The organism is Streptomyces enissocaesilis (assembly GCF_039533765.1).
Lineage (GTDB): Bacteria > Actinomycetota > Actinomycetes > Streptomycetales > Streptomycetaceae > Streptomyces > Streptomyces enissocaesilis.
In genome coordinates this window covers 168757-221633 of record NZ_BAAAUD010000018.1, presented here as the reverse complement: position 1 = coordinate 221633, position 52877 = coordinate 168757, and the positions used below count along the sequence as shown (strand labels likewise).

At 71.0% G+C, this 52877-nt stretch carries 47 protein-coding genes and 1 pseudogene (1 of these 48 running past the window's edge); 15 read left to right on the top strand and 33 right to left on the bottom strand.

Features of this window, described 5'->3' with window-relative positions; translation table 11 throughout:
- Nucleotides 1–643: 643 nt before the first annotated feature.
- Nucleotides 644–1846, top strand: a complete 1203-nt coding sequence (locus ABD374_RS09515; RefSeq protein WP_344493415.1) for an amino acid deaminase/aldolase — start codon at nucleotides 644–646, stop codon at nucleotides 1844–1846.
- 46 nt (nucleotides 1847–1892) lie between these two features.
- On the opposite strand, the gene ABD374_RS09510 is transcribed toward ABD374_RS09515, so the two are convergent.
- Genes ABD374_RS09510 through ABD374_RS09500 form a run of 3 tightly spaced genes read right to left on the bottom strand, consistent with a single transcriptional unit; the run spans nucleotide 1893 to nucleotide 5453 of the window.
- Nucleotides 1893–2699, bottom strand: coding sequence for a 3-oxoacyl-ACP reductase (locus ABD374_RS09510; protein WP_344493413.1), 807 nt, complete (start codon nucleotides 2697–2699; stop codon nucleotides 1893–1895).
- A 4-nt stretch (nucleotides 2700–2703) separates the two neighbouring features.
- Nucleotides 2704–4077 (bottom strand): aldehyde dehydrogenase family protein, encoded by a 1374-nt coding sequence (locus ABD374_RS09505; protein WP_344493411.1) that lies wholly within the window; start codon nucleotides 4075–4077, stop codon nucleotides 2704–2706.
- Nucleotides 4078–4085: 8 nt separating this feature from the next.
- Nucleotides 4086–5453, bottom strand: coding sequence for a glutamine synthetase family protein (locus tag ABD374_RS09500; RefSeq protein WP_344493409.1), 1368 nt, complete (start codon nucleotides 5451–5453; stop codon nucleotides 4086–4088).
- A gap of 76 nt (nucleotides 5454–5529) precedes the next feature.
- Between ABD374_RS09500 and ABD374_RS09495 the strand changes: the two genes are divergently transcribed.
- The 3 genes from ABD374_RS09495 to ABD374_RS09485 all read left to right on the top strand — a co-directional run bounded on the left by ABD374_RS09495 (nucleotide 5530) and on the right by ABD374_RS09485 (nucleotide 8617).
- Entirely contained in the window at nucleotides 5530–6258 is a 729-nt protein-coding gene (locus tag ABD374_RS09495) for a FadR/GntR family transcriptional regulator (protein WP_344493407.1), read from the top strand.
- A gap of 111 nt (nucleotides 6259–6369) precedes the next feature.
- On the top strand, nucleotides 6370–7839 hold the full coding sequence (gene eat / locus ABD374_RS09490; protein WP_344493405.1) for an ethanolamine permease: 1470 nt from the start codon (nucleotides 6370–6372) through the stop codon (nucleotides 7837–7839).
- A 64-nt stretch (nucleotides 7840–7903) separates the two neighbouring features.
- Complete coding sequence (locus tag ABD374_RS09485; protein ID WP_344493403.1) at nucleotides 7904–8617, top strand: gamma-glutamyl-gamma-aminobutyrate hydrolase family protein; 714 nt, start codon at nucleotides 7904–7906, stop codon at nucleotides 8615–8617.
- A 276-nt stretch (nucleotides 8618–8893) separates the two neighbouring features.
- Here ABD374_RS09485 and ABD374_RS09480 read toward each other — a convergent pair whose 3' ends face one another.
- Entirely contained in the window at nucleotides 8894–9331 is a 438-nt protein-coding gene (locus tag ABD374_RS09480) for a hypothetical protein (RefSeq protein WP_344493401.1), read from the bottom strand.
- A 36-nt stretch (nucleotides 9332–9367) separates the two neighbouring features.
- Nucleotides 9368–10315: a LysR family transcriptional regulator gene (locus tag ABD374_RS09475; RefSeq protein WP_344493399.1), complete on the bottom strand. Its 948-nt coding sequence runs from the start codon at nucleotides 10313–10315 to the stop codon at nucleotides 9368–9370.
- Nucleotides 10316–10385: 70 nt separating this feature from the next.
- Here ABD374_RS09475 and ABD374_RS09470 point away from each other — a divergent pair, with 70 nt between their 5' ends.
- A complete protein-coding gene (locus ABD374_RS09470) occupies nucleotides 10386–11525 on the top strand; it encodes a TDT family transporter (RefSeq protein WP_344493397.1) in 1140 nt (379 codons plus the stop codon).
- Here the strand turns inward: ABD374_RS09470 and ABD374_RS09465 are convergent.
- The 4 genes and pseudogenes from ABD374_RS09465 to ABD374_RS09450 all read right to left on the bottom strand — a co-directional run bounded on the left by ABD374_RS09465 (nucleotide 11464) and on the right by ABD374_RS09450 (nucleotide 16802).
- A complete protein-coding gene (locus ABD374_RS09465) occupies nucleotides 11464–12174 on the bottom strand; it encodes a helical backbone metal receptor (RefSeq protein WP_344493395.1) in 711 nt (236 codons plus the stop codon). The genes ABD374_RS09470 and ABD374_RS09465 overlap by 62 nt on opposite strands.
- A gap of 123 nt (nucleotides 12175–12297) precedes the next feature.
- Nucleotides 12298–12816, bottom strand: a pseudogene (locus tag ABD374_RS09460) (helix-turn-helix domain-containing protein); the annotation flags it as partial.
- 169 nt (nucleotides 12817–12985) lie between these two features.
- On the bottom strand, nucleotides 12986–15601 hold the full coding sequence (locus ABD374_RS09455) for an ABC transporter permease/substrate binding protein (protein WP_425577173.1): 2616 nt from the start codon (nucleotides 15599–15601) through the stop codon (nucleotides 12986–12988).
- Between the two features lie 7 nt (nucleotides 15602–15608).
- A complete protein-coding gene (locus ABD374_RS09450; protein ID WP_344493391.1) occupies nucleotides 15609–16802 on the bottom strand; it encodes a quaternary amine ABC transporter ATP-binding protein in 1194 nt (397 codons plus the stop codon).
- 227 nt (nucleotides 16803–17029) lie between these two features.
- Between ABD374_RS09450 and ABD374_RS09445 the strand changes: the two genes are divergently transcribed.
- From ABD374_RS09445 to ABD374_RS09420, 6 genes are all read left to right on the top strand, one after another.
- The gene (locus tag ABD374_RS09445) at nucleotides 17030–17935 is read left to right on the top strand and encodes a 5'-3' exonuclease (protein WP_344493449.1); all 906 of its coding nucleotides are present in this window, start codon (nucleotides 17030–17032) and stop codon (nucleotides 17933–17935) included.
- Between the two features lie 47 nt (nucleotides 17936–17982).
- Nucleotides 17983–18825 carry a siderophore-interacting protein gene (locus ABD374_RS09440; RefSeq protein ID WP_344493389.1) on the top strand — a complete coding sequence of 281 codons (843 nt, stop codon included), beginning with the start codon at nucleotides 17983–17985 and terminating at the stop codon, nucleotides 18823–18825.
- Nucleotides 18826–19092: 267 nt separating this feature from the next.
- Nucleotides 19093–19677: a sigma-70 family RNA polymerase sigma factor gene (locus tag ABD374_RS09435; RefSeq protein WP_344493387.1), complete on the top strand. Its 585-nt coding sequence runs from the start codon at nucleotides 19093–19095 to the stop codon at nucleotides 19675–19677.
- Nucleotides 19674–20438: an anti-sigma factor gene (locus tag ABD374_RS09430; RefSeq protein WP_344493385.1), complete on the top strand. Its 765-nt coding sequence runs from the start codon at nucleotides 19674–19676 to the stop codon at nucleotides 20436–20438. The genes ABD374_RS09435 and ABD374_RS09430 overlap by 4 nt, the downstream gene beginning before the upstream one ends.
- 76 nt (nucleotides 20439–20514) lie before the next feature.
- The gene (locus tag ABD374_RS09425) at nucleotides 20515–21882 is read left to right on the top strand and encodes a cryptochrome/photolyase family protein (RefSeq protein WP_344493383.1); all 1368 of its coding nucleotides are present in this window, start codon (nucleotides 20515–20517) and stop codon (nucleotides 21880–21882) included.
- Between the two features lie 436 nt (nucleotides 21883–22318).
- Nucleotides 22319–22975, top strand: coding sequence for a fasciclin domain-containing protein (locus ABD374_RS09420; RefSeq protein WP_344493381.1), 657 nt, complete (start codon nucleotides 22319–22321; stop codon nucleotides 22973–22975).
- A 99-nt stretch (nucleotides 22976–23074) separates the two neighbouring features.
- On the opposite strand, the gene ABD374_RS09415 is transcribed toward ABD374_RS09420, so the two are convergent.
- The 12 genes from ABD374_RS09415 to ABD374_RS09360 all read right to left on the bottom strand — a co-directional run bounded on the left by ABD374_RS09415 (nucleotide 23075) and on the right by ABD374_RS09360 (nucleotide 34850).
- Nucleotides 23075–23401 carry a cytochrome P450 gene (locus ABD374_RS09415; protein WP_425577171.1) on the bottom strand — a complete coding sequence of 109 codons (327 nt, stop codon included), beginning with the start codon at nucleotides 23399–23401 and terminating at the stop codon, nucleotides 23075–23077.
- 305 nt (nucleotides 23402–23706) lie between these two features.
- Entirely contained in the window at nucleotides 23707–26529 is a 2823-nt protein-coding gene (locus tag ABD374_RS09410; RefSeq protein ID WP_344493379.1) for a DEAD/DEAH box helicase, read from the bottom strand.
- A 112-nt stretch (nucleotides 26530–26641) separates the two neighbouring features.
- A complete protein-coding gene (gene tatC / locus ABD374_RS09405; RefSeq protein WP_486388624.1) occupies nucleotides 26642–27589 on the bottom strand; it encodes a twin-arginine translocase subunit TatC in 948 nt (315 codons plus the stop codon).
- A gap of 65 nt (nucleotides 27590–27654) precedes the next feature.
- Nucleotides 27655–27951 (bottom strand): Sec-independent protein translocase subunit TatA, encoded by a 297-nt coding sequence (gene tatA / locus ABD374_RS09400; protein WP_344493377.1) that lies wholly within the window; start codon nucleotides 27949–27951, stop codon nucleotides 27655–27657.
- A 209-nt stretch (nucleotides 27952–28160) separates the two neighbouring features.
- Nucleotides 28161–28358: a hypothetical protein gene (locus tag ABD374_RS09395; protein ID WP_344493375.1), complete on the bottom strand. Its 198-nt coding sequence runs from the start codon at nucleotides 28356–28358 to the stop codon at nucleotides 28161–28163.
- A 17-nt stretch (nucleotides 28359–28375) separates the two neighbouring features.
- Nucleotides 28376–28645: a hypothetical protein gene (locus ABD374_RS09390; protein WP_344493373.1), complete on the bottom strand. Its 270-nt coding sequence runs from the start codon at nucleotides 28643–28645 to the stop codon at nucleotides 28376–28378.
- Nucleotides 28646–28659: 14 nt separating this feature from the next.
- Nucleotides 28660–29622: a helix-turn-helix transcriptional regulator gene (locus ABD374_RS09385; RefSeq protein WP_344493371.1), complete on the bottom strand. Its 963-nt coding sequence runs from the start codon at nucleotides 29620–29622 to the stop codon at nucleotides 28660–28662.
- A gap of 14 nt (nucleotides 29623–29636) precedes the next feature.
- On the bottom strand, nucleotides 29637–30593 hold the full coding sequence (locus tag ABD374_RS09380) for a helix-turn-helix transcriptional regulator (protein WP_344493369.1): 957 nt from the start codon (nucleotides 30591–30593) through the stop codon (nucleotides 29637–29639).
- A 118-nt stretch (nucleotides 30594–30711) separates the two neighbouring features.
- The gene (locus ABD374_RS09375) at nucleotides 30712–31083 is read right to left on the bottom strand and encodes an FKBP-type peptidyl-prolyl cis-trans isomerase (RefSeq protein ID WP_344493367.1); all 372 of its coding nucleotides are present in this window, start codon (nucleotides 31081–31083) and stop codon (nucleotides 30712–30714) included.
- 44 nt (nucleotides 31084–31127) lie between these two features.
- A complete protein-coding gene (locus tag ABD374_RS09370) occupies nucleotides 31128–32078 on the bottom strand; it encodes an FKBP-type peptidyl-prolyl cis-trans isomerase (RefSeq protein ID WP_344493365.1) in 951 nt (316 codons plus the stop codon).
- A gap of 129 nt (nucleotides 32079–32207) precedes the next feature.
- A complete protein-coding gene (pafA, locus tag ABD374_RS09365) occupies nucleotides 32208–33569 on the bottom strand; it encodes a Pup--protein ligase (RefSeq protein ID WP_069929580.1) in 1362 nt (453 codons plus the stop codon).
- Nucleotides 33570–33578: 9 nt separating this feature from the next.
- Entirely contained in the window at nucleotides 33579–34850 is a 1272-nt protein-coding gene (locus tag ABD374_RS09360) for an MFS transporter (protein ID WP_344493362.1), read from the bottom strand.
- A gap of 121 nt (nucleotides 34851–34971) precedes the next feature.
- Here ABD374_RS09360 and ABD374_RS09355 point away from each other — a divergent pair, with 121 nt between their 5' ends.
- The gene (locus tag ABD374_RS09355; RefSeq protein WP_344493360.1) at nucleotides 34972–36015 is read left to right on the top strand and encodes a LacI family DNA-binding transcriptional regulator; all 1044 of its coding nucleotides are present in this window, start codon (nucleotides 34972–34974) and stop codon (nucleotides 36013–36015) included.
- A gap of 71 nt (nucleotides 36016–36086) precedes the next feature.
- On the opposite strand, the gene prcA is transcribed toward ABD374_RS09355, so the two are convergent.
- The 5 genes from prcA to arc form a co-directional block, all read right to left on the bottom strand.
- The gene (prcA, locus tag ABD374_RS09350) at nucleotides 36087–36851 is read right to left on the bottom strand and encodes a proteasome subunit alpha (RefSeq protein WP_344493358.1); all 765 of its coding nucleotides are present in this window, start codon (nucleotides 36849–36851) and stop codon (nucleotides 36087–36089) included.
- 53 nt (nucleotides 36852–36904) lie between these two features.
- Nucleotides 36905–37750 carry a proteasome subunit beta gene (gene prcB / locus ABD374_RS09345; protein ID WP_425577170.1) on the bottom strand — a complete coding sequence of 282 codons (846 nt, stop codon included), beginning with the start codon at nucleotides 37748–37750 and terminating at the stop codon, nucleotides 36905–36907.
- A gap of 153 nt (nucleotides 37751–37903) precedes the next feature.
- On the bottom strand, nucleotides 37904–38122 hold the full coding sequence (locus ABD374_RS09335; RefSeq protein ID WP_093801645.1) for a ubiquitin-like protein Pup: 219 nt from the start codon (nucleotides 38120–38122) through the stop codon (nucleotides 37904–37906).
- A 125-nt stretch (nucleotides 38123–38247) separates the two neighbouring features.
- A complete protein-coding gene (gene dop / locus ABD374_RS09330; RefSeq protein ID WP_344493355.1) occupies nucleotides 38248–39759 on the bottom strand; it encodes a depupylase/deamidase Dop in 1512 nt (503 codons plus the stop codon).
- A gap of 245 nt (nucleotides 39760–40004) precedes the next feature.
- Nucleotides 40005–41771, bottom strand: coding sequence for a proteasome ATPase (arc, locus tag ABD374_RS09325; RefSeq protein WP_344493353.1), 1767 nt, complete (start codon nucleotides 41769–41771; stop codon nucleotides 40005–40007).
- Nucleotides 41772–42012: 241 nt separating this feature from the next.
- Between arc and ABD374_RS09320 the strand changes: the two genes are divergently transcribed.
- Nucleotides 42013–42333 (top strand): ferredoxin, encoded by a 321-nt coding sequence (locus tag ABD374_RS09320; protein WP_344493351.1) that lies wholly within the window; start codon nucleotides 42013–42015, stop codon nucleotides 42331–42333.
- Nucleotides 42334–42337: 4 nt separating this feature from the next.
- Here ABD374_RS09320 and ABD374_RS09315 read toward each other — a convergent pair whose 3' ends face one another.
- The 3 genes from ABD374_RS09315 to ABD374_RS09305 all read right to left on the bottom strand — a co-directional run bounded on the left by ABD374_RS09315 (nucleotide 42338) and on the right by ABD374_RS09305 (nucleotide 45312).
- The gene (locus ABD374_RS09315; protein WP_344493349.1) at nucleotides 42338–42901 is read right to left on the bottom strand and encodes a hypothetical protein; all 564 of its coding nucleotides are present in this window, start codon (nucleotides 42899–42901) and stop codon (nucleotides 42338–42340) included.
- 210 nt (nucleotides 42902–43111) lie between these two features.
- On the bottom strand, nucleotides 43112–44020 hold the full coding sequence (locus ABD374_RS09310; protein ID WP_344493347.1) for a tRNA (adenine-N1)-methyltransferase: 909 nt from the start codon (nucleotides 44018–44020) through the stop codon (nucleotides 43112–43114).
- 68 nt (nucleotides 44021–44088) lie between these two features.
- A complete protein-coding gene (locus ABD374_RS09305) occupies nucleotides 44089–45312 on the bottom strand; it encodes a site-2 protease family protein (protein ID WP_344493345.1) in 1224 nt (407 codons plus the stop codon).
- Between the two features lie 126 nt (nucleotides 45313–45438).
- Between ABD374_RS09305 and ABD374_RS09300 the strand changes: the two genes are divergently transcribed.
- Complete coding sequence (locus ABD374_RS09300) at nucleotides 45439–46332, top strand: RecB family exonuclease (protein ID WP_344493343.1); 894 nt, start codon at nucleotides 45439–45441, stop codon at nucleotides 46330–46332.
- A gap of 13 nt (nucleotides 46333–46345) precedes the next feature.
- The gene (locus ABD374_RS09295) at nucleotides 46346–47017 is read left to right on the top strand and encodes a response regulator (protein WP_344493341.1); all 672 of its coding nucleotides are present in this window, start codon (nucleotides 46346–46348) and stop codon (nucleotides 47015–47017) included.
- Nucleotides 47018–47071: 54 nt separating this feature from the next.
- Here the strand turns inward: ABD374_RS09295 and ABD374_RS09290 are convergent, their stop codons facing one another.
- The 4 genes from ABD374_RS09290 to metH form a co-directional block, all read right to left on the bottom strand.
- Nucleotides 47072–48661 carry an ABC transporter substrate-binding protein gene (locus tag ABD374_RS09290; RefSeq protein WP_344493339.1) on the bottom strand — a complete coding sequence of 530 codons (1590 nt, stop codon included), beginning with the start codon at nucleotides 48659–48661 and terminating at the stop codon, nucleotides 47072–47074.
- Nucleotides 48662–48732: 71 nt separating this feature from the next.
- Nucleotides 48733–50334, bottom strand: coding sequence for an ABC transporter substrate-binding protein (locus tag ABD374_RS09285; RefSeq protein ID WP_344493337.1), 1602 nt, complete (start codon nucleotides 50332–50334; stop codon nucleotides 48733–48735).
- A 498-nt stretch (nucleotides 50335–50832) separates the two neighbouring features.
- Nucleotides 50833–51534: an HAD family hydrolase gene (locus ABD374_RS09280; RefSeq protein ID WP_344493335.1), complete on the bottom strand. Its 702-nt coding sequence runs from the start codon at nucleotides 51532–51534 to the stop codon at nucleotides 50833–50835.
- 100 nt (nucleotides 51535–51634) lie between these two features.
- Nucleotides 51635–52877, bottom strand: the 3' end of a protein-coding gene (gene metH, locus ABD374_RS09275; protein ID WP_344493333.1) for a methionine synthase. It continues 2273 nt past the right edge of the window; the window shows 1243 of its 3516 coding nt (coding positions 2274–3516); the start codon falls outside the window, past its right edge; it ends in the stop codon at nucleotides 51635–51637.

Here is a 52877-nt window from a genome sequence, read left to right as displayed (position 1 = left end):
CCTGGCCGCCCGCGCGGGGGGCCGGCACCGGGGCGGGGGCGGGGTGACCGCCCGCGCCGGAGGCGTGCGCCGGAGCGGCCTGGCCGGCGGCGCCGGGTGGAGGCGCGGGGGCGGGGTGGCGCGGCGCGGGAGCGGCCTGACCGGTGACATCGGGCGAAGGCACGGGGGTGGTCTGGCCGACGGCGCCGGGGGCAGGCGCCGAAGCGGGGGCCGGGGCGGTCCGGCCGGCGGCGGCGGGCGGAGGCGCCGAAGCGGGGGCCGGAGCAGCGTGGCGCGGCGCGGGAGGAGGGGCCGGGGCGGCGGGTTCCGGCGCGGCCGGGGGCGGCGGGGTGCGCCAGGCGGCGGGGAGCGGGGGCGGCGTGGTGGGGCGGGGGGGAAGGGGGGCACGGTGTGCCTCGGTGCTCATCCGCCCCCCTGTTCGTGCTTCACCCGGCCTGTTGCCCCGCGACGCACGATCGCCTTTCGGGGCAGGTCCGTTCGTGTCCTCACCGCGTGGGCGTCACTCTACGGGCTGGTGCGGGCCGGGTGGGAATCAGTCCCCGGGCCCGCGGGACTCCCCGTGGGGACTCGTAGGGACTCGTGGGGATCTGACCGGATGATGATTCCTCTACCCAGTGGTGATCCGCTCTGGCAAGCTCTGGCCATGACACCGCGCGCTGCCGACCGGGCCAGGTACGACCGGGCCACCGCCCATCTCGACGCCCCCCTCGCCGTCGTCGACCTGGAGGCGTTCGACGCCAACGCCGCCGACCTGGTCCGCCGCGCGGCGGGCAAGCCGATCCGGGTGGCGAGCAAGTCCGTACGCTGCCGGGCGCTGCTGGAACGGGTGCTGGCGCGGGACGGGTTCGCGGGGCTCATGTCGTTCACGCTGGCCGAGTCGCTGTGGCTCGCCCGGTCGGGGTTCGAGGATGTGCTGCTCGCTTATCCGTCGGCGGACCGCGCGGCGTTCGCCGAGCTGGCCGGGGACGCGAAGCTGGCCGCCGCCGTGACCGTGATGGTCGACGATCCGGCGCAGCTGGAGCTGATCGACCGGGCCAGGGAGGGCGGCCGGGAGGAGATCCGGGTCTGTCTGGAGCTGGACACGTCGTTGCGGATGCTCGGGGGCCGCGTCCGGATAGGCGCGCTGCGGTCGCCGCTGCGCGAGCCCGCCCAACTGGCCGAGCTGGCCCGGTCGGTGGTCCGCCGGCCCGGCTTCCGGCTGGTGGGCGTCATGGCGTACGAGGGACATGTGGCCGGGGTCGGGGACGCGGTCGCGGGGCGGCCGGTGCGTTCCCGGGCGATCAGGGTGATGCAGGGGGCGGCGCGCAGGGAACTGGCGGTGCGGCGGGCGGCCGTCGTACGGGCGGTGCGGGCCGTGGCGCCGGACCTGGAGTTCGTCAACGGCGGCGGCACCGGCAGCGTCCAGCACACCGCCGCGGAGCGCGCGGTGACCGAGATCGCGGCGGGTTCCGGGCTGTACGTACCGCGCCTCTTCGACCACTACACCTCGTTCACCGGCCGGCCGGCCGCGCTCTTCGCGCAGCCCGTCGTGCGCAGGCCCGGCGTGGGTGTGGTGACGGTGCTCGGTGGCGGCTACCCCGCTTCGGGGGCCGCGGGCCCCGACCGGGTGCCCGTCCCGTACCTCCCGGAGGGGCTGCGGTACGACCCGCGGGAGGGGGCCGGGGAGGTGCAGACACCGCTGCTCGGCTCGCCCGCCGACGACCTGCTGATCGGCGACAAGGTGTGGTTCCGGCACGCGAAGGCGGGCGAGATGTGCGAGCGGTTCGACGCGCTTCGTCTGATCGAGGGCAACGCGGTGACGGCGACCGTACCGACGTACCGGGGCGAGGGCCGCGCGTTCTTGTAGGGCGGAGGCCGGGACGAGGTCATCGGCCCGGCCTCCGCCCTTCGGTTCAGACAGGGGTCACGTACGCGCCCGCGATGCCTCCGTCGACCAGGAAGTCGGTGGCGTTGACGAACGACGAGTCGTCGCTGGCCAGGAAGGCCACCGCCGCCGCGATCTCGTCCGCCTCCGCGAAGCGTCCGACCGGGATGTGCACGAGCCGGCGCGCCGCCCGCTCCGGGTCCTTGGCGAACAGTTCCTGGAGGAGGGGCGTGTTGACCGGGCCCGGGCAGAGCGCGTTCACACGGATGCCCTCGCGGGCGAACTGCACGCCGAGTTCGCGCGACATGGCGAGGACGCCGCCCTTGGACGCCGTGTACGAGATCTGGGAGGTGGCCGCGCCCATGATCGCGACGAACGACGCGGTGTTGATGATGGAACCGCGGCCCTGGCGCCGCATGTAGGGGATGGCGGCCTTGCAGCAGAGGTAGACGGAGGTGAGGTTGACGTCCTGGACGCGCTTCCACGCCTCCAGGCCCGTGGTCAGGATCGAGTCGTCGTCGGGCGGCGAGATGCCGGCGTTGTTGAAGGCGATGTCGACCGAGCCGTAGGTGTCGTACGCCGTCTTGAACAGCGCCTCGACCTGCTCGGCGTCGGTGACGTCGACCTGTACGAACGTGCCGCCCACCTCCTCGGCCGCGGCCCTGCCCGCGCTCTCGTCGATGTCGCCGCAGACGACCCGCGCGCCCTCGGAGGCCAGGCGGCGCGCGGTCGCGAGACCGATGCCGCTGCCGGCGCCGGTGATGACGGCGGTACGTCCGGCCAGGCGGCGGCAGACGGCGGAGCCGGCCGCGGCGCTGTCAACGGTGTCGGTCATGGTCTCAGGCCTCCGTGCTGATGAAGACGTTCTTGGTTTCGGTGAAAGCGGCGAGGGCGTCGGGGCCCAGCTCGCGGCCGAGCCCCGACTGCTCGTAGCCGCCGAAGGGGGTCGAGTAGCGGACGCTGCTGTGGGAGTTGACGGACAGGTTGCCCGCCCGGACTCCCTGGGAGACGCGCAGGGCGCGGCCCACGTCCCGGGTCCAGATGGAGCCGGACAGGCCGTAGTCGGTGGCGTTGGCGAGGCGGACCGCGTCGGCCTCGTCGTCGAAGGGGAGGACGACGGCGACGGGGCCGAAGACCTCCTCCGTCGCGGCGGGCGCGTCCGGGCCGAGGCCCGTGAGGACGGTCGGCGCGAACCAGAAGCCGGGGCCTTCGGGCGCGTTGCCGCGGATCGCCGCCGCGCCCTCGGGGACGTACGAACGGACCCGCTCCAGCTGGGACCTGGAGATCAGCGGGCCCATCTGGGTCCTGGCGTCCGACGGGTCGCCGACCACCACGCTCTCGACGGCGGGCGCGAGCAGCTCCAGGAAACGGTCGTACACCGTGCGCTGGACGAGGATGCGCGTACGGGCGCAGCAGTCCTGGCCGGAGTTGTCCAGGAAGGACATGGGGGTGGCGGCGACGGCGGCCTCGAGGTCGGCGTCGGCGAAGACGATGTTGGGGCTCTTGCCGCCGAGTTCGAGGGTCACGCGCTTCACCCGGTCGGCGCACTTGGCCATGATCTGCTTGCCGACGCGGGTGGAGCCGGTGAAGACGATCTTCGCCACGCCGGGGTGCTCGACCAGGGCGTCGCCCGCGACGGCGCCCTCTCCCGGCAGGACCTGGAAGAGGCCGTCGGGGAGTCCGGCTTCGAGGGCGAGTGCGGCGAGGCGCAGGGCGGTGAGCGGGGTCGTCTCGGCGGGTTTGAGGACGACGGCGTTGCCGGCGGCGAGCGCGGGGGCCGTGCCCCAGGCGGCGATCGGCATGGGGAAGTTCCAGGGTGCGATGACCCCGATCACGCCTAGCGGTTCGAGGAGGGTGATGTCGAGGCCGCCCGCGACGGGGATCTGGCGGCCGCTGAGGCGTTCCACTCCCCCGGCGGCGAAGTCGAGCAGGTCACGTACGTTGCCCGCCTCCCAGCGGGCGTTGCCGAGGGTGTGGCCGGCCTCACGGACCTCCAGGCGGGCGAGTTCCTCGATGTGTTCGTCGACGGTGGCGGCGAAGCGGCGCAGGAGGCGGGCGCGGTCGGCGGGGGCGGCGGCCGACCAGGTGCGCTGCGCCGCGGCGGCCCGTACGACCGCCGCGTCGACGTCGGCGGCGGTGGAGGCCGCGACGGTGGCGACGACCTCTTCGGTGGCCGGGTTCAGGATCCGGTGTTCGAGGGGGAAGGAGGACAAGGCGGGCCTCACAGGCGTTCGAAGGAGCGGCGGAGCTCCCAGTCGGTCACCGCGGAGTCGAACGCCTCGAGTTCGACCCGCGCCATGTTGCGGTAGTGCGCGACGACCTCGTCGCCGAAGGCGGCCCGGGCGATGGGGCTGTTCTCCCACAGCCCGGCGGCCTCGCGCAGCGACGTGGGCACGTGTTCGTACGCGCCGGTGTACGCGTTGCCCGTGCAGGGGCCGGGGAGTTCGAGCTTGTGCTCGATGCCGTACAGGCCGGCCGCGACCAGGCCGGCGACCGCGAGGTGCGGGTTGACGTCACCGCCGGGGAGCCGGTTCTCGAAGCGCATCGAGCGGCCGTGGCCGACCACGCGCAGCGAGCAGGTGCGGTTGTCGTGGCCCCAGGCGACGGCGGTCGGGGCGAAGGAGCCGGGCTGGAAGCGCTTGTAGGAATTGATGTTGGGGGCGTAGAGGAGCGAGAAGTCGCGGAGGGCGGCCAGCTGGCCGGCGAGGAAGTGGCGCATGACGGAGGACATCCCGTCGGGGGCGTCGTCGTCCGCCATGACGTTGCGGCCGTCCGCGTCCTGCAGGGAGAGGTGGATGTGGCAGGAGTTGCCTTCGCGCTCGTTGTACTTCGCCATGAAGGTGAGCGAGACGCCCTCCTGGGCCGCGATCTCCTTGGCGCCGGTCTTGTAGACGGCGTGCTGGTCGCAGGTGACGAGGGCTTCGTCGTACTTGAAGACGATCTCGTGCTGGCCCGGATTGCACTCGCCCTTGGCGGACTCGACGGTCAGGCCCGCCGCGGTCATCTCGTTGCGGATGCGGCGCAGGAGGGGCTCGATGCGGCCGGTGCCGAGGACCGAGTAGTCGATGTTGTACTGGTTCGCCGGTACGAGGTCCTGGTAGCCGCGGTCCCAGGCCTGCTCGTAACTGTCCTTGAAGACGATGAATTCGAGCTCGGTGCCGACGTGCGCGGTGTAGCCGAGTCCGGCGAGGCGCTCCAGTTGGCGGCGCAGGATCTGGCGGGGCGCGGCGACGACGGGGGAACCGTCGTTCCAGGCCAGGTCGGCGACGAGCAGGGCCGTTCCGTCGTTCCAGGGGACGCGGCGCAGCGTGGAGAGGTCGGGGTGCATGGCGAAGTCGCCGTAGCCGCGGTCCCAGGAGGCCATCGCGTACCCGTCGGCGGTGTTCATCTCGGTGTCGACGGCGAGGAGGTAGTTGCAGCCTTCGGTGCCGTGGTCCAGGACGTCGTCGAGGAAGAACCGGGCGGCGAACCGCTTGCCCTGGAGACGCCCCTGCATGTCGGGGAAGGCCAGGACGACTGTGTCGATCTCACCGCTCGCCACGAGGGCGCGGAGCTCCTCGAGGGAGAGCGGGGGTGTGCGGTCTGCCACGGAAATTTCCTCCTTCGGTCAGCCGGAAGCCATAAGGTATTGCTGAAGACCATTGCTTGGGAAGGGGGAACCGCACGTGGCGGACGGAATCGGTTCGGTGGACCGCCTGACGCCCGTCCTGCGGCCCGTGCGGGCGGGGAACGGGTTCGAGGAGGCGCTGGAGCAGATCCTCCAGGTGCTGCGCCTGGGGCTGGTGCCCGTCGGGGAGCGGCTGCCCGCCGAGCGCGAGCTGGCCGACCGCCTGCGGATCAGCCGGGTCACGCTGCGCGAGGTCCTGAAGGTCCTCCAGGACCAGGGCCTCGTCGAGAGCAGGCGGGGCAGGTACGGCGGTACGTTCGTGCTGCCGCGCCCGGACGCCTCCGGGGAGGGCGAACTGCGCCGGCGGGTCGAGTCGGTCGACGTCGAGGACGCGCTGCGCTTCCGTGAGGTGCTGGAGGTGGGCGCGGCCGGGCTGTGCGCGGCGCACCGGCCGGCGGAGGACGGCGCGCGGCAGCTGCGGGCGGCGCTCGCCGCGACGCACGACGCGCCGCTGGCCGACTACCGCAGGCGGGACACCCTGCTGCACCTCACGCTCGCCGGACTGTCCGGATCGCCGTCCCTGGCCGCGCAGTACGCCGCCGTGCGGGCCACGGTCAACGGCCTGCTCGACTGCATCCCGCTGCTCGTACGGAACCTGGAACATTCGCAGCAGCAGCACACCGCGCTGGTCGAGGCGGTGCTCGACGGCGACGCGGACGGGGCCCGCGAGGTGATGCGCGAGCACTGCGCGGGCACGGCCGCCCTGCTGCGCGGCTTCCTCATGTGACGCCGGGGGCGGGAGATCCGCAACACCGGCTTCCCGCACAGGTCTTGCGCCGGGACCGGCCGCACCACAAAGGTATGGCATCCCACCATTGACCCGAGGCAGGAGCGGTTCATGGCCGACAGCACCGACTCGCGCACCCCACCACCGGCACCCGCGGCCCCGTCCGCCGACGCCGGTTATCTGCGACGGCGCACCCTGCGCCGCGGCAGCGCCGGCTGGCTGCTGCTCACCGGACTCGGCGTCGCGTACGTCGTCTCCGGCGACTTCTCCGGCTGGAACATCGGCCTGTCCGAGGGCGGCTTCGGCGGGCTCGCGATCGCCACCCTCCTGATGGGCGTGATGTACGCCTGCCTGGTCTTCGCACTCGCCGAGCTGTCCGCCGTCCTGCCCACGGCGGGCGGCGGTTACGGCTTCGCCCGGCGCGCGCTCGGCACCTGGGGCGGTTTCCTGACCGGCACCGCGATCCTCATCGAGTACATCCTGGCGCCCGCCGCGATCTCCATCTTCATCGGCGACTACGTCGAGTCGCTGGGCCTCTTCGGGCTCACCGCCGGCTGGCCGGTCTACCTGGCCTGCTTCGCCGTCTTCATCGGCATCCACCTGTGGGGCGTCGGTGAGGCGCTGCGCTTCAGCCTCGTCGTGACCGCGATCGCGGTGGCGGCGCTGCTGATCTTCGCGGCCGGCGCGTTCCCGGAGTTCAGCGCGGACGGTCTCGACGACATCCCGGTCGACAGGGAGGCGTTCGGCGCCAGCTCCTGGCTGCCGTTCGGACTGCTGGGCATCTGGGCCGCCTTCCCCTTCGGCATGTGGTTCTTCCTCGGCGTCGAGGGGGTGCCGCTGGCCGCCGAGGAGGCCAAGGACCCCGTGCGCTCCATGCCGCGCGCCCTGGCCACCTCCATGGCCGTCCTCGCGCTCCTCGCCCTGGTCACCTTCTTCGCGGCCACCGGCGCGCGCGGCGCGGCCGCCGTCCAGGACGCGGGCAACCCGCTGGTCGTGGCGCTCCAGGGCGACGGCGGTCCGACGCCGCTCAGCCGCTTCGTCAACTACGCGGGCCTGGCCGGGCTCGTCGCGTCGTTCTTCTCGCTCATCTACGCCGGGTCGCGCCAGCTCTTCGCGCTCTCACGGGCCGGTTACCTGCCCCGCTTCCTGTCGCTGACGAGTCGCCGCAAGGCCCCGTACCTCGGGCTGCTGATCCCCGGCGCGATCGGCTTCGCGCTGGCGGCGGGGACCGGGGACGGCGCCCGGATGCTGAACATCGCGGTCTTCGGCGCCACCATCTCGTACGCCCTGATGGCGCTCTCGCACATCGTGCTGCGCCGCCGCGAGCCCGGACTCCACCGGCCCTACCGCACGCCGGGTGGTGTTCTCACCTCGTCCGCGGCCTTCGTGCTGGCGCTGTCCGCGCTGGTGGCGACGTTCCTGGTGGACAAGGAAGCGGCGTTCATCGCACTGGGGGTGTACGCCGTCGCTCTCGCCTACTTCGCGCTCTACAGTCGGCACCGGCTGGTCGCCGCGGCTCCCGAGGAGGAGTTCGCCGCGCTCGCCGAGGCCGAGGCCGAACTGGAACGCGACCGGTCCTGAGCACGGCCGGCCCCGAGTACGACCGAACCTGAGCACGACCGAGCACGACCCGACCGGAGGATCTGTGTCCAAGCCGCTCATCGGCATCAGTACCTACCTGGAGCACGCCCGGTGGGGTGTCTGGGGCATGACCGCCGCACTGCTCCCGGCCGCCTACCCGCGCCTCGTGCAGGCGGCGGGCGGCCTCGCGGCGATGGTGCCGCCCGACGCGCCGTCGTGCGCCGCCGGTGTGGTGGCCCGCCTCGACGGCCTGGTCGTCGCGGGCGGCGCCGATGTCGAGCCCGTACGGTACGGAGCCGAGCCGGATGCCCGCACCGGGCCGCCGGCCCGGGAGCGGGACGCGTGGGAACTCGCCCTGATCGAGGCCGCTCTGGCGTCCGGTACGCCGCTGCTCGGCATCTGCCGGGGCATGCAGCTGCTGAACGTCGCACTCGGCGGCACGCTCGTCCAGCACCTGGACGGCCACACCGCGGGCCCCGGAGTCCTCGGCGAGCACGCGGTGGAGCCGGTGCCCGGGACCCGGTACGCGTCGGTGGTACCGGAGGAGAGCGGCGTACCGACGTACCACCACCAGGCGGTCGACCGGCTCGGCGACGGCCTGGTCGTGTCGGCGTACGCCGCCGACGGGACGCCGGAAGCCGTCGAACTGCCCGGCGGGCCCTGGGTGCTCGGCGTCCAGTGGCACCCGGAGATGGGCCACGACCTCCGGGTGATGGAGGCACTGGTGGCGGCCGCCGCCGGCCGGCTGTCGCTCCGTGAGCCGGAGCTGCGGGTCTGACGGCGGCGACGGACCTTCGCAGGGACGCGCACGTGAATCGGGCGGCAGAGCGCGGCCGTTGACGCACGGGGCTGCGGGGCGCCGCTTCCGGAGCGGTTGGCGCCCGGGGCTGCGGGGCGCGAATCCTGCGGCCATCGGCGTCCAGGGCCACGGGAGGCGCCTTCCGGGACCGTTGGCGCCCAGAGTGGCGGGGCGGGGCCTTCCGGGGCGCCCGGCCCTTTCTCCGGCCCGGCGGCCCCAGTGGCCCCGCCCCGCGGGTGAATGCCCCGGCCGGGCTCAGATGCGGCCGGCCAGCATGCGGCTGATCGGGCCCAGGCTGCGCTGTTCGACCTTGCGGCCCGCCATGAACGAGGCGGCGCCGATGGCCACCGCGCCCGCGCCGGCGCTCGCGATGACGGCCTTGCGCGCGTTGAGCAGCACCCATGCGGTGGACGCGGTCGACGCGACCTTGCCGGCCGTGGACTCCAGGGCCTGGCGGCTCACTTCGACTCCCTTGACGCCGGCCGCCTTCGCGGACCCGGCCACCTGCGCGGCCTTGCCCGTGACGTCGCCGGCGCCCGCCTTCGCGGCACCCGCGGCGTCCGTCGCCTTGCCGGCGGTGCCGGTGGCGGCGGTCTTGGCGGAACCGGCGGCGCCGGTGGCCTTTGCGGTGGCGCCGTTGGCCGTGCGGGCCGTGGTCGCCTTGGTCTTCGTGTTCTTGTCCTGTTCAGTCATGGCTCTCGGGTATCCGCTCACAGCCGTGACAAACGGTCAGCCCTTGCCCGGAGCGGGCCGCGCCAGCGCCAGCAGGTCCCGCGCGGGCCCCGTGGGCCGGGGGCCCGTCGGCCAGACCGCGCGCAGATCGCGACGCATCGGGACGCCCTCGACCGGGACTTCGACGAGGCGGCGGGAGGCCAGCTCCTCCCCCACGGCCAGCTCGCTGAGCACGCTGGGACCCGCGCCGCTGACGGCCGCCGCCTTCACCGCTGTGGTGGAGGCGAGTTCGAGGAGGGGTACGGCGAGGCCGCCGTACCCGGCGAGCGCCGCGTCCAGGACCTGCCGGGTGCCGGAACCCTGCTCGCGCAGGATGAGGGGGGCCTCGGCCAGTTCCCGCGCGCCCACCGCCCGGCGTCTGCGCGCCCAGGGGTGGGCCGGGGCCGTGACCACGATGAGCCGGTCGTGGCCGATGACGACGCCGTCGAGCCCGTCCGGTACCGCAAGGCCCTCCACGAATCCCAGGTCGGCCTCGCCGGTGAGCAACCGCTGCGCGACGGCGGCGGAGTTGCCGGCGAGCAGCGAGACCGCCGTACCGGGGCGCTGTCCGCGCAGCGCGATCAGCCAGCCCGGCAGCAGGTACTCGGCGATCGTCATGCTGGCCGCGACCCGCAGCCGCGAGTCCCGCCGGCCGCGCAGGGCCTGCGCCCCCGCGTCGAAGGCCTCGGCCGCCTCCACGACCCGGCGCGCCCAGTCGGTGACGAGCGTGCCCGCTTCGGTGAGGCGCGAGCCGCGCGGCGAGCGGTCGACGAGGGCGACACCGAGCTGCCGTTCCATGGAGCGGATACGGCTGCTCGCGGCGGGCTGGCTGATACCGAGCTCCCGTGCCGCGCGCCCCAGGCTGCCGAGCCGGGCGACGGCGAGCAGCAGCTCCATGGCCCCGAGGTCGGGCACCCGGTGGGCGAGCGGTGGTCTGCCGCCGGAGGCGGGGGCGTGAGCGCTCATAAGCTCAGTTTATGGCCTCATAGGCTTGTCGTCCCTGGTGGGGGCCGTACCGTACGGTCAGGGTGGGCGTATGGCCACCTGTGCGCAGCCGCGTCCCCTCCTCGCCGTCCCACGCCTGCCGGCCCTGCGCCACCTCGGCCCCAACTGGTACGCCACGGTGATGGGCACCGCCGTCGTCGCCAACGCCGGCGCCGCCCTGCCGCTCGCCGTCCCGGGCCTGCGCCCGGCCTGCACCCTCGTCTGGGGGGTGTCCGCAGTGCTGCTCGGTGCGCTGCTGGTCGCGCGCGCCGGCCACTGGGCGTACCACCGCGACCAGGCGGAGGCGCATCTCCTGGACCCCGCCGTCGCCCCCTTCCACGGCTGTCTGTCCATGGCGCTGCTCGCGGTCGGCGGCGCCACCGTGGCGGTCGGCGGGGACGTCGTCGGCGCCGGAGCCGCCCTGGCCGCCGGAGCGGCGCTGTGGTGCGTGGGGACGGCCGTCGGCCTGGCGGCCGCCGTCGTGATCCCGTATCTGATGGTCGTACGCCACCGGGTCGAGCCCGGCAGCGCCTCTCCCGTGTGGCTGCTGCCGGTGGTGGCACCGATGGTCTCGGCGGCGCTCGGCCCGCGGCTGATACCGCGTCTGCCCGAGGGGCAGTGGCGGGAGGCGATGCTGCTCGCCTGTTACGCGATGTTCGGACTCAGCCTGCTCGCCACGCTGCTGATACTGCCGCTGGTCTTCGCCCGCCTCCTCCACCACGGTCCGCTGCCGCTCGCGCTGACGCCGACGCTGTTCCTCGTCCTCGGCCCGCTCGGCCAGTCCACCACGGCGGTCGACTCGCTCGCGGACGTGGCCCCGGGTGCGATCGGAGCACCCTACGCCCGCGCGCTCGGCGCCTTCGCCGTGCTCTACGGCGTGCCCGTCATGGGCTTCGCGCTGCTGTGGCTGGCGCTCGCCGTGGCGATGGTGGTCAGGGCGGCCCGCGGCGGCATGCCGTTCACCATGACGTGGTGGGCGTTCACCTTCCCCGTCGGTACGTGCGTGACGGGCGCCGCCGGGCTCGCCCGCCACACCGGGCTCGACGCCCTCGGCTGGCTGGCGGCCGCCCTGTACGCGGCGCTCGTCGTCGCCTGGGCGGTGGCCGGAGTCCGCACGCTGCGCGGCCTGGTCAGCGGAGCGCTGCTCGCAGCACCCGGGGCGCCTCGGCCAACGACGGCCCGTACCAGGTGAGATGGCGCCCGCTGACGAGCGCGGCGGGCAGCCCGGGAAAGGCCTCGGGCCCGTCGTCGGCCGTGAAGCGGTAGGGCTCGTCCGGCAGGACGACCAAGTCGGCCCCGGACGCGCGCAGTTCGTCGAGGGGGACGCGCGGATAGCGCTCGGGGTGGCCGGCGTGGAGGTGGTCGACGCCGAGCCGGGCCAGCAGGTCCCCGGCGAAGGTGTCGCGGCCGAGGACCATCCAGGGCCTGCGCCAGACGGGCACGACCGCCTTTCGGCGCGGGGCCTCGGGGCGGACCGCGTCCCATGCCTCCCGCGCCGCGTCGAGCCAGGCGGGCCGGGCGCCCAGCCCGCAGCCGTCGACCAGTACGCGCTCCAGCTCGGCGAGGGCCCCGGGCAGGTCCCGGACCACGGTGACCATGACGGTGAGTCCGGCCTGCCGCAGGGCGGCGAGGTCGGGCTCGCGGTTCTCCTCCTCGTTGGCGACGACGAGGTCGGGGCGCAGTCGCAGGATCGCCTCGACGTCCGGGTTCTTGGTGCCGCCGATCCGTACGACGTCGAGGTCCGCCGGGTGGCCGCACCAGTCGGTCGCCCCGACGAGCAGACCGGGCGCGCTGACGGCCACGGCTTCCGTGAGGGACGGCACGAGGGAGACGACGCGCACGGGGGACGCTCTCCGTCAACCGTCGCGGCCGTCGCGGCCGTCGCTGTCGTGGCCGGGTTCGCCGGATCGGCCGGACTGACCGGACTGGCCGTCGGGGCCGTCGCCCTCGTGTCCGACCGTGCCGGCCGCCGCGACGACGAGGATCCGGGTGCCCGGCTCGGTCGCCCGCCACCGGTGCGGTACGCCACCGGACAGGAACAGCGTGTCACCGCGCTCCAGCCGGTACGCCCGGCCTTCCGCCTCCACCTCGGCGGCGCCGTCCGCGATGTACATCAGCTCGTCGCCGTGGTGCTGGAACTCGCGCCCGGTGTCCTGCTCCCCGGTGTACTCGGTGGCGCGCAGCTGGTGCCTGCCGCGCACCACGCACCGCACGCCCGCGCCGCCGTCGTCCTCCCCGGCCCGTACGACATCGACCGTACGTCCCAGGTCGGCGGCGGCGGTCAGCTCGGCCGCCGTGGTCTCCAGCGCCTCGGCCACCCGCTCCAGGGAGCGGGTGCTGGGTCTGGCACGCTCGTTCTCGATCTGGCTGAGGAACGGCACCGAGAGTCCGCTGCGGGCCGCGACCGTGGCCAGGGTGAGGGCCAGGGACTTGCGACGCCTCCGGACGGCCGTACCGACCCGAAGAGTTTCCTTGTCGTCCATCGCTCCGGCTCCCTCCCTGTCTCGTGGCTGTCGACACTGAGTGCAGCCTACGCAGCTTCACCCGCCGGTTCCGTACATACGGCAGACAAGGCCCTCTGTCCAGGACAGCACCAAGGGGTGGGCTTCGCCACAAGGCGATGCCCACCCCCGACGGTACGGCCGGCGCGGATCAGCCCGCGGTCGGCGCCATCTTCTGCGCGATGCCCGGGTTCTCCTTCATCCAGGCCCGCACGGCTTCTTCCTCGTGTCCGGTGCCGCGCTTGCGGATCTCGTTCTCCAGGCCGCCGAGCTGCTCCTCGGTCAGCTTGAAGTCCTTGAACCACCGGGTCAGCCGCGGGTAGTCCGCCGGGAACTCCTTGCTGCCGACGATGTGCAGCCGGTCACCTTCGCCGAAGAGCTTCTTCGAGTCCTTCAGCTTGGTCATCGGGTACGCGTCGTACGCCCAGTGCGGGGTCCACAGGAGGACCGCGACGGGCTCCTTCCCGGCGTACGCGCGCTTCAGCTCGGCCAGCATTCCGGGCGTGGAGCCGTCGACGACCTCGTACTCCTCGTCCAGGCCGTAGCCGGGCAGGACGTTCTCCTTGAGGTTCTCCATCGTCGCCGTGCCCGGCTCGATGCCGATGATGCGGCCCTTGAACTTCCCGCCCTTGCCCCTGAGGTCCTCGAGGGTCCTGACGTCCTTGACGTACGAGGGGACCGCGACCTCGATCGACGTCGGCCCGTACCAGGAACCGATGTCGGTCAGCTTGTCGCCGTACTTGTCCCAGTAGTTCTTCTGCGTGTACGGCAGCCAGCCGTCGAGCTGCACGTCGACCTGGCCGCGGGCCATCGCGGCGTACATCGGGCCGACCTCGAACTGCTTGAGGTTGACCGTGTAGCCGCGCTCTTCGAGGACTTCCTTCCACAGGTACGTGGCGGCGATGTCCTCCTCCCACGGGAACCAGGCCATCTCGATCGCGCGGTCGCGCTCGTCCTTGCCGTCGGCGGCCTTGGAGGTCTTGGCGACGGGCGCCCACTTGTCGGCGAGGCCCGGGTTGTCCTTCAGCCAGGCGCGGACGGCGTCCTGCTCCTTGCCCTTGCCGCCCGCCTGGATCGCCGCTTCGAGACCGGTGAGCTGCTCCTCGGTCATCCTGAAGTCCTTGAGCCACCTGCCGACGGCCGGGTTCTCGTCGGAGAAGCCCTCGCGGGTCAGCGTGTGCACGCCGTCGCCCTTGCCCCAGGCACCCTTCGGGTCCTCGAGCTTCTTCAGGTCGTAGGTGCTGTACGCCCAGTGCGGGGACCACAGTGTGGTGACGATCGGCTCCTTCTTGGCGTACGCGCGCTTCAGCTCGGCGAGCATGCCGGGCGTGGAGCCGTCGACGACCTCGTACTCGCCCTCCAGACCGTACTCCTCCAGGACCTTGTCCTTGAGGAGGCCCATCATTCCGGCGCTGGGCTCGATGCCGACGATGCGGCCCTTGAACTTCCCGCCCTCGCCCTTGAGGTCTTCGAGGGAGTCGACGCCCTTCACGTACGAGGGGACGGACAGCTCCAGGGAGGTCGGGCCGTACCAGGAGCCCATGTCCTCCAGCTTGTCCTGGTACTTCGCCCAGTACTTCTCGTGGGTGACCGGCAGCCAGGCGTCGGTCTGGATGTCGATCTGGCCGGTGGACTGGCCGGTGTAGAGCGAGCCCGCCTCGTACTGCTTGGCGTCGACCTCGTAACCGCGCCGCTCCAGCAGTTCCTTCCAGAGGAAGGTGGAGGCGATGCCCTCGTCCCACGGGATGTAGCCCATGGAGATCTTCTTGCCCTTGCCGACGTTCGCGGGGTCGTCGCCGGCGGTGGCGGACTCCGTGCCGCCGAACATGCTCAGGCCGCCCGCGACGAGGGCGAGGACGACGACACCGGTGAGCGCGACGGCCGGCTGCGGGCGGTGGTTCCAGATCTTCGGCCCGCCCTTCACGGCCCCGGCCCTGGCGAGCGCGCGGCGGCCGAGCGGGGAGACCTGGTGGCCCAGGGCGCCGGTCATCCGGTCGAGGTACATGGCCAGGATGACGATGGACAGACCGGCCTCGAAACCGAGACCGACGTCGATGTTGCCGAGCGCGCGGTAGACCGCGCCGCCCAGGCCGCCCGCGCCGACCATGCCGGCGATGACCACCATGGACAGGCCCAGCATGATGACCTGGTTGACACCGGCCATGATGGTCGGCAGCGCGAGCGGGAGCTGTACGCGCAGCAGGGTGTTGCGCGGGCTGGTGCCGAACGCCTCGGCGGCCTCGACGAGGTCGCCGTCGACCTGGCGGATGCCGAGTTCGGTCATCCGGACGCCCGGGGGCAGCGCGAAGATGATCGTCGCGATGATGCCGGGGACCGCGCCGACGCCGAAGAAGAGCACGCCGGGGATCAGGTAGACCATCGCCGGCATGGTCTGCATGAAGTCCATGACGGGGCGCGTCACGGCGCTGACCGTCCTGGAACGCGCGGACCAGATGCCCAGGGGAACGGCGATCACGAGCGTGATGACGGTCGCGACGAGCACGAGCGACAGGGTCGACATGGCGTCGTCCCACATTTCGATCGAGTCGATCAGCGCGAAGCCGGCGAAGGCGAGGACGCCGGCGGTCAGGCCGCGCAGCCAGCAGGCGACGACGGCGAGGATACCGGCGAGCAGCAGCGGTTCGGGGGCGGCGAGGACGGAGTAGATGCCGTCCTGCATGCCGCTGATGACGGTGCTGGCCGCGTCGAAGACCGGGGAGAGGTGGGTCTGGAGCCAGTCGACGGCGCTGTTGACCCACTCGCCCATGGGGATCCTAGGCACCGGCGATCACCTTGCTCGTGGAATCGCTCATGGGATCGAGCGTCGAACCTGCTGCCGGACTGCTCGTGGAGTCGGCCGCCGGGCCGCCGGGCGCCGTGCCCCCGGGAGGTTCCGCCGACGCCATGGGCTCACCGAGCGCCGCGAGCAGCCTGGCGGGCGGTACGACGCCGACGAGTGCGCCGTCGGCGCCGGTCACGGCGACGGGCGCGCCACTGGTGGAGCAGGGGGTGAAGAGTTCGATGACCGGGGTGTCCTCGGAGACGGTCGCGGGGGCGGCGTCCAGGACGTCCTGCGCGTCGCGCAGCTGCCGGCCGTCGGCCGTCTCCGTACCGAAGACAGTCTCGGGGGCGTCCATGACGGCGCCCGCGGTGAGCACCCGGGAGCGGTCCACGTCCTGCGTGAAGGAGGCGACGTAGTCGTTGGCCGGGGTGACGAGGATGTCCTCGGCGGTGCCCAGCTGGACTATGCGTCCGTCGCGCATGACGGCGATGCGGTCGCCGAGGCGCATGGCCTCGTTGAGGTCGTGGGTGATGAAGACGATGGTCTTCTTCAGCCGCTTCTGGAGTTCGAGGAGCTGGTCCTGCATGTCGCGGCGGATCAGCGGGTCGAGGGCGCTGAACGACTCGTCCATCAGCAGGAGGCCGGCGTCGGTGGCGAGCGCGCGGGCCAGGCCGACGCGCTGCTGCATGCCGCCGGACAACTCGTCGGGCCAGGACTTCTCCCAGCCCTTGAGGCCGGCGAGCTCCAGGGCCTCGGTGGCGCGCTTCTCGCGCTCGGCGCGCGGGACGCCCTGCACTTCGAGGCCGTATCCGGCGTTCTCGAGAACGCTCCGGTGCGGGAAGAGCGCGAAGTGCTGGAACACCATGCTGATCTTCGAGGAGCGCACCGCGCGCAGGGCGGCGGGGCTCAGTGCGGTGAGGTCCTGGCCGTCGAAGAGGACCCTGCCCGCCGTCGGCTCCAGCAGCCCGTTGAGCATCCGCAGCAGCGTGGACTTGCCGGATCCGGACAGTCCCATGACCACGAAGATCTGCCCCGGTTCGACGGTGAACGAGGCGTCGATCACGGCGGCCGTCGTCCCGTCGGCGCGCAGCTCGTCACGGCCGGCTCCGCCTTCGAGCTTGCGTACCGCCTCTTCGGGTCGGGTGCCGAACACCTTGTACAAGTGATCGGCCTGCAGCCTGGACACATACACCTCACGCGTTGAACCGGGAACGGCTCACCCCTCCCCCGGCCGGTGAGCCGTGGAGCAGTACGGATTCGGCCGTTTCACCCATCAAGAAGTTGAATTCGAAATAGGGTCCGCTCCGAGCCGGCGCCTGCCCCTCGTCGCACAACGCAAACACAAGAGTGATACAGGTCACTTCCGGCCGCTTTCGCGGTGTGCGGCATGATCGGGGTGTGACGCGACGCCTGATGCTCCTCGACACCGCTTCCCTCTACTACCGCGCCTACTTCGGAGTCCCGGATTCCGTCCGCGCCCCGGACGGTACGCCGGTCAACGCCGTACGCGGCCTGCTCGACTTCGTCGCACGGCTGGTCCAGGACCACCGGCCCGACGAACTCGTCGCCTGCATGGACGCCGACTGGCGGCCGCACTGGCGGGTCGAGCTGATCCCCTCCTACAAGGCGCACCGCGTCGCACAGGAGGTCGCCGCCGGACCCGACGCGGAGGAGACCCCCGACACGCTCGCCCCCCAGGTGCCGGTCATCGAGGAGGTGCTCGACGCCGTCGGCATCGCCCGGGTGGGCGTCGATCCGTACGAGGCCGACGACGTGATCGGGACGCTCGCGGGCCTCGCCACCGGGCCCGTCGACGTCGTCACCGGCGACCGCGACCTGTACCAGCTGGTCGACGACGCCCGCGGGGTGCGAGTGCTGTACCCGCTCAAGGGCGTCGGTTCGCTCCAGGTCACCGACGAGGCGTGGCTGCGCGGGAAGTACGCCGTGGACGGCCCCGGGTACGTCGACCTGGCGCTCCTGCGCGGCGACCCGAGCGACGGCCTGCCGGGCGTTCCCGGGATCGGCGAGAAGACGGCCGCCAAGCTCCTCGACGCGTACGGCGACCTGGCCGGGATCATGGCCGCCGTCGCCGACCCGGCGTCGAAGCTGACGCCCTCGCAGCGCAAGCGGCTGGACGAGGCGCGGGACTACATCGCCGTGGCGCCGAAGGTGGTGCGCGTCGCCACCGACGTACCCCTGCCGGACTTCGACCCGGCGCTGCCGGCCGAACCGCGGGACCCGGCGACGCTCGACGAGCTGGCGGCGCGGTGGGGACTGGGCGGCTCACTGCAACGGTTGCTCGGCGCCCTCCACGGCTAGGGTGTTAACTTAGGTAAGCCTAAGCACCGACAGTCAGGGAGAGCGCCGTGGCGGAACGACCGGCCCGTAGGACACCGCAGGCCCGTGAGGCCCGGGTGGTGCGCACCGAGCGGATCACGCCGCACATGGTGCGCGTCGTCCTGGGCGGCGACGGGCTGGCCGGTTTCGCGGCCGGCGAGTTCACCGACCACTACATCAAGGTGCTGTTCCCCCCGGCGGGCGTGACGTACCCGGAGCCGTTCGACATGGCCCGCATCCGGGAGGAGTTCCCGGCGGAGCAGTGGCCGGTCACCCGGACGTACACGGTGCGCGCCTGGGACCCCGTACAGCGCGAACTGACCGTCGACTTCGTGGTGCACGGCGACGAGGGCCTGGCCGGCCCGTGGGCGGCGCGGGTGCGGCCCGGCGAGACGGTGCGTTTCCTCGGTCCCGGTGGCGGCTACGCGCCGGACCCGGCGGCCGGCTGGCATCTGCTGGTGGGCGACGAAAGCGCGCTTCCCGCGATCGCCGCCTCCCTGGAGCGGATGCCGGAGGGCGCCGTCGTGCACGCCTTCGTCGAGGTGGCGGGGCCCGAGGAGGAGCAGAAGGTCACCACGCCCGACGGGGTGACGGTGACCTGGCTGCACCGCGGCGGCAATCCGGTGGGCGAGGCGCTGATCGCCGCCGTGCGCGGCCTCGACTTCCCCGCGGGCGATGTCCACGCCTTCGTCCACGGCGAGGCGGGTTTCGTGAAGGACCTCCGCCGCCACCTGCGCATGGACCGCGGGATCGCGCGCGAGCGGCTCTCCGTCTCGGGCTACTGGCGGCTCGGCCAGGACGACGACGCCTGGCGCGCGGTCAAGCGCGAGTGGAACGAGCAGGTCGAACGCGAGCAGGAGTCCGCCGCCTGACCCCGCTCCTCTCCCCTGGTCCGTACGGACGCGCCCCGGCCCCCTGCTGACACCGGTCACCGGGGGGCCGCCCTGCGGCTCCCTCTCGTCCTGATCGCCCTCCTCGGCCCTCCTCGCCCTGCGAACGGTGCGGGCCGAGGCGATCATGAGGAGAGAAATCTCCTGCGCACCGGACCAATCCGGCGGGACGTCGGCTCCGAATGTGCGGTGAAGCCTGCCCCGGGCCCGGTCCGGGCCGGCCCGGTCCGCACCGTGGAGGAAAGCCGCGTGAACGAAGTCGTGCACATCGGGGGAATCGCCCCGGCGCCACCCGACCTCCAGAAGTTGCTGGGGAAGGTGGCCCGGGGTGACCAGGATGCCTTCAGCCAGGTCTACGACGCGGTCTGCGGGCCCGTACTGGGCCTGGTGCGCGCGGTGCTCCGCGACCCGGCCCAGTCGGAGGAGGTCACCCAGGAGGTGCTGATCGAGGTCTGGCGGAGCGCCTCGCGCTTCCAGCCGTCCCGCGGTTCGGCCATGACGTGGGTCCTCACGCTGGCGCACCGGCGGGCGGTGGACCGGGTACGGTCCGCCCAGGCGTCGTCGGACCGCGAGCGGAAGGCGGCGCTGCTGGAGCACACGCCCGCCTTCGACGAGGTGACCGAGGAGGTGGAGAGCCGGCTCGAACGCGAGCAGGTACGGCGCTGCCTGCGCACCCTCACCGAACTGCAACGGCAGTCGGTGACGCTCGCCTACTACCGGGGGCTGGCCTACCGCGAGGTGGCCGAACTGCTGGCCATACCGCTCGGCACGGTCAAAACACGCCTGCGCGACGGACTGATCCGGCTGCGCGACTGTCTGGGGGTCGGCGCATGAGCACCGCGGAGCTGCACACGCTGACCGGGGCGTACGCCCTGCACGCCCTGACCGCCGAGGAGCGTGCCGAGTTCGAGCTGCACCTCGAGGACTGCCCGTCCTGCACGCAGGAGGTGCGGGAACTCACCGCCACCGCGGCGCGGCTGGGGCTCGCGATGACCGTGACACCACCCGCCGCCCTCAAGGAGCAGGTGATGCGGCGGATCACCACCGAACGCCAGGACCCGCCCAGGGTTCCCCTGCCCACCCAGGTGCCGTTCCACAGGCGCCGGAGCCGCGTCCTGCCGCGCCTCGTGCTCGCCGCCTGCCTGGCCGCGGCCGCCGCCTTCGGCGGGGTCGCGGTGTGGCAGCACCAGGAGGCGCAGGACGCCCAGGAACAGGCGCAGCGGGCGCAGCAGCAGTCCGAGACGCTTGCCTCGGTCCTCACCGCGCCCGACGCCAAGGTCACCACGGGAAAGATCGCGGACGGCGTGACCGGCACGGTGATCGTCTCGCGTGAGCGCGACAAGGCGGCCTTCCTCGCGTCCGGGATGCCGGAGCCGCCGAGCGGCAAGGTCTACCAGCTGTGGTTCGACGACGGCGGCACGATGCGGTCCGCCGGCCTCATGGACCGGTCCGCGCTCTCGGGGCCCGCGACGGCGGTGCTGATGGACGGCCCGGTCGGCACGGCCCGCGGGATGGGCATCACCGTCGAACCGGCGGGCGGCTCGGCGCGGCCGACCACGGACCCTCTGGCCCTGATGAACTTCCGGACCGTGTAGGAGCAGCGTCCGCCAAGACACGCAAGGCTGCACGAGAACACACAAGAACGCGCAGGATGAAGACAGGGAACCCCCCATGAGTGCTGTTGCCGTCGTGCTGTTCACCTCGGATCTGCGGCTGTACGACCAGCCGGTGCTCCGCGCGGCGCTGCGCCGGGCAGACGAGGTGGTGCCCCTGTTCGTCCTGGACCGGGGCGTGGCCCGGGCCGGCTTCGACGCGCCCAACCGCCGCGCGTTCCTCGCCGACTGCCTGGCCGACCTGGACGCCGGACTGCGGGAGCGGGGCGGGCGCCTGGTGGTCCGTACCGGCGACGTGGTGGAAGAGGTCGGCCGGGTGGTGGCCCGGACCGGGGCCCAGGAGGTGCACCTGGCGGGCGGCGTGAGCCACTACGCGGCGCGCAGGGAGGAACGGCTGCGCGCCGCTCTCGGGAGCGTGCGGTGCGCGCTGCACGTCCACGACGCCGTGATCACCGCGGTTCCCCCCGGGCAGGTCACGCCGGCCGGCAAGGACCACTTCGCTGTCTTCACTCCGTACCTGCGCAAGTGGGAAGAGGCCGGTGTGCGCGATGTGATGGCGGCGCCCCGGGCGGTGCGGGTTCCGGACACGGCCACCGGCGATCCGCTGCCGTCGCGCCGGGCGGTCGCGGGAACGTCGCCCGGCCTCGCCAAGGGCGGTGAACAGGAAGGCCGTGAGCGGCTGCGCGCCTGGCTGGCGGACGGCGTCGAAGCGTACGGGGAACGCCAGGACGACCTGTCGGGGGACGCCACTTCACGGCTCTCCGCACATCTGCACTTCGGTTCCCTCTCCGCGACCGAACTGATCCACCACGCACGGCACAAGGGCGGCCCGGGCGGGGACGCGTTCGTACGCCAGCTGGCCTGGCGGGACTTCCACTACCAGGTCCTCGCGGCCCGCCCCGCCGCGTCGTGGGCCGACTACCGCACGCGCGGCGACCACTGGCGCACGGACCAGCAGGAGATCACCGCCTGGCAGGAGGGCCGTACCGGATATCCCGTGGTGGACGCGGCCATGCGCCAGCTGCTGCACGAGGGGTGGATGCACAACCGCGGCCGGCTGCTGGTGGCGAGCTTCCTGACCAAGACGCTGTACGTCGACTGGCGGGTGGGCGCCCGGCACTTCCTGGACCTGCTGGTGGACGGAGACGTCGCCAACAACCAGTTGAACTGGCAGTGGATGGCCGGTACCGGGACCGACACGCGCCCCAACCGGCTGCTCAACCCGCTGGCGCAGGCCGGCCGCTTCGACGCCGAGGGCGACTACGTGCGGCGCTGGGTGCCCGAACTCGCCGGCCTCGCGGGGGCGGCCGTCCACCGGCCGTGGGCGGTGACGGGACCGGAACGGGCCCGCATCGACTACCCGGAGCCGGTCGTGGACCTCGCCGACGCCCGCGCGCGCTTCGAGCGGGCCCGCGGTCTGAACTGACCGGCATCGCTCCCCCGCAGATCGGCCGTCCGCACGAGGATTAATCAAATCCGGCGAACGACCAATCCGCAGCCCCCGTGGCACCGAATACCGGGTGTGAGCAGAGATAAGGGAGCAACGGCAGCGCGCGACCGAGGTCCGCGCGGGGCAGTGCGCCCGGTGCGCGTCCGCCTCGCCGCTCCCGACGGGCTGCGCTCGGGGTTCCCGCCGCTGTACGGAGCGGAAATCGTCCCGGGGAGCCGTACGGCCGGAAGCGGGTCCTGTCCCAGCCGTCGGCAGCGCGGTCGCCGACCGCGCCCCCTGCCGCGAAGGACCGCGCCGTACGGGCCTCCCGGACCGTCGGCGAACCGGCGCTCCAGCCCGGCACCCCGCGACCCCGTCGTTCTTCACCACCCTTTCTTCCCCCCTGTGTACGTATCCCTTGAAGGAGAACACCATGAGCACTTCCCGTTTCCAGCGCATCGCCGTCGTCGTCGCGGGTGCGGCGCTGCTGCCCCTTTCGCTGACCGCGTGCTCCAGCGGCGACACCAAGGACAGTGACGCCGCCGCCACGTCGGCCGCCGAGCAGAAGTCCTCCGACTCGCCGGACTCCGCGACGGGCAGCACCGCGTCGACCATGGACAAGCCGTTCGGTCCGGGGTGTGCTTCGGTCCCGAAGGACGGCGCGGGCAGCTTCGACGGCATGGCCAAGGACCCGGTGGCGACCGCCGCGTCGAACAACCCGGCGCTGTCGACACTGGTGACCGCGGTCAAGAAGGCCGGTCTGGTCGACACGCTCAACAACGCCGAGAACATCACGGTGTTCGCGCCGACCAACGACGCCTTCGCGAAGATCCCGAAGGCCGACCTCGACAAGGTCCTCAACGACAAGGCCACCCTCACCAAGATCCTGACCTACCACGTCGTGGGCGAGAAGCTCACCCCCCAGCAGCTCGAGAACGGCTCCTACGACACGCTCCAGAAGAGCAAGCTGACGACTTCCGGCTCCGGCGAGTCCTACAAGGTCAACGACACCGCGAACGTCGTCTGCGGCAACGTCCCCACCGCCAACGCCACCGTCCACATCATCGACACCGTCCTGATGCCGAAGTAGACCGGCAGGGAGGACTTGGGCGCGTCCCTCCGGTCGGTCACCCTGTGTCCTGTATCCCGTTCCTGCCACCCGGCGGGAACCGGATGCAGGACCTGGCGCTCATCCGCCGCCTCCAGACCGCCGCACCGCGGCGCGAGGGGGTACGACGGGACACCACTCCGGCCCCCGGGCCACCACCACCCCGTTGCCCATGACGGTACGGAACGCGATCCCGAGGTCCGGCTGGTCGAAGGCCCGCTCCGTCTCCCTCATCAGCTCGCCGATGTGCCGCGGATCGGCCAGGAACAGTGACGGCCTGGGCCCGAACCGCCAGCGCACCATGTCACCACGTGCCCGCAGTTTTTCGAAGAAGGCGAGCGGGTCCTTTCCGAACCGCGGCAGATTGCCGAGGACCGGCACCCCGCGCGGCCCCTCCACGGTCGTCATGGCCTCCTCCCGCCCCGGCCCCCGCTTCTGGACCTGCCCTTCCCCCTGCGCCCGCGCGTCGGCGGCCGCACCGTGCCCGTGCCCGTGGTCATGACGGTCCCCCCTGTTCGGACGGCGCGCGTCGCGTCGCGTCGTGCGCTGTGCAGGACTCCATCGAAGCGCACCGGTCCGACACCGCACCACCCCTGTGGATAACTCACAACCACACGTCACACAAGCCTCGTTGGCCCCACACGCGCGCATGCGCCGCCCCCCTCAAGGGGAGCGGCGCACCATGGCGGAGCCAGACGGACCGGACGGAGCCGTCAGCCCACCGACGAGTAGGCGACAACGCCCCGCAGTACGGCGTCGACCGCCTTGCGTGCGTTCTTCGTGACCGTACTGCCTTCGGCCGAGGACGGCGCGGCCGCCGCGATCTGCCCCAGTACGTCGATGACCTGCTTGCACCAGCGGACGAAGTCGCCCGCAGGCATCTCCGCCTCGCGCAGCACCTCGTCGAGTCCCTTGCCGGAGGCCCACATGAACACCGCCCAGGCGAAGCCGAGATCGGGCTCGCGCTGTCCGACCCCCTCCGCCTGATTGATCTTGAAATCCTCCTCCAGGGCGTCGAGCCTGCCCCAGATGCGGACCATCTCGCCCAGCGCGCTCTTCGCCGGCCCGGTGGGCACCTTCGGCGCGACCGCGTCGTCCGCCTGGCGCGCCTCGAAGACCAAGGCCGAGACGCAGGCGGCCAGTTCGGCCGGATTCAGCCCTTCCCACACACCCTCGCGCAGGCACTCGGACGCCAGCAGGTCGAGCTCGCCGTAGAGCCGGGCGAGCCGCTTGCCGTGCTCGGTGGCCGCGTCGCCGCGCAGGTAGTCGAGCTCGGTCAGCAGGGCGTAGATCCGGTCGAAGGTGCGGGCGATGGTGTTCGTCCGTCCCTCGATGCGCCGCTCCAGCTGCTTGGTGTCGCGCTGGAGCCGGTGGTAGCGCTCGGCCCAGCGGGCGTGGTCCTCGCGCTCGTCGCAGCCGTGGCACGGGTGCGCGCGCAGTGCGGCGCGCAGTCGCGCGATCTCACGGTCGTCGGCCGCCACCGCGCGCTGCTTGCGGTTCCGCTCCGGCTCGATGTGCCCGGCCTTGGTCCGCAGCGCGGAGGCCAAATCACGACGCGACTGCGGGCTGCGCGCGTTGAAGGACTTCGGAATCCGCATCCGCTCCAGCGCCTCCACCGGCACCGGGAAGTCGATCGAGGCGAGCCGCTTGACCTGCCGCTCGGCGGTCAGCACCAGGGGCCGCGGCCCGTCGTGCTGGTCGAATCCGCGGTGCCCGTTGGCGCGCCCGGCGGGCAGCCCCGGATCCAGCACCAGCGCCAGTCCCGCGAACTTGCCGGTGGGCACATGGATGACATCGCCGGGCTTGAGCTTCTCCAGCGACGCGGCCGCCGCGACCCGCCGCTGCGTGGCGCCCTGCTTGGCCAGCTCGGTCTCGCGGTCCTTGAGCTCACGGCACAGCCGCGCGTACTCCTCGAAGTCTCCGAGGTGGCAGGTCATGCCCTCCCGGTACCCCTGGATGCCCTCTTCGTTCCGCTGGACCTGCTTCGAGATGCCGACGACCGACTTGTCGGCCTGGAACTGCGCGAAGGAGGTCTCCAGCAGCTCGCGCGAGCGGTGCCGCCCGAACTGCTGCACCAGGTTGACCGCCATGTTGTACGACGGCTTGAAGCTGGAACGCAGCGGGTACGTCCGCGTCCCGGCCAGCCCCGCGAGCGCGCCCGGGTCCATGCCGCGCTGCCACAGGACGACCGCGTGTCCCTCGACGTCGATGCCGCGCCGCCCGGCCCGGCCGGTCAGCTGGGTGTACTCGCCGGGGGTGATGTCGGCGTGCTGCTCGCCGTTCCACTTGACGAGCTTCTCCAGCACCACCGAGCGGGCCGGCATGTTGATGCCGAGCGCCAGCGTCTCGGTCGCGAAGACGGCCTTGACCAGCCCTCGTACGAACAGCTCTTCGACGACCTCCTTGAAGGTCGGCAGCATGCCGGCGTGGTGCGCGGCGATGCCCCGCTCCAGGCCTTCGAGCCATTCGTAGTACCCGAGGACGTGCAGGTCCTCGCCCGGGATGGACGCCGTCCGCTCCTCGACGATCTCGCGCACCAGCTGGCGCTCGTCCTGGTCGTTGAGGCGCAGGCCCGCGTACAGACACTGCTGCACGGCGGCCTCGCAGCCGGCCCGGCTGAAGATGAACGTGATCGCGGGCAGCAGTCCCGCGCTGTCGAGCCGCTCGATGACCTCGGGCCTGCCGGGCGTCCAGATGCGGCTGCGCTGCCTGCGCTCCCGCTCCCGGTCCGCCTCCCGCATGTTCCTGCCCCGGCGGCGGTCGCGCGTGAACGGGTTGCTGTTCTCCATCCGCGCCATGCGCACCAGGTCGGGGTTGACCTCGCGCCGGCCGCCCCGGCCGTCGTCGGACTCCTCGAAGAGGTCGTACATCTTGCGTCCGGCGAGCACGTGCTGCCACAGCGGCACGGGCCGGTGCTCGGAGACGATCACCTCGGTGTCGCCGCGGACGGTGTCCAGCCAGTCGCCGAACTCCTCCGCGTTGGAGACGGTCGCCGACAGCGACACCAGCGTCACCGACTCGGGAAGGTGGATGATCACCTCTTCCCAGACGGCGCCGCGGAAGCGGTCGGAGAGGTAGTGCACCTCGTCCATCACCACATAGGCGAGCCCGCGCAGCGCCTGCGAGCCCGCGTACAGCATGTTCCGCAGGACCTCGGTGGTCATGACGATCACCGGGGCGTCGGCGTTGACGCTGTTGTCGCCGGTCAGCAGTCCGACCTTGTCGGCGCCGTAGCGCCTGGCCAGGTCCTGGTACTTCTGGTTGGACAGCGCCTTGATGGGTGTGGTGTAGAAGCACTTGCGGCGCTCGGCGAGCGCCAGGTGCACGGCGAACTCGCCGACGATGGTCTTGCCCGAGCCGGTCGGGGCGGCCACGAGCACGCCTTTGCCGGCCTCAAGGGCTTTGCATGCCTCGATCTGGAACGGATCCAGCTCGAAGTCGTACAGCTCGCGGAAGGGCGCAAGCGCGGTGGCCTGCTCGGCGGCGCGGATCCGGGCAGCGGCATATCGCTCAGCTGGGGAAAGGTCCTCTGTCATCTTGCCTTCGAGCCTACCCGCCACGTATGACAGTCAGCCGGATCTTTAATCGACAACCGCAGGACCACGGAGCTTCCCGGACCGCGCCGGTCACCCGGCGGGCCCCGTGGGGTCAGGTGACGTCGTCGTAGCCGTTCAGCTGCTTCGTCCGGGATCCGACGCTCTCGGCGCCCGCCTGCTCGGGCAGGGCGCGCGCGGCGGGGACGGCCTCGACCGCGCCGACCGCCTCCGGGGTGAGGTCGAGCACCGATGCCTCGTCGTCGTCCAGCTCGGTGTCGGGGTTGTTGCGGGCCCGCCGCTTGTCGTTCAGCAGCGAGAATCCGACCGCCATGAAGTAGAAGACGGTGATCGGCCCGGCCAGGGCCAGCATGCCGACCGGGTCGGTCGTCGGTGTGATCACGGCGCCGAAGAGGAAGACGCCCATGATGACGCCGCGCCACCACTGGAGCATGCGACGGCCGGTGAGCACGCCCGTGAGGTTGAGCATCACCAGCACCAGCGGCAACTCGAAGGCGAGGCCGAAGACGAGCACCATCCGCAGGGTGAAGTCGAGCACGTCCCCCAGGGACAGGATGTTGGCCGAGCCCTCCGGCGTCAGGCTGATGAGCACCTTCACGCTGACGGGGAGGATGAGGTACGCGAGGTACGCGCCGGCCGAGAACAGCGGCACAGCGGCGCCGACGAAGGCGTACGTGTACTTCTTCTCGTTCTTGTGCAGCCCCGGCGCCACGAACGCCCAGAGCTGGTACAGCCAGACCGGGCTCGCGAGGACGAGGCCGGCGGTGAGGCTCACCTGGATCGTCACGCTGAACGGAGCCATCAGCGTGTTGAAGGAGACGATCGCGCAGTTGCCGCCGTCGCTGGTGACGTCCGGCCCGCACTTGGGCACCGAGTGCGTCAGGAACGACATGAGCTCTTCGCTGTACACGAGGGCCACGATCGTGACCACCATGATGGCCAGCAGGCCCTTGGCGAGCCGGTTGCGGAGCTCGCGCAGGTGCTCCACGAGAGGCATGCGCCCCTCGGGGTCCTTCTCCAGTTTGGGGGCAGACTTGAGCAACCCACGTCCTCATCTCGTGCGGCAGGCGGTCACCGCTCGTCGCGGTGCCTGCGGCGGCCCAGGTGTCAGCGCTTGGTCGTGTCGGTCGGCTCGGTCACCGGGCGCGAGCTCGTCACGTCGCCCGGCGCGGCCTTGATCGTACGAGGCGCGGGCATGGTCTGGTCCTGGGCGGTGCCCGTCGCGTGCGGCGGGTCGGCCGGGGCGCTCTGGTCGTCGTCCTTCTTCATCGCCTTGGCCTCGCTCTTGAGGATGCGGGCCGACTTGCCCAGCGAGCGGGCCATGTCCGGGAGCTTCTTGGCACCGAACAGCAGGATGATGACGACGAGGATGAGAATGATCTCGGTGGGGCCGAGCCTACCCATAGCTTTTTACCTTCTTCACCGAGGCGACAGGGAGTCTGATGCCCGACCGGCCGGACGCTTGTCCGGTCGCCGCGCTGGCTGCGATCGTAACCCGCGGGAGTAAACGCGGGGCAATGCCTGTGCGTACTTCGAATTGCGGCCCGCGCCTCGCTCGAGAAGCCGCTCCACCAGCCTACGCCCCGGTCACTCGCCGGTGGAGGCCGCGCTTCCTACCGCCAGGATTCGCCACTGCGCGCCAGGTTCCCGGCCGCGCGCTCCAGGTTCTCCGCGGCGGCGTTGATCTCCGCCGAGGTGTCGGCGACCTGGCGGCCCAGACGCTGGACCTCCAGGAAAACCCGGATCGCCAGGACGCCGAGTACGGCGAGACCGGAGAAACCAAGAGCGATTGCGAGCATCGGCCAGAGCATGCGCAGAGCCTAGACGGTCAGACGGTGGAGTGGAGTCGCAGCGTCCGCACGCCGCCGCCGGTGAGGAGCTCGACGATCCGCTCGCCCGCCGGCTTGCGGACCGCCGCCGCGCACTCGGGACAGGTGAAGGAGTAGAAGGTCGTACGGCGGCTGGCGCCGATCGCGAGGCGCAGCGAGCCCGCGGACAGTTCGAAGCGGGCGCCGCAGTCGGGGCAGCCGGCCTTGAAGAGGACCGGACCCACCTGGGCGTGAATCCCCTGGGTGGGAATACCGGGCAGTAGCGACATGTCCACCGATCTCCTTACGCCTGGCCGGAACTCTCGTACGCCGCGAGCGCCTCGCGGGCCGCCTCCCGCGCGCTGGCCACCAGTTCCGGGGGCGACACGATGTGACCGTCCCCGCCGAGGCGCAGGGCCAGCCGTCGCAGCGAGGCCGGTTCCGGCGTGCGCAGGGTGATCCGCAGACCGCCGTCGGGCAGTTCTTCCGCGCTGTCGTGCGGGTAGTACTCGGCGACCCAGCGGCCGCCGGGCCCGACCTCCACCACGACCTCGGGGTCGTCCGCCGAGGGCTGGACCAGCCCCTCCGACAGGTCCCGCAGCTCGATCTCCGGCGGTACGGACGGCTCGTCGAGCAGTCTGATCTCGGCGACCCGGTCGAGCCGGAACGTACGCCGCGCCTCGGAGTGCCTGCACCAGGCCTCCATGTACGTGTGCCCCAGGGCGAAGAGCCGGATCGGGTCCACCTCGCGTTCGGTGAGCTCGTCGCGCGCCGGGGAGTAGTAGCGCAGCCACAGCCGGCGCCGCTCCGAGATCGCCCGGTCGACCTCGGCGAAGACGCCTCCCTCGGACTCGAAGGTCACCGACAGCCTGGAGCTGGCGCCCGCCGCCTCGCCCGCCGCGGCCTCCAGCTTCGCGGTGGCCCGCAGCAGCGCCTGCCGGTCGCCCTCGCGCAGGCCGGGAAGGGTGGAGACGGCGCGGGCGGCGACGAGCAGCGCGGTGGCCTCGTCGGCGGCGAGCCGCAGCGGCTCGGCGACGTCGTCGGGGTTGTGCCACCAGATCCGGTCGCCGTCGGTGTCGATGTCGAGCAGGTCGCCGCCCCGGAAGCTCGTTCCGCACATGGGCAGGACGTCGAGGTCGGAGATCAGCTCGTCCTCGGTGATCCCGAAGGCGCGGGCGACGTCGCTGACGTGCGCGCCGGGGCGCTCGCGCAGGTACGTCACCAGGGACAGCATCCGCCGGGTCTGGTCGATCGCGTTCGTGACCATGCGTCGTGGTCCCCTCAGTCCTTGGCCACGGCGCGCAGCCGGTCCATGACGTCCGCCCGCAGGTCAGCGGGGGCCAGTACGACGACCTCGGGGCCGAGCTCGACGAGCCCCGCGTCGAGCCCGTGGCCGTACGGGATCTCCAGCTCGTCCCAGCCGTCGCCCAGGTCCCGCACGGCCGTGGCCCTGGCCCGCAGCGGATAGCCGGAACCCGGACGCAGCCTGATCCGGGCCGTGCGGGTGGCGGTCTCGCCCGCCCAGCTCTCGACGGTCTCGCGCACGGTCACGACGTCCGGCACCTCGGCGGTGAAGGCCCCCGCGCGGGAGCGGACCTTGCCGGTGATCCGGGAGAGCCGGAAGACGCGCTCGGCGCCGCGCTCGCGGTCCCACCCCGCGAGGTACCAGTGGCCGCGCCAGCACTCCAGCGTCCACGGTTCCACGTGCCGGGTCTCGGCGCGGGCGGCGTTCGCCTTGCGGTAGTCGAAGACGACGGGGCGCCGGTCGCGGCAGGCCAGCATCAGCGGCTCGAAGGCCGTCTCGTGCACCGGAATCCGCGGTTCGAGGGCGCTGTGGTGGCCTTCGTACGGGTCCTCCGCCTCCGGCATGCCCGCTGCGCGCAGCTTCTGCAGCGCGCCGCTGGCGGCGCCGGCGAGGCGGGCCTGCTGCCAGACCTTGGCCGCGAGGCCGAGGGCGGCGGCCTCCTCGGCGTCGAGGGTGATGGGGGGGAGCCGGTTGCTGTCGCGGCGGGCCAGGTAGCCGACCTCGCCGTCGAGGTTCTCGACGGTCTCGATGACCAGGCCGAGTTCGCGCAGATCGTCCTTGTCGCGCTCGAACATCCGGTTGAAGGAATCGTCGGTGCCGGCCTCCAGGTAGGCCTCGATGGACCCCCGCAGCTCCCGCTTGCTGAGCGGACGCCGGGTCCCCAGCAGGCACAACGCCAGGTTCATCAACCGCTCGGCCTTGGCAATCGCCATCGGCACCCTCTCTCTTGCTCCACGACCCTCGACCGTACCGCTCCGGGGTGTCCCGGCAAAAGCCGAGGGTCCATGCCGGACGGCATGGACCCTCGTACCTCGTACCGCTCGTGCTTGATCAGACCGCGACGAGGTCGCAGACGAAGATCAGCGTCTCGCCCGGCTTGATGGCGGCGCCGGCGCCCTGGTCGCCGTACGCGAGGTGCGGGGGAATGATCAGCTCGCGGCGACCGCCGACCTTCATGCCCTGCACACCCTGGTCCCAGCCGGCGATGACGCGGCCGGCACCGAGCGGGAACTGCAGCGGCGTGCCGCGGTTCCAGCTGGAGTCGAACTCCTCACCGGTGGAGAAGGCCACGCCCACGTAGTGGACCTTGACGTTCTGGCCCGCCTGAGCCACCGCGCCGTCGCCCTCCCAGATGTCCCTGATCTGCAGGTCCTTCGGCGGCTCGCCACCCGGGAAGTCGACCTCGGGCTTTTCGATGCTCACGGAAAATGCTCCTCTGTACTACGAACTGGGCAACCTGGACAGTCTTACATCACCGCGAGAATGTCCACCTGGAAGACCAGCGTCGAGTTCGCGGGGATGGCGTCCTGCTTCTTGTCGCCGAAGGCCTGGTCCGGCGGGATGACGAGGAGCACACGGCTGCCGGCCTTCTTGCCGACCAGGCCGTCCTTGAGACCCTTCAGGGTGACCTGCGGGAGCGCGAACTGCTGGGTCTTGCCCTGGGCGTAGGTGCTGTCGAAGAGCTTGCCGTCCTTCCAGATCAGTCCCTGGTAGGCGACGGTCACCGTGTCGGCCTCCTTCACCTTCGCGCCGTCGCTCTCCAGCACGTAGCCGGAGACCAGCTTCTTCGGCGGGTCGGACTTCTTCGGCACGGTGACCTTCGGCGCCTTGCCGTCGGTGTTGGTGCCGATCCTGGGCAGGTCGATGTTGTCCTGCGCGACCTCGCTGCCCTTGGCGGACGCGGGGATGGACTTGGCCTTCAGGATGTCCACGACGAAGACCAGGGTGGCGTTGGGCTTGATCGTGGGGGGCTGGCCCTGCGCGCCGTAGCCGTCCTCCGGCGGGATGACGAGCTGGACGCGGCTGCCGACCTTCTGGCCCTCCAGGCCCTTGTCCCAGCCGGGGATGACCATGCCGGCGCCGAGGGTCAGCGGGAACGGCTGCTTGCGGTCGAAGCTGTTGTCGAAGGGCTTCGTGGAGTCCCACTGCTGGCCGAGGTAGTTCACCTCGATGGCGTCACCCTTCTTGAGGGTCGCAGCGTCGTCCTTGCCCTTGCTGAGGACCTCTGCCTTGAGTTCCTTGGGCGGATCGCCCTCCCCCTTGGCGAGGGTCGGCTTCTCGCCGAACTTGGCGCCCGCGGTGATCGCCGGCATTCCGTTCTTCGACGAGGTGGAGTCGGAGCCCTTGTCGTCGCTGCCGCACGCCGCTGTCGAGAGCAGCAGCAGGGGGACGACAAGTAGGCCGGCAAGTCGGCGCACGTGTTCCTCAGATCTCAGACGGCACAGTAGTGCCCGCCACTCTAAGGCGTGGCCGGGCCCCGCACGAGGAACGTGCGGGGCCCGGGTTGCGTTCCCCGCCGGGTTCGCGACGGCCGGATCACCTCCGGATCACATACCGGCGATGAGCTTCTCCACCCGGTCGTCCACCGACCGGAAGGGGTCCTTGCACAGCACGGTGCGCTGCGCCTGGTCGTTGAGCTTGAGGTGCACCCAGTCGACGGTGAAGTCCCGCCGCTGTTCCTGGGCCCTGCGGATGAAGTCGCCGCGCAGCCGCGCCCTGGTGGTCTGCGGAGGCACCGACTTGCCTTCGAAGATCTTCAAGTCGTTGCAGATGCGGGCGGCTTGCCCCTTCTTCTCCAGCAGGTAGTAGAGCCCGCGCCGACGGTGGATGTCGTGGTACGCGAGGTCTATCTGGGCGACCCGGGGGTGAGACATGGTCATGTTGTGCTTGGCCCGGTAGCGCTCGATGAGCTTGTACTTCATGACCCAGTCGATCTCGGTGCCGATCCGGTCGAGGTCCTCCGCCTCGATCGCGTCGAGCGCGCGGCCCCACAGTTCGAGGACCTGCTCGACCGTGCCCGTACGGATGCCGCGGCGGTCCACGAAGTCCACGGCCTTCTCGTAGTACTCGCGCTGTACCTCTATGGCGGAGGCCTCGCGGCCGCTGGCCAGCCGCACCTTGCGCTGACCGGTGGTGTCGTGGCTGACCTCGCGGATGGCCCGGATCGGGTTCTCCAGGGTGAGGTCGCGCATCACCGTGCCCGCCTCGATCATGCGCAGGACGAGGTCGGTGGCGCCGACCTTGAGCAGCATGGTCGTCTCGGACATGTTCGAGTCGCCGACGATGACGTGGAGCCTGCGGTAGCGCTCGGCGTCCGCGTGCGGCTCGTCGCGGGTGTTGATGATCGGCCGGGAGCGGGTCGTCGCGGAGCTGACGCCCTCCCAGATGTGCTCGGCACGCTGGCTGACGCAGAAGACCGCGCCACGCGGGGTCTGCAGCACCTTGCCGGCTCCGCAGATCAGCTGCCGGGTGACGAGGAACGGGATGAGGATGTCCGCGAGCCTGGAGAACTCTCCGTGGCGCGCCACCAGGTAATTCTCGTGGCAGCCGTAGGAGTTTCCCGCAGAGTCGGTGTTGTTCTTGAAGAGATAGACGTCGCCCGCGATTCCCTCCTCGTGCAGGCGGCGTTCGGCGTCGACGAGCAGACCTTCGAGAATGCGCTCGCCCGCCTTGTCGTGGGTGACGAGCTCGGTCACGTTGTCGCATTCGGGAGTTGCGTATTCCGGATGCGATCCCACGTCGAGGTAGAGGCGGGCGCCGTTCCGCAGGAAGACATTGCTGCTGCGGCCCCATGACACAACACGGCGGAAGAGGTAGCGCGCCACTTCGTCAGGAGACAGTCGGCGCTGTCCCCTGAACGTGCACGTGACGCCGTACTCGTTCTCCAGCCCGAAAATGCGGCGGTCCATGACTGAACATTACGCCTGATGGCCTGTCCTGAAACCGGGTTCGGCCGCACCGATTCGATCATTTTCGCAAGGCATTGCGACGGAGTCCTTGGGAAGGGGCGTGACAAGGGGAATCGCGAGAACCCGCCGAGTGGCCAGCAGGACCAGTAGCGCGGCGACTCCACCGGCCGCCGCGACGGCGAAGCTCGCGGCGGTGCCGCCGTGCTCGACGGCCGGTCCCGCGGCCCCGGTTCCGGCCGCCGCGCCTACGCCGAAGGTGGTGACCAGCCAGGAGAAGGCCTCGGTGACGGTGCCGCGGGGGGCGTGCCGGTCGACGACGATGAAGGCACAGGCGAGCGCGGGTGCGAGGAAGACGCCGGAGACCGCGGCCAGTACGACCATCGCGGGGATGCCGGGGGTGAGCATCAGCGGCAGGTAGCCGGCCGCCAGCAGCGCGACCAGGAACCGCAGCCGTCGCTCGGGGGCGCCGGCCCACTGCCGGGCGCCGTACACCAAGCCGCCCGCGAGCGCGCCGAGGCCCAGCGCCGCCATCAGCCAGCCGTACACCGCCTCCCGGCCGTGGTCGTCGGCGTACGCGACACCCGCGACGGTGATCGAGCCGAGGGCGAGGCCGACGAAGAAGAACGCGCCGAGGAGGGCCAGCAGGCCCGGCGAGCGCAGGGCGCCCAGCCAGTGGGCCTCGCGGGGCGCCGAACGCCAGGCACGCGAGGGCTCGGAGAGCACGACCGAGAGCGCGCCCAGCACGCCCACCGCGTTGATGACGAGGAGGGCGGCCGTCGGCGACCGGAGCGCCACGAGCAGCGTGACGAGCAGGGGACCGACGGTGAACATGATCTCCTGGGCCACCGCGTCCATGGCGTACGCCCGGTGCACCCGGTCCTCGCGGCCGAGCACATTCGGCCACAGGGCCCGCAGGCCCCCCTCCAGGGGCGGCGTGAAGAGCCCGGCGAACGCCACGGCGGCGTAGGCGAGCGGCAGCGGGTCGATCCCGGCGAAGGTGAGCAGGACCATGCCGAGGGCCGACAGGACGGCGGCGGGGAGCTGTACGCGCGGCTGCCCGTGGAGGTCCACGGCGCGGCCGAGCAGCGGCTGCCCGACGGCGTTGCCGAGCCCGTACACCGCGGCGAGGCCGCCGGCCAGCGAGTAGCTGCCGCCCTCGGCGCGGGTGAAGAGCACGATCGCGATGGGGGCGGTGGCGTTGGGGAGCCGCCCCACCAGGGTGCCCGCCAGCAGGCGCGCGGCGTGCCGCGTCCTGAGGAGTTCCGCGTATCCCGCGGCCATGTTTGCCCCTCTCCGCTCCGGCACGCACCGAAGTTTTACGTATAACGTCCTGTGTCATACGTACCATGAGCCAGGCCGCGGGTCCACCTCGCGGCGGAAAGCCGTTGCTGCGGAGGCACGAGTGACCAGCCCGGACGACACCCACGACGCCGGCCGCCCGGCGGCGCCCGCCACGACGCCGACCAGCAGGGACGTCGCCCGCGCCGCCGGGGTCTCGCAGGCCACCGTGTCGCTCGTGCTCGGCGACAAATGGCGCGGGCGGGTCTCGGAGCGCACCGCGGGCCTGGTGCGCGAGGCGGCGCGGGGGCTCGGGTACCGGCCCAACCTCGCCGCCCGGAACCTGCGGCTCGGCAGGACCAGGACCGCCCTGCTCGTCGTGCCCGCCCTCACCAACGAGTTCTTCGCCCGGGTCTACGCGGGCGCCGCCCGCACGGCCGCCGAGCAGGACTTCGGCGTCGTCCTCTACCCCTCCCCCGACGGGACGGGGCCCGCCCGGGACCCCTTCGCCTCGGCCCGGGCCGCGCTGGACGGCGTCATCGCGTCCTCCATGGCGGCCGGCTCCCTGGGGGCGATCCGGGGCGCGGGGCTGCCGCTCGTGATGCTCGACAGCGATCCGGCGGACCCGGGCGCAGCCGCGCACGTGAACCTCGACATCGCCGACGGGATGCGCCAGGTGACGGAGCATCTGCTCGCCCTCGGCCACCGCCGGTTCGTCCACCTCGCGTCGGCCGTGGACTCCTGGACCTTCGACGTACGCTCCGGAGCGCTCCGCGCCGCGCTGCGCCGGGCCCCCGACGCCGTCGTACGCACGGTGCCGGCACCCCTGGACGTACACGGCGCCCGGCGCGCCGCCGAGCTGGCGCTCACCGGTCCCGGGCCCCGGCCGACGGCACTCGTCTGCGACGACGACATCCTCGCGGCGGGCGCCTGCAAGGCGCTGCGGCGGCTGGGCCTGCGGGTGCCCGAGGACGTCTCGGTCACCGGCTTCGACGATCTGGCCCTCGCGACCGCCGTGGAGCCCGAACTCACCACCGTGCGGCTGCCCGCCGAGCAGGTCGGGGAGCGGGGCATGGCGGCGCTGCTGGCCGTCCTGGACGGCCGCAGGCCCGAGGGCGGCGACCTCCCGGTGGAACTGATCGTCCGCGGCTCCACCGCACGCGCCTGACAGGTCTCCGGCACGCCCGCGCCCCGGGCCGCTGGGCGGTCCGGGGCACAGGCCGGGATGTGCCGGAGCGGTTACTCCCCGGCGTCCTCGGTGTCCTCGGTGTCCGAAGGGGTGTCGGTGGGCGCGGCCGCGTCGCCGTCCGCCTCCAACAGGCGGGTCAGCTGACGGCCGACGATCCGCTTGAACTTCCGCTCCTGCGGCCGCGTACGGTCCAGGACCGCGACCTCGAGCCGCTCGGCGGGGATCTCCCGCTCGCTTCCGTTGGTGTCCCGCGAGAGCGCCTGCACGGCGAGCTTGAGCGCCTCCGCCAGCGTCATCCCGTCCCGGTGGCGCTGGTCGAGGAAGCTGCTGATCTGCTCCGCGTTGCCGCCGACCGCGACCGAGCCGTGCTCGTCCACGATCGAACCGTCGTGCGGCAGCCGGTAGATCTGATCACCCTCGGGCCGGGCGCCGACCTCCGCGACGACCAGCTCCACCTCGTACGGCTTCTCCCCGTTGCTGGAGAAGATCGTGCCCAGCGTCTGCGCGTAGACGTTGGCGAGGCCACGGGCCGTCACATCCGCACGGTCGTAGGTGTATCCGCGCAGATCGGCGTACCGGACGCCGCCGATTCTGAGGTTCTCGTACTCGTTGTACTTGCCGGCGGCCGCGAAGCCGATCCGGTCGTAGATCTCGCTGAACTTGTGCAGCGCACGGGACGGGTTCTCGCCGACGAACACGATGCCGTCGGCGTACTGCAGCACGACAAGGCTGCGACCGCGGGCGATGCCCTTCCGGGCGTATTCCGCCCGGTCGGCCATGGCCTGCTGGGGTGAGACATAGAACGGCGTCGACACCGGCTATCCGTCCCTTTCTGTCAGTGGCACGTGGGTTCGGAAGACAGGGGCCGTCAGAGGAGCGCGGCCCGGGGACCGTCGGGCTGTTCCATCCGCCGCTCCAGGATCGAGCGGGCGAGCTCGGAGGACTCCGCCTCGTTGAGCCGCCGGAACCCCTCCTCGGTGATCACGGTGACGATCGGGTAGATACGACGGGCCATGTCCGGGCCGCCGGTCGCCGAGTCGTCGTCGGCGGCGTCGTACAGCGCCTGGACGACCAGGGTGGTCGTCTGCTGCTCCGTCAGATCGTCGCGGTAGAGCTTCTTCATCGACCCGCGGGCGAAGATGGACCCGGAGCCCGTGGCCGCGAAGCCCTGCTCCTCGGAGCGGCCGCCCGTCACGTCGTACGAGAAGATGCGGCCCTTGTCGCGGTCGACGTCCCAGCCCGCGAAGAGCGGGACGACGGCCAGCCCCTGCATCGCCATGCCCAGATTGCTGCGGATCATGGTGGAGAGCCGGTTGGCCTTGCCCTCCAGGGAGAGCTGCGCGCCCTCGACCTTCTCGAAGTGCTCCAGCTCCAGCTGGAAGAGCTTGACCATCTCCACGGCCAGACCGGCGGTGCCGGCGATGCCCACCGCCGAGTACTCGTCGGCCGGGAAGACCTTCTCGATGTCACGCTGCGCGATCATGTTGCCCATGGTGGCCCGCCGGTCACCGGCGAGCACCACGCCGCCGGGGAACGCGGCCGCGACGATGGTCGTGCCGTGCGGCGCCTCCACGACGCCCTGCGTGGGCGGCAGGACACGCCTTCCCGGCAGCATCTCGGGGGCTTGGTCGCCCAGGAAGTCCATGAACGACGACGAGCCCGGCGTCAGGAAGGCAGCCGGCAGACGCCCGGTGCTACGAGGGTTGGCTTCCACGCGTTTCCTTCCGGATAGGCGGCGGCCCGCCCCTGGAGGCCGGACCGATCTTTCGAACTGTGCACGGACCATACCCGTGCGGTCGCCGGTCGTCCGCCCCGGTGTGCCGGATCTGGATCACGGCGCCGGGGCGGACGACGAGGACAACAGTCGCTACTCCCCGCCCTTTTGGACGAAGGAGCGCACGAAGTCCTCCGCGTTCTCCTCGAGCACGTCGTCGATCTCGTCGAGTACGGAGTCGACGTCGTCCGACAGCTTTTCCTGCCGCTCCTTGAGGTCCTCGGATCCCTGCGCTTCCTGCGCCGTCTCCTCGGTCCCCTCGGTGGAACGCGTGGCCTTCTGCTGTCCGCCGTCGGTGTCCTTGGTCGCCATCTCTGCCTCACCCCGCTCGCTCGGTTCGATGTCCTTGATCAGACCCTACAAGCGGGGTCTGACATCCGCGCCGTACTTTCACAACGCGTGGGGATCACCTCGATGATTCCCACACGCCGCCCCTTTCAGCCCCCGGAAAGCACCCGGACCAGCTCCTCCGCCGTACGGCAGCGGTCCAGGAGCTCCTTGACGTGGTTGCGTGTACCGCGCAACGGTTCCAGTGTGGGAACCCTCTGGAGCGAGTCCCGGCCCGGCAGGTCGAAGATGACCGAGTCCCAGGAGGCCGCCGCGACGTCGTCCGCGTACTGCTCCAGGCAGCGGCCGCGGAAGTACGCGCGCGTGTCCTCAGGAGGCTGCGTGCGGGCCTGCTGCACCGCGGTCTCGTCCAGGAGCCGCTTCATCTTGCCCCGGGCCGCCAGGCGGTTGTACAGGCCCTTCTCGGGGCGTACGTCGGCGTACTGGAGGTCGACCAGGTGGAGCCTGGGGGCGTCCCAGTCCAGGCCGTCACGCCTGCGGTAGCCCTCCAGGAGCTCCCGCTTGGCGATCCAGTCCAGCTCGCCCGACAGGCTCATCGGGTCGTTCTCCAGCCGGTTCAGCACGTCCTCCCAACGGCCCAGGACGTCCCGGGTCTGCTCGTCGGCGTCGGCGCCGAACCGCTCCTCGACGTACTTGCGCGCCAGTTCGAAGTACTCCATCTGAAGCTGGACAGCGGTCAGTGTCCGGCCGCTGCGCAGCGTGATCAGCCGCTGGAGCGCCGGGTCGTGCGAGATCTGGTGCAGGGTGCGCACCGGCTGGTCGACGGCGAGGTCCACGGTGATGAAGCCGTCCTCGATCATCGACAGCACCAGGGCCGTCGTACCCAGCTTCAGGTACGTCGAGATCTCGGAGAGGTTGGCGTCCCCGATGATCACGTGCAGCCTGCGGTACTTCTCGGCGTCGGAGTGCGGCTCGTCGCGGGTGTTGATGATGGGGCGCTTGAGGGTCGTCTCCAGGCCGACCTCGACCTCGAAGTAGTCGGCGCGCTGGCTGATCTGGAAGCCGTGCTCGTGGCCGTCCTGGCCGATGCCGACGCGGCCTGCGCCGGTGACGACCTGCCGGGACACGAAGAACGGCGTCAGGTGGCGCACGATGTCCGTGAAGGGGGTTTCCCGCTTCATCAGGTAGTTCTCGTGCGTGCCGTACGACGCGCCCTTGTTGTCGGTGTTGTTCTTGTAGAGGTGGATCGGCTGGGCGCCCGGCAGCTGGGCCGCGCGCAGCGCCGCCTCCGCCATGATCCGCTCGCCGGCCTTGTCCCAGAGCACCGCGTCCAGCGGGTTGGTGATCTCCGGCGAGCTGTACTCGGGGTGCGCGTGGTCCACGTACAGCCGCGCGCCGTTGGTGAGGATGACATTGGCCAGGCCGATGTCCTCGTCGGTGAGCTGGCTGTTGTCGGCGGCTTCCCTCGCGAGGTCGAAGCCCCGCGCGTCCCGCAGCGGGTTCTCCTCCTCGAAGTCCCAGCGGGCCCGCCGCGCCCGGTGCATCGCCGCCGCGTAGGCGTTGACGATCTGGGACGAGGTGAGCATGGCATTGGCGTTGGGATGGCCGGGGACGGAGATCCCGTACTCCGTCTCGATGCCCATTACTCGCCGTACGGTCATGCGGCCCTCCTTGCCCGGCGTCGCCCCCGGACGGGGGCGGCACTCAAGTACCGCTGGCTCTCCGGTGCGTGTGCGGTGCCCGGTCCCGCACTGCGCGACTCGGCGATACCGAAAAGCCTAGAACGCCTCTGCGCTGGTGGGGAGATCAATTCCGTCATTGCTCCGGTGTGGTGGAAATGGCGGTCGCCACGGAGAAAGCAACCGGCTGCGGACGCCCGCGCGGGCACCCGCAGCCGGTCCGCGATCTACAGGTACTGACCGGTATTCGCCACCGTGTCGATGGAGCGTCCGGTGTCCGCGCCCTGCTTTCCGGTGACGAGCGTGCGGATGTATACGATCCGCTCGCCCTTCTTTCCGGAGATGCGGGCCCAGTCGTCCGGGTTCGTGGTGTTCGGCAGGTCCTCGTTCTCCTTGAACTCGTCCACGCAAGCCTGGAGGAGATGGGAGACCCGAAGGCCTTTCTGGTCGTGGTCGAGGAATGCCTTGATGGCCATTTTCTTGGCCCGGTCGACGATGTTCTGGATCATCGCGCCGGAGTTGAAGTCCTTGAAGTACAGGACTTCCTTGTCGCCGTTCGCGTACGTGACCTCGAGGAATCGGTTCTCCTCGGACTCGGCGTACATCTGCTCGACGACCGACTGGATCATGCCGTGCACCGCGGCTTCCCTGGAGCCGGTGTGCTCGGCCAGGTCGTCCGCGTGCAGCGGCAGCGTGGACCGGAGGTACTTCGCGAAGATGTCCTTCGCCGCCTCGGCGTCCGGACGCTCGATCTTGATCTTGACGTCGAGCCGGCCGGGCCGCAGGATCGCGGGGTCGATCATGTCTTCGCGGTTGGAGGCGCCGATGACGATGACGTTCTCCAGGCCCTCCACGCCGTCGATCTCGGCGAGCAGCTGCGGAACGATGGTGTTCTCCACGTCCGAGCTGACACCCGAGCCACGGGTGCGGAAGAGCGATTCCATCTCGTCGAAGAAGACGATGACGGGGGTGCCCTCGCTCGCCTTCTCCCGGGCACGCTGGAAGACGAGGCGGATGTGCCGCTCGGTCTCACCGACGTACTTGTTGAGGAGCTCGGGGCCCTTGATGTTGAGGAAGTAGCTCTTCCCCGCGGGCTGGCCGGTCACCTCGGCGACCTTCTTGGCGAGCGAATTGGCGACGGCTTTCGCGATCAGCGTCTTGCCGCAGCCGGGCGGGCCGTAGAGCAGGATGCCCTTCGGCGGCCGCAGGTCGTGTTCCTTGAAGAGGTCGGGGTGGAGGTAGGGAAGCTCGACCGCGTCGCGGATCAGCTCGATCTGGTTGCCCAGACCGCCGATCTTGTCGTAGTCGACGTCCGGAACCTCTTCGAGGACGAGCTCCTCGACCTCGCTCTTGGGGATGACTTCGTAGACGTAGCCGGACCTGGGTTCCAGCAGCAGGGCGTCGCCGGGGCGGATGGTCACGTCCATCAGCGGCTCGGCGAGCCGCACCACCCGCTCCTCGTCGGTGTGCCCGAGCACCAGGGCGCGCTCGCCGTCCTCGAGGATCTCCTTGAGGGTGACGATTTCCCCGGCGCGCTCGAATTCCATGGCCTCGACCACGTTGAGCGCTTCGTTGAGCATGACTTCCTGGCCGCGCCTGAGCTCTTCGAGCTCCACGCCGGGGCTGACGTTCACCCGTAGCTTGCGGCCACCGGTGAAGATGTCGGCCGTGCCGTCCTCGTTCGCCGTGAGGAAGACACCGAAGCCGGCCGGCGGCTGCGCGAGCCGGTCGACCTCTTCCTTGAGGGCCACGATCTGGTCGCGGGCCTCACGGAGCGTATTGGCGAGCCGCTCGTTCTGAGCGGACACGCCGGCCAAGTTGGTCTGCAGCTCGACGATCCGCTCTTCGAGAATCCTCGTATGACGCGGAGAGTCGGCGAGCTTGCGGCGCAGGACGGCGATTTCCTGCTCGAGATAGGCAACCTGGCCGGCGGGGTCCTCAGACCCTCGCCCCGGCCGGATGCCGCGGTTGATGTCGTCGTCGTGGGCTGCCACGGTCCTCACCTCCTCCAAGGGGAGCTGGACGCTTCCTGACCCTACCTGGGCGGGTGCGGGTTGAAACCCCTAGATCACAAAGACTGCGGGGTGTGTCCGATCTTCACCCTTGCGTACTCCCTCACACCAGGGGAATACCCACCCATCAACATCGGAAAGCGGGCGGTTGTATCGTCGAAGCGTTCAACACCCGTCAGGGCTGGCTTCAATTGCTACAACCGCGCAGGAAACGGCAGGAGATATGACCGTGCAGGAGAAGGCTCCCACCGCCGACGGTGCGCAGACGGGCGACCCGCTCGAGGTGTGGATCGACCAGGACCTCTGCACCGGCGACGGCATCTGCGTGCAGTACGCCCCCGATGTGTTCGAGCTCGACATCGACGGCCTGGCGTACGTGAAGAGCTCCGACGACGAACTGCTGCAGAGTCCGGGGGCCACAACGCCCGTACCGCTGCCGCTCCTCCGGGACGTCGTCGACTCCGCGAAGGAGTGCCCGGGCGACTGCATCCACGTACGTCGGGTTTCGGACAGGGTCGAGGTCTACGGTCCTGACGCGGAGTGACGGATCACATACGGCGCGCGTCAACCGGCAGGACGGTCCGGGCGAACTTGCCGCCCCGCCACTGCCACTTGACCTTCTCCGTCACGTCCGGGCAGCAGCGGGCCACGTCCGGCGACGAGTAGCCGAGCAGGGTCGCCGAGACGGCGCCGGCCCGTACGGCGAAATCGCTGACGCCCATCCCGTCCGCCGGGTCCACCAGGGTCGCCACGACGCGTGAAGGCCCGGTGAGGACGAAGACTCCACTGGGCGGGGTGCCGATCCCCGACGCGCAGCGTACGACCGCCACGGTCTCGGGCCGGCCGTCGCCGTCGAGATCGCCGGAGCCCTTCTCGACCACGGCGGGCTTCCCGCCGCGGCACTCCAGCGGGTACACGGCGCTCGACGCGTCGGGCGCGGCGACGGCCTTGGTGGCGGGCCCGGAGCCGGGGGCGGACTGCGAGGCGGTGGCTGCTTCCGGCTGGAGCAGGGCGGCCGCGGCCACGACCGCGGCCATGGCGGCGGCGGTGGCGAGCCAGTGCACCGGGCGGGGCCGGGTGTGCGCGAGGTCCAGGGCGGCGGAGGTCTGCACGCGGGGTGTCTCCTGGGGCTGTGCCGGTGGGGTGGCGAGCATCGTGCCACATGTCACAGCCCGGCGGAACGGCGGGGCCCGCACCGGGGACGGGTCCGTACCGGGAACGGGTCGTACCGGGAACAGGTCCGTAGCGGGAACGCGAAAGCGCCGTCGTCGAGTTCCCCGGTCGGTCGGGGAACTCGACGACGGCGCTGGCTCGTTGCCGGGTCAGCCCCGGGAGGCGGACCCGCTCTCGCTTCCGGGACCCGTGTAGTCCTCGCCGTACGCGCCCTTGGCGGGGCGGCGGCGGCGCAGCGGGGGCTCCACACCGTCCGCGAGGCGGCGGGCGGTGAGCAGGAAGCCGGTGTGGCCGATCATCCGGTGGTCGGGGCGGACGGCCAGGCCCTCGACGTGCCAGTTGCGGATCATCGACTCCCAGGCGGTCGGCTCCGCGAAGCAGCCGATCTCGCGGATGGACTCGACGGTGCGCGCGAGCTGCGTGGTGGTGGCCACGTAGCAGCAGAGGATGCCGCCGGGGACGAGCGCCTTGCGGACGACGTCCAGGCACTCCCACGGGGCGAGCATGTCGAGGATCACGCGGTCGACGTCGGTGTCGTTCAGGTTGTCCTGAAGGTCGCCGACGGTGAGCCGCCAGGCGGGGTGCGGGCCGCCGAAGTAGCGCTCCACGTTCTGCGTGGCGATCTCGGCGAAGTCCTCGCGGCGCTCGTAGGAGTGCAGCATGCCCTGGTCGCCGATGGCACGCAGCAGGAAGCTGCTCAGCGAGCCGGAGCCGACCCCCGCCTCGACGACACGGGCGCCCGCGAAGATGTCGGCGAAGGCCAGGATCTGCCCCGCGTCCTTGGGGTAGACCACGGCGGCACCGCGGGGCATGGACAGGACATAGTCGGGGAGCAGGGGGCGCAGCGCGAGATAGGCGACGTTTCCCGTGGTACGGACAACACTGCCCTCGGGAGCACCGATCAGCTCGTCGTGGGGGAAGGAACCCTTGTGGGTGTGGAAATTCTTCCCGGCCTCGAGCGTGAACGTGTAGTGGCGTCCCTTGGGGTCGGTGAGCTGGACCTGGTCCCCGACCTGGAAGGGGCCGCGACGGCGGGCGGCACCGGTCGGTTCGGACATGTGACCAGCCTACCGGTCTTTTGGGGGCCGATCTCGCCGCGGTACGGCGGCGGGCGGACCGGGGCCGTCTACTGCGGGCGGGCCATGGCCGACACGAAGGCGCGCTCCACGTCGGCGGTGGACAGGACGCCGTAGATCTCGCCCGTCTCCTCGAGTACCAGGTACTCCGTGGCCGGGGCGGCCCGCAGGTGCTCCAGCAGGGCCTCGCCCGCCAGCTCGGCCGCGATCTTCATGTCCTCGGTGAGGTCCTGCGCGAGGCCGCTCACCGCCACCCAGGGCCTGCGGTGTTCCGGGACGGCGACGATGGCCGCCTCGCGGACGACACCGGTGGGCTCCCCCTGCCCGTCGACGACGACCAGGGCGCGGGCGCCCGCCGCGTTGGCGCGCCGCAGGGCCTCGGAGAGCGGGGTGTCCGGTTCGACGGGGACGGCGCGCCGGGTGAGCGTACGGGCGTGCAGGCCGGGGAGGTGCTCGCGCAGCCGGGCCATGCGGAGGCTGTTGCCGGCGCCGGTCCAGATGATCGCGGCGAGGATGGCGGCGAGCAGGGCGTCGGTGACGGTCTCCATGCCGCCGATGTCCTCGGTGGAGTTGCCGAGGGCGCCGGTGTGGGTGAGCAGCGGGAGCCCGATGAGGACGGCGACGGCGAGCGCCCTGCCGACCCAGGCCGCGGCGATCGTGCCGCTCATCGGCTTGCCGGTGATCTTCCAGACGATGGCGCGGAGCATCCGCCCGCCGTCCAGCGGCAGGCCGGGCAGGAGGTTGAAGGCGGCCACGATGAGGTTGGAGATCATCAGGCCGGCCAGCAGGACGCCGGGCACGGTGCCGGGCTCCACGGCCCGCATGCCCGCGTAGAAGACGCCGCTCAGTACGAGCGAGAGCAGCGGGCCGACGAAGGCGAGGACGAACTCGCGCCCCGGTGTCTCCGACTCCTTCTCGATCTCGGACACGCCGCCGAAGAACTGGAGCTGGATGCGGCGGACCGGCAGCTTGAAGCGCAGCGCCGCCACGGTGTGGGCCAGTTCGTGGACCAGCACGGAGGCGTAGAAGGCGACGGCGAAGAAGAGCGAGACCAGGTAGCGGAGGTTGCCCAGCTCCGGGAGCACGCGGTCGAGCTGGCCGCCGAAGACCCAGGTGATGAGCGCCGCGACGAGGAACCAGCTGGGGGCGACGTAGACCGGCACACCGAACGGGCGGCCCATGAGGAGGCCGCCGCCCGGCTCGCGCGGGCGCTGCGGCTTGTCGCCGTGCCCGTCGCTCCCGCCGCGCTTGTCGCGCTCGCCGCTCTCGTTCACAGGGGCCCTTCGTTCGCAGGCGTCACTCGTCGCCGCACCGGGCGGTCCGCCGGCCGGGCAGCGCGAGAGGGTCTGCCGTCGATGGTATGCGGACGGCTGTCAGTGGCGGGTCGTAGGGTCTTGGACATGACTACGAGTTCCGGTCGGGACGACGCTGCCCAGCACCCCACGTCGCTGTCCCCCTCCCGGGCGAGCGACTTCATGCAGTGTCCGCTGCTCTACCGGTTCCGGGTGATCGACAAGCTGCCCGAGAAACCGAGCGAGGCGGCCACCCGGGGCACGCTGGTGCACGCGGTGCTGGAGCGGCTCTTCGACGATCCGGCGACGGAGCGCACGGCGGGGCGGGCCAGGGCGATGGTGCCCGGCCAGTGGGAGCGGCTCCTGGAGTCGAAGCCCCAGCTCGTGGAGTTGTTCGCCGAGGACCCGGAGGGCGAGCGGCTGTCGCGCTGGCTGACGGAGGCCGAGGAGCTGGTCGAGCGGTGGTTCACGCTGGAGGACCCGACGAGGCTGGAGCCGGCCGAGCGGGAGCTCTTCGTCGAGACGGAGCTGGAGTCGGGCCTGCGGCTGCGCGGCATCATCGACCGGGTGGACGTGGCTCCGTCCGGCGACGTGCGGATCGTGGACTACAAGACGGGCAAGGCGCCTCGGCCGGAGTACGCCGAGGGCGCGCTGTTCCAGATGAAGTTCTACGCGCTGGTGATCTGGCGGTGGAAGGGCGTCGTGCCGCGCCGGCTCCAGTTGGTGTATCTCGGCAGCGGTGACGTGCTGACGTACGACCCGGTCGAGGCGGACCTGGAGCGGGTGGAGCGCAAGCTGCTCGCGCTGTGGGACGCGATCAGGGAAGCCACCGGGACGGGTGACTGGCGGCCGCGTCCGACCAAGCTCTGCGGATGGTGCGACCACCGCGCGGTCTGTCCGGAATTCGGCGGTACTCCCCCGGCGTACCCGCTGCCCGTCGCCCTCACGGTGCGCCCGGCCGATCCGCCCCGGGACGGCCAGGGCAGAATGGACCCGGTCTAGCGAAGGAGACTCCGTGGCTATCCGCGTCCTACTGGTCGACGACCAGCCGCTGCTGCGCACCGGCTTCCGGATGATTCTGGAGGCCGAGCAGGATCTCGCGGTCGTCGGTGAGGCCGGAGACGGCCTGCAGGCGATCGAGCAGGTCCGGGCGATGCAGCCCGACGTGGTCCTGATGGACATCCGGATGCCGCGGATGGACGGTGTGGAGGCGACCCGCCAGATCACCGGTCCGGGCAAGGACGGTCCGGCGAAGGTGCTCGTGCTGACCACGTTCGACCTCGACGAGTACGTCGTGGAGGCGCTGCGCGCCGGGGCCAGCGGTTTCCTGCTGAAGGACGCGCCCGCCACCGAGCTGGTGCAGGCGATCCGGGTGGTCGCGGCGGGCGAGGCGATGCTGGCGCCGAGCATCACGCGCCGGCTGCTCGACAAGTACGCGGACCACCTGCCGTCCGGCGAGGAGCAGGTCCCGGACACGCTGCACACGCTGACCGAGCGCGAGGTCGAGGTGCTGAAGCTGGTGGCCCGGGGGCTGTCCAACGCGGAGATCGCCGCCGACCTCTTCGTGAGCGAGACGACGGTGAAGACGCATGTGGGGCACGTACTGACGAAGCTCGGGCTGCGCGACCGCGTGCAGGCCGCGGTGTACGCGTACGAGAGCGGCCTGGTCAGGCCCGGCGCCCAGTAGCGGACGCCGGACCCGGCCCGGCAGGGGCCGGCCGTCACCGGCCGGCCCGCGCCCTCAGCCCTTGCTGATCTCCCAGAAACGGAAGACGGTCGACGCGTCCAGGGTCCACTCCAGGCCCGAGATGTCGTCGTGGGCGACGGCGTACTGCTTGCCCTGCCACAGCGGAATGACCGGCAGCTCCTCGGCGACGATGTCCTGGAGCTTGCCGAAGTCCTGGTCGGCCTTGGTGCGGTCGGCCGAGGCGGCGGTGTCCGGGATGATCCGGCCGGTGATCTGGCTGTTCTCGTAGTTGTTGCCCAGGACGTTGTCCTTGCCGAAGAACGGCTGGGTGAAGTTGTCCGGGTCCGGGTAGTCGGGGACCCAGCCCTTCACGTACACGCCGTACTTGCCGGCCGCGATGTCCTTCTCGTACTGCTCGATCTCGACGGACTCGACCTTGGCCTCGAAGAGCCCGCTCTTGTTGAGCTGCTTGGCTATCGCCTCGAACTCCTGGACGGTGGCGGGTCCGTAGCGGCTGGGCGTGGCCCAGAGGGTCAGCTTCACCTTGCCGGTGATGCCCGCGTCGCGCAGGACCGCCTCGGCCCTGCCGGGCTGCGGGCTGCCCCCGTAGGTGTCGAAGAACGCCGTGTTGTGGGCGCCGATGCCGGCCGGGACGATCGAGTACAGCGGGGTCGCGGTGGACTGGTAGACGTCCCGCACCAGGGCGTCGCGGTCGATGAGGTACGCCATGGCCTTGCGCACGCCGAGCTTGCCGGCGACCGGGTCCTTCATGTTGAAGACCAGGTGCTGGACCTCGGCGCTGGAGCCCTCGACGACCTCGATGCCGCCGGAGCTGCCGGCCGTCGCGTTCTCCAGTTCGGTGATGTCGGCGGTCGCGAGACCTCGGTAGGCGATGTCCACGTCGCGCGCCTTGAGGGACGCGGCCAGCGCCTTCTGGTCGCCGTGGAAGAACTTCACGGTGACGCCGGAGTTCTTCACCTCGGCGGTGCCCTTGTACTCGCCGTTGACGGAGAAGACCGCTTCGTCCTGGCCGAAGGATTCCAGCTTGTACGGCCCCGAGCCGACCGCCTGCCTGTCGGTACGGAGCTTGTCGAAGGCGTACTCGCGGTGGTCGACGATGGAGCCGGCGCCCGAGGCGATCTTGCTCGGGAAGGTGGCGTCCGGGACCTTGAGGCGGAAGACGACGCTCTGGTCGTCCGGCGTCTCGATCGTGTCGATGGAGGAGAGCATGACCGCCGCCGGGCCGGCCTTGTCGTTGATCTTCAGCGAGCGCTCGAAGGAGTACTTGACGTCCTTCGAGGTCAGGCTGTTGCCGTTGCTGAACTTCAGGCCGTCGCGCAGCGTGCAGCGGAAGACCTTGCTGGCGTCGTCGTCGAAGCCGCACTCCTTCGCGGCCTCGGGCTCCGGCACCGAGCCGCCCTTCGGGAAGGCCAGCAGCGACTGGAAGACGTTGTTGAACAGCAGCCAGGAGCCCGGGTCGTAGCCCGACGCCGGATCGGTGGCCAGCACCTCGTCCGACATGCCCATGACCACCGCGTCACCCGTGCCGCCCGAGCCGCCCTCCTCGGTGCCACAACCGCTGAGCAGACCCGCCGCGAGTCCCGCCGCGAGCGGGGCCGTCAGCCACTGGTTACGCCTTTTCACGGATCCTTGCCTCACAGATTCGATGAATTCACCACCGGCGACGCGGTCTTCGCGGCCGGGTACTGCCGACGTCAGGAGACGCCGCGGCCCAACTCCCACAGCTGCAGGTCCGCCGAGGAGTTGACGGCCCATTCGACGCCGGTGATGTCGTCGCGCGCGGCGACGTACTGCTTGCCCTGCCACAGCGGCAGCACCGGCACGTCGTTGGCGACGATCTCCTGGATCCGCTCGAACGTCTCCGTGGCCGCGCTCCGGTCGGCGGCACGGCGCGACTCGGGGATGAGCTTGTTCCTGGTTTCGCTGTTCGCGTACGGGGTGTTGAGGAAGTTGTCCTTGCCCAGGAACGGCGCGACGTAGTTGTCGGCGTCCGGGAAGTCGGGGAACCAGCCCATGCCGTAGACGGCGTACTCGCCGCGCTTCTGGCTGGCACGGAACTTCGACCACTCGGTGCCCTTGATAGCCACGTCGAAGAGCTTCGTGGCGTTGAGCTGCTCCTGGAGCACCTCGAACTCCTTCTTCGTCACCGAGCCGTAGTGGTCGGTCGTGTAGTTCAGCGTCAGCTTCACCGGCGTGCTGATGCCCGCCGCGCTCAGAATGCCGGCCGCCTTGCGCGCGTTCGGCTCGCCGTACTTGTTGAAGAACGCGTTCTGGTGCCCGGGGATGGTGTTCGGAATGAGCGAGTAGAGCGGTTCGGCCGTGGCCGGGTACACCTTGCTCGCGAGCTGCCCGCGGTCGACGACGGAGGCCAGGGCCTGGCGCACCGCCTTGCTCTTCACGGTGGAGTCCTCGGTGTCGAAGCCGAGGTAGCGGATCTCCAGACCGGGCATCTCGACGAGGTCGATGCCCTCGGGCGGGTTCTCCGACAGGTCCTTGATCTGGTGGGGCTGCAGGGTGCGCGTCATCATGCTGATGTCGCCGTCCCTGAGCGCCTTCTCCATGGACTCGGTGTCCTCGAAGGACCGCAGCTCGACCTTGTCGTTCTGGAGGCTCAGGTCGCCCTTGTAACGGGGGTTCTTGGTGAAGACCGCCTTGACGACCCTGCCGCCCTCGGTCTCCGTCTCCAGCGTGTACGGGCCCGAGCCGTCGGCGTCGGCTCCGGCCCGGAGCTTGTCCGCCTCGTACATGTCGGAGTCGACGATGGCCGCGGCGGGCGTCGCGATCTTGTACGGGAACGTGGCGTCCGGCGTCTTGAGATGGAAGACGATCCCGCTGTCGCCGTTGGTCTCGATCGTGTCGATGTTCGACAGGAGCGCGACCGGACCGTTGCCGTCGTTGATCTTCAGTACGCGCTCGATCGAGAACTTGACGTCCTCGGCGGTGATCGTGTCGCCGTCGGAGAACTTCAGTCCGCTGCGCAGGGTGCAGCGGTAGCTCTCGTTCTGGGTGTCCGTGAAACCGCACTTGGAGGCCGCGTCCGGCACCGGCTCGCCGCCGCCGCGCGGGACGTGCATCAGCATCTGGACGGTCTGCCGGAGGACGTTCCAGGCGCCCGCGTCGTAGGCGAACGCCGGATCGAAGGGCGCGGGAGCCTCCTTCGTGGCAACGAACTGGTCCGTGGTGCCCACGACTATGGCATCACCGCCCCTGCCGCCGCCGTCCGAGCCGCCGCACGCGGCGAGCACGGGCGCGAGCAGGCCAATCATGGCCGGCAGCACCAAAGTCTTGCGGTTCATCCTGGACGTTCTCCCTCATCCGGCACTGAGTTTCAGCGGTGTACTGGACACTCCGCCGCGGCCGCCCGGTCGGGGCGGAGCGATCGGGCCGGGATCAGAGCGATCGGGTACGTGGTCCCAGCAACTGGTTGGGCGCTGAGGCACGTGATGATGCGGCGAAGTTCTCGCGTTGAGATTAGTGGGAAACGCCGGGAATCCTGGACCGGAGGCGTGCCGCTCCGTTATCGGTCGGTGATCATGAATCCCGGAGCGTCGGCGCCGTGGGGTGGGAATGATTCGTACACCACCCCATCAATGCGGACACAAGGGCGTCAATTACAGTCCCCCGGAGGCGCTTTGGCGCTCCCGGACGCCGCCCGCGACGACCCTCGGGGTGACAAACGTCACCCGGCCAAGTCATTTGATCGACTGCGCATTTCCCGTTTCGCGATCACGGAAAATGCACGGCCCAATGCCCAGAGTTTCCGGCCATTAGCGGAGGTACGCTCGGTGCACGGATCAGTTCATTCGCGTGATCAACGTCCGGAGAAAGGCGAGATCGACTTCTTCGAGCGATCCCACGACGACCCGGCCGCGCGCGGGTGCGATCGGCGCGACGGACGGCACGGCCACCACGCGGCAGCCTGCCGCCTCGGCGGCCGCCACGCCGGTCGCCGTGTCCTCGACGACCGCGCATCTCAGGGGGTCGGCGCCCAGCCGGGCCGCCGCGTGCAGGTACGGGTCGGGGTGCGGCTTCGTACGGGCCACCTCGTCGCCCGCGACCGTGAGCGAGAACTTCTCCGGGCCGAGCGTCTCCAGCACACGGTCGATGATGCGCCGGTGCGAGGCGGAGACCAGGGCGGTGGGCACCTCGTGCGCCGCCAGTTCGGCGAGCAGCCGCGCCGCGCCCGGCATCAGCGGCACGCCGCTCCCGATGCGCTTCTCGAAACGGTCGTTGAGCAGCACCGTCAGCTCGGGCAGGGTGATGTCCGCGCCGGTCACCTCGATGAGGTAGCCGGCACTGCGTGTCATGGGCCCGCCGACCACCACGTCGCGCCACGCCTCGTCCAGCACATGCCCGAGGTCCGCGAAGACCTCCGCCTCGACGTCCCACCAGAACCCTTCGGTGTCCACCAGAGTGCCGTCCATGTCGAGGAAAACGGCCTGCAGGGCGGAGCCTTCGGCCGTACGGGTACCGGGCGCGGGGACGGTACTGGTCATCCGGGCACACCTCCTGGAGGGACGAGAAGGCCGGCCGCCTCCCCAGGGGGGAGGCAACCGGCCTGCACTGGACCGACCAGTGTACGACCCGTCGGGCTCGCTAGCGCGCGTTGAAGTACTTCGCCTCGGGGTGGTGGATGACGATCGCGTCGGTGGACTGCTCCGGGTGGAGCTGGAACTCCTCGGAGAGGTGGACGCCGATCCGCTCGGGCTGGAGCAGGTCGGCGATCTTCGCGCGGTCCTCCAGGTCGGGGCAGGCGCCGTAACCGAGCGAGAAGCGCGCGCCGCGGTACTTGAGGGCGAACATGTCCTCGACCTCGGCCGGGTCCTCGGCCGCGAAGCCGAGCTCGGAACGGACTCGGGCGTGCCAGTACTCGGCGAGCGCCTCGGCCAGCTGGACGGAGAGGCCGTGGAGTTCGAGGTAGTCGCGGTAGGAGTTCGATTCGAACAGCTCGGCCGTGGCCTCGCCGATCCTCGACCCCACGGTGACGACCTGGAGGCCGACCACGTCCGTCTCGCCGGACTCCTCCGGGCGGAAGAAGTCGGCCAGGCACAGGCGGCGGCCGCGGCGCTGGCGCGGGAAGGTGAAGCGGGTGCGCTCGGAGCCGTCCTCGCCCAGGAGGATCAGGTCGTCGCCCTTGGACACGCAGGGGAAGTAGCCGTAGACGACGGCGGCCTCCAGCATGTTCTTGGTGTGGAGCTGCTCCAGCCAGCCGCGCAGCCGGGGACGGCCCTCGGTCTCGACGAGCTCTTCGTACGTCGGCCCGTCGCCGGCCCTGGCCTGCTTGAGACCCCACTGGCCCTTGAACAGCGCACCCTCGTCCAGCCAGGAGGCGTACTCCTTGAGGCCGATGCCCTTGACGACCCGGGTGCCCCAGAACGGCGGGGTGGGGACCGGGTTGGTGGTGGAGACGTCGGAGCGGGCCGGGCCCTCGGACTCCTGGACCTCGATGAGGGGAGTGTCCAGCTTGGCCACGCGGCGCTGCTTGAGCTCGGGGAGCCTGGCGCCGGGGACGCCGCGCTTGACGCCGATCAGGGCGTCCATCAGGCGCAGGCCCTCGAAGGCGTCGCGGGCGTAGCGGACCTCGCCCTCGTAGATCTCGTGCAGGTCCTGCTCGACGTAGGCCCTCGTGAGGGCGGCGCCGCCGAGGATGACCGGGAAGTCCGCGGCCATCTTGCGCTGGTTGAGCTCCTGGAGGTTCTCCTTCATGATCACCGTGGACTTCACCAGCAGGCCCGACATGCCGATGACGTCGGCCTTGTGCTCCTGTGCGGCCTCCAGGATCGCGGAGACCGGCTGCTTGATGCCGAGGTTGACGACCGTGTAGCCGTTGTTGGACAGG

What these genes read in the sequence shown, in the direction of transcription:
- ABD374_RS09380 (WP_344493369.1), bottom strand. Translation starts at nt 30,593, where the DNA reads ATGGCGATTGCCAAGGCCGAGCGGTTGATGAACCTGGCGTTGTGCCTG.
- ABD374_RS09420 (WP_344493381.1), top strand. Translation starts at nt 22,319, where the DNA reads ATGAGCACTTCCCGTTTCCAGCGCATCGCCGTCGTCGTCGCGGGTGCG.
- ABD374_RS09455 (WP_425577173.1), bottom strand. Translation starts at nt 15,601, where the DNA reads ATGGGCGAGTGGGTCAACAGCGCCGTCGACTGGCTCCAGACCCACCTC.
- ABD374_RS09475 (WP_344493399.1), bottom strand. Translation starts at nt 10,315, where the DNA reads ATGAGCGCTCACGCCCCCGCCTCCGGCGGCAGACCACCGCTCGCCCAC.
- ABD374_RS09415 (WP_425577171.1), bottom strand. Translation starts at nt 23,401, where the DNA reads ATGACGACCGTGGAGGGGCCGCGCGGGGTGCCGGTCCTCGGCAATCTG.
- ABD374_RS09410 (WP_344493379.1), bottom strand. Translation starts at nt 26,529, where the DNA reads ATGACAGAGGACCTTTCCCCAGCTGAGCGATATGCCGCTGCCCGGATC.
- ABD374_RS09480 (WP_344493401.1), bottom strand. Translation starts at nt 9,331, where the DNA reads ATGACTGAACAGGACAAGAACACGAAGACCAAGGCGACCACGGCCCGC.
- eat (WP_344493405.1), top strand. Translation starts at nt 6,370, where the DNA reads ATGGCCGACAGCACCGACTCGCGCACCCCACCACCGGCACCCGCGGCC.
- pafA (WP_069929580.1), bottom strand. Translation starts at nt 33,569, where the DNA reads ATGGACCGCCGCATTTTCGGGCTGGAGAACGAGTACGGCGTCACGTGC.
- tatA (WP_344493377.1), bottom strand. Translation starts at nt 27,951, where the DNA reads ATGGGTAGGCTCGGCCCCACCGAGATCATTCTCATCCTCGTCGTCATC.
- ABD374_RS09445 (WP_344493449.1), top strand. Translation starts at nt 17,030, where the DNA reads ATGCTCCTCGACACCGCTTCCCTCTACTACCGCGCCTACTTCGGAGTC.
- ABD374_RS09425 (WP_344493383.1), top strand. Translation starts at nt 20,515, where the DNA reads ATGAGTGCTGTTGCCGTCGTGCTGTTCACCTCGGATCTGCGGCTGTAC.
- ABD374_RS09360 (WP_344493362.1), bottom strand. Translation starts at nt 34,850, where the DNA reads ATGGCCGCGGGATACGCGGAACTCCTCAGGACGCGGCACGCCGCGCGC.
- ABD374_RS09280 (WP_344493335.1), bottom strand. Translation starts at nt 51,534, where the DNA reads ATGACCAGTACCGTCCCCGCGCCCGGTACCCGTACGGCCGAAGGCTCC.
- ABD374_RS09320 (WP_344493351.1), top strand. Translation starts at nt 42,013, where the DNA reads ATGACCGTGCAGGAGAAGGCTCCCACCGCCGACGGTGCGCAGACGGGC.
- ABD374_RS09285 (WP_344493337.1), bottom strand. Translation starts at nt 50,334, where the DNA reads ATGAACCGCAAGACTTTGGTGCTGCCGGCCATGATTGGCCTGCTCGCG.
- ABD374_RS09510 (WP_344493413.1), bottom strand. Translation starts at nt 2,699, where the DNA reads ATGACCGACACCGTTGACAGCGCCGCGGCCGGCTCCGCCGTCTGCCGC.
- ABD374_RS09395 (WP_344493375.1), bottom strand. Translation starts at nt 28,358, where the DNA reads ATGCTCTGGCCGATGCTCGCAATCGCTCTTGGTTTCTCCGGTCTCGCC.
- ABD374_RS09335 (WP_093801645.1), bottom strand. Translation starts at nt 38,122, where the DNA reads ATGGCGACCAAGGACACCGACGGCGGACAGCAGAAGGCCACGCGTTCC.
- dop (WP_344493355.1), bottom strand. Translation starts at nt 39,759, where the DNA reads ATGACCGTACGGCGAGTAATGGGCATCGAGACGGAGTACGGGATCTCC.
- ABD374_RS09430 (WP_344493385.1), top strand. Translation starts at nt 19,674, where the DNA reads ATGAGCACCGCGGAGCTGCACACGCTGACCGGGGCGTACGCCCTGCAC.
- ABD374_RS09390 (WP_344493373.1), bottom strand. Translation starts at nt 28,645, where the DNA reads ATGTCGCTACTGCCCGGTATTCCCACCCAGGGGATTCACGCCCAGGTG.
- ABD374_RS09470 (WP_344493397.1), top strand. Translation starts at nt 10,386, where the DNA reads ATGGCCACCTGTGCGCAGCCGCGTCCCCTCCTCGCCGTCCCACGCCTG.
- ABD374_RS09515 (WP_344493415.1), top strand. Translation starts at nt 644, where the DNA reads ATGACACCGCGCGCTGCCGACCGGGCCAGGTACGACCGGGCCACCGCC.
- ABD374_RS09385 (WP_344493371.1), bottom strand. Translation starts at nt 29,622, where the DNA reads ATGGTCACGAACGCGATCGACCAGACCCGGCGGATGCTGTCCCTGGTG.
- ABD374_RS09300 (WP_344493343.1), top strand. Translation starts at nt 45,439, where the DNA reads ATGACTACGAGTTCCGGTCGGGACGACGCTGCCCAGCACCCCACGTCG.
- ABD374_RS09310 (WP_344493347.1), bottom strand. Translation starts at nt 44,020, where the DNA reads ATGTCCGAACCGACCGGTGCCGCCCGCCGTCGCGGCCCCTTCCAGGTC.